Source organism: Pseudomonas sp. 2995-1 (assembly GCF_002742505.1).
In the GTDB taxonomy this organism is placed as follows: domain Bacteria; phylum Pseudomonadota; class Gammaproteobacteria; order Pseudomonadales; family Pseudomonadaceae; genus Aquipseudomonas; species Aquipseudomonas sivasensis.
Genome location: NZ_LJSA01000354.1, coordinates 56,321 through 113,991 on the forward strand (window position 1 = coordinate 56,321; position 57,671 = coordinate 113,991).

Consider the following 57,671-nt stretch of genomic DNA (forward strand, 5'->3'; position numbering starts at 1 on the left):
AAAGGCCAGTTCGGCCATTTGTTGGTCATTGGTGGCGACCGCGGCTTTGGCGGCGCTGCGCTGTTGAGCGCGGAAAGTGCCTTGCGCAGCGGCGCCGGCATGGTGTCCCTGGCCACTCGCCTTGAACACGTGCCTGCCGCGTTGGCCCGCGTGCCTGAGGTCATGACCGTGGGCGTGAGTTCGGCGAACCAGCTTATGGGCTTGCTGGAAAAAATCTCGGTAATCGTTATTGGTCCGGGGTTGGGTGAGGCGTCCTGGGGTAAAAGCCTGCTATCGGTTGCCGCCAACGCGCTGCTGCCGCAGGTGTGGGACGCAGACGCGCTGAATCAGCTGGCTACCGGCAATGTGAGTCTTCCGAGCGGTAGCGTGATTACGCCGCATCCGGGCGAGGCTGCGCGCTTATTGGGCATTTCTACAGCCGAGGTTCAGGCCGATCGCCTTAAGGTGGCGCGCGCGTTGAGCCAGAAATTCAGTGCAGTGGCTATCCTCAAGGGTGCTGGCAGTTTGATTGCCTGCCCCGATGGACGTGTTTCCCGTTGTGATCAGGGGCATCCTGCCATGGCCACAGCGGGCCTTGGCGATGTACTGGCCGGGCTGGTGGGCGCGTTAATGGCCCAAGGCATGCCTGATTATGAAGCGAGCTGCCTGGCTGTGTGGTTGCACGCTACGGCGGGGGACCGCCAGGGCAGCCTGGGTCGCGGCTTGGCGGCCAGCGACCTGATACCGGCCATTCGTCAATTGTTGGAGGAGCAGTCGCCGTGCCTGAAGTAATCCTTTTCCTGGCCAATGAAGACGCCATGGTCGCGTTCGGTCATCGTATTGCGCAGGTCACGGGCGCAGCGGGGCTCATCTTTCTCGAAGGTGACCTGGGGGCGGGCAAGACGACGTTGTCCCGAGGCATCATTCGCGGTTTGGGGCACGCAGGGGCGGTGAAAAGCCCAACGTTCACTTTGGTCGAGCCCTATGAGATCGGTGCGTTGCGTGCTTTCCACTTCGACCTCTATCGTTTGGTCGATCCCGAAGAGCTGGAGTACATGGGCATCCGTGATTACTTTGACGAAGACGCACTGTGCTTGATCGAGTGGCCAGATAAAGGCACAGGCTTTTTGCCAAAGCCGGACCTGACCATTACCATTACGCCGCGTGAATCAGGACGTCAGCTGAAGTTGTTGCCCCAGAGTGCGCGCGCAGAGTCGTGGTGCGCCGCTTTGGCATTGGAATTTAAATAATTGGTGGGGTTAGGTATGCGCTTTCGCGCGTTGGTTGCTGTCGTAGGAGTGTTGCTTGCGGCAATGACTGTCAATGCTCTGGCTGCTTCACAGGTGAAAAGTGTTCGCCTGTGGCGAGCACCGGATAACACGCGACTGGTGTTCGACCTGTCTGGCCCGGTCCAGCACAGCGTCTTTACTCTCACGGCGCCTGATCGCCTGGTGATCGACATCAACGGTGCGACCCTGGCCGCGCCGCTCAAAGTGTCTACTGCCAACACCCCGATCACCGCCATGCGCTCGGCCCAGCGCACGCCCACCGATTTGCGCGTTGTCATCGACCTGAAAAAAGTCGTGACGCCGAAAAGCTTCTCCCTGGCGCCGAATGCCCAATATGGCAACCGACTGGTGGTCGACTTGTTCGACAACGCTGCCGATGCCGCACCGCCGCCTGCGCCAACCCCGAGCGTGGCAACGGTGCCTGCCGTGCCCGTCAGCCCGTCGCAACCCCAGGTCAAGTTGCCACCGCCGCCACCGGCCCCGGCTGGCAAACGCGACATTATCGTAGTGATCGATGCCGGCCATGGTGGTGAAGACCCGGGTGCTTCCGGCTCACGCGGCCAGCATGAAAAAGACGTGGTACTGGCTATCGCCCGTGAGTTGCAGCGTCAGATCAACGGTATGAAAGGCTATCGCGCCGAACTTACCCGTACCGGCGACTACTTCATTCCGCTGCGCGGCCGTACCGAAATCGCCCGTAAGAAAGGTGCCGACCTGTTTGTGTCGATTCACGCCGATGCTGCGCCGTCGTCCGCTGCGTTCGGTGCCTCGGTGTTTGCGTTGTCTGATCGCGGGGCCACGTCCGAGACTGCTCGTTGGCTGGCGGACAGCGAAAACCGTTCCGACTTGATCGGTGGTGCCGGCAACGTGTCCCTCGATGACAAGGACAAGATGCTCGCTGGCGTTCTGCTCGACCTGTCGATGACCGCTTCGCTGACTTCCAGCTTGAATGTCGGCCAGAAGGTCTTGAGCAACATCGGTCGCGTGACTTCGCTGCACAAGCAGCGTGTGGAGCAGGCCGGGTTTATGGTGTTGAAGTCTCCGGACATCCCATCGATTCTGGTGGAAACCGGGTTCATCTCCAACGCCAACGAAGCCTCCAAGCTGGCCAGCGCCAGCCATCAGCAGGCGTTGGCGCGCTCCATCAGTGCCGGCGTGCGCCAGTTCTTTCAGCAGAACCCGCCGCCGGGCACTTACGTCGCTTGGCTGCGTGACTCCGGCAAGATCGCCCAAGGCCCGCGTGACCATCGCGTGCAGCCCGGCGATACCTTGGCGATGCTTGCGGTGCGTTTCCAAGTCTCGGCCGCGACGTTGCGCAGTGCCAACAACCTGAAGACCGATGAGTTGAAAGTCGGTCAGGTGTTGACCATCCCAGGCACAGAATTGGCGGCGCAGTAATGAGCGAATCTACCTTGAACAGCGGGTCGCGCATTGAGTTGCTCAGCCCACGCCTGGCTAACCAGATTGCAGCGGGTGAGGTTGTTGAGCGCCCTGCATCGGTGATCAAGGAGCTGCTGGAAAACAGCATCGACTCTGGTGCAAAGCGCATCGATGTCGATGTGGAGCAGGGCGGTGTCAAATTGTTGCGGGTACGTGACGATGGCAGCGGCATCTCTTCCGATGACCTGCCCCTGGCCCTGGCCCGTCACGCCACCAGCAAAATCCGCGATCTGGAAGACCTTGAGCGGGTCATGAGCCTGGGCTTTCGCGGGGAGGCTTTGGCTTCGATCAGCTCCGTGGCGCGCCTGACCCTGACATCGCGCACCCGCGATGCCGAGCAGGCCTGGCAAGTGGAAACCGAAGGCCGCGACATGGCACCTCGGGTCCAGCCGGCCGCACACCCGGTGGGCACCTCGGTGGAAGTGCGCGACCTGTTTTTCAACACCCCGGCGCGGCGCAAATTCCTCAAGGCCGAGAAAACCGAATTCGATCACCTGCAAGAAGTCATCAAGCGCCTGGCCCTGGCCCGCTTCGACGTGGCCTTCCATCTGCGGCACAACGGGAAGACCATCCTCAGCCTGCACGAGGCTCATGACGACGCCGCGCGCGCTCGGCGAGTGTCTGCGATTTGCGGCGGCGGGTTCCTGGAGCAGGCGCTGCCGATCGAGATCGAGCGCAATGGCCTGCGTCTGTGGGGCTGGGTTGGCTTGCCGACCTTCTCCCGCAGCCAGGCTGACTTGCAGTATTTTTTCGTGAATGGCCGTGCGGTGCGCGACAAACTGGTGGCCCACGCGGTGCGTCAGGCGTATCGCGACGTGCTGTTCAACGGGCGTCATCCGACATTTGTGCTGTTTTTTGAGGTCGATCCCTCGGTCGTCGACGTCAACGTGCACCCGACCAAGCACGAAGTACGTTTCCGTGATGGGCGCATGGTGCATGACTTCCTCTATGGCACCTTGCACCGCGCGCTGGGCGATGTGCGCCCGGACGATCAACTGTCGGCTCCGATAGTGACCGCTGTGGTGCGTCCGAGCGGTCCCGAAGCGGGTGAGTTCGGCCCCCAGGGCGAAATGAGCCTGGCGGCCAACCTGCTGCAATCGCCGCAGTCGCAGCCTGCTTACACCGCACCGGGCTCTGGGGCTGGCGCGGGCTATCAATACCAATACACCCCGCGCCCGCAATCGACCGTGCCAGTGGCCGAGGCCCAGGCGGCCTACCGCGAATTCTTCGCGCCTCTGCCAGGCGCCGAGCCGGGCGCAGTCGCCTTGCCGGAGGGTGGCGGTGATATTCCTCCGCTGGGGTATGCGCTGGCGCAGCTCAAAGGCATCTATATCCTCGCGGAAAACGCTCATGGCCTGGTGCTGGTGGACATGCACGCCGCCCACGAGCGGATCATGTACGAACGTCTGAAAATCGCCATGGCCAGCGAAGGCCTCAGCGGTCAGCCGCTGCTGGTACCGGAGTCTCTTTCCGTCAGTCAGCGTGAAGCCGATTGCGCCGAAGAGCATCACAGCGTGTTCCAGAAACTGGGCTTTGAACTGCAACGCCTGGGCCCGGAAACCCTGGCGATCCGCCAGATTCCCGCGCTGCTCAAGCAGGCCGAAGCCAACCGGCTGGTGGCCGACGTGCTGGCTGACCTGATGGAGTACGGCACCAGTGACCGTATTCAGGCACACATCAACGAATTGCTCGGCACCATGGCCTGCCACGGCGCCATCCGCGCTAACCGGCGCCTGGCCTTGCCGGAAATGAACGGCCTGTTGCGCGACATGGAAAACACCGAGCGCAGCGGACAATGCAACCATGGCCGGCCGACCTGGACCCAGATGGGCCTGGACGATCTGGACAAACTGTTCTTGCGCGGCCGTTGATGAGTGCCCTGCCCCCCGCGATCTTCCTGATGGGCCCTACGGCCGCCGGTAAGACCGACCTGGCCATTGAGCTGACCAAGGTGTTGCCTTGCGAGCTTATTAGTGTCGACTCTGCCCTGGTTTACCGGGACATGGACATCGGCACGGCCAAGCCGTCTAAAGCGCAATTGGCTCAGCATCCGCACCGCCTGATCGACATCATTGACCCGGCCGAGAGCTATTCGGCCGCTGACTTTCGTACCGGCGCCTTGGTCGCCATGGCCGAGATCACCGCGCGGGGCAATATTCCGCTGCTGGTGGGCGGCACGATGCTCTATTACAAAGCCTTGCAGGAAGGTCTGGCGGATATGCCGCCGGCCGACGCTCAAGTGCGTGCGGAGCTCGAAGAAGAAGCTGCACGCTTCGGTTGGCAGGCTCTGCACGATCAGTTGGCTGCGGTTGATCCAGTCTCGGCCGCGCGCATTCACCCTAACGATCCCCAGCGTCTCAGTCGCGCCCTGGAAGTCTGGCGTGTCAGCGGCCAGACCATGACTGAACTGCGGCTCAAACAAAGTGCGCAAAGTGCTGACGCAGGCGCATCTGGACAGTCACAATTGCCCTATACTGTGGCGAATCTGGCCATCGCTCCGGCAAATCGCCAGGTGCTGCATGAACGAATTGCACAAAGATTCACAATTATGTTGGAACAGGGGTTTATCGACGAGGTCGTAGCACTGCGTTCCAGAGGTGACCTGCATCCAGGGTTGCCTTCGATACGTGCTGTAGGCTATCGCCAAGTCTGGGATCATCTGGATGGCAAGCTGACGTCAGCCGAAATGCAGGAGCGCGGAATCATTGCCACGCGCCAATTGGCGAAACGCCAGTTCACTTGGCTGCGCAGCTGGAGCGATTTGCACTGGTTGGACAGCCTGGACAGCGACAATCTGTCACGCGCCTTGAAATACTTGGGAACGGTCTCCATATTGAGCTGAGTCCTTGCAATTGCCGTCTATCCTTGGGGGTGTGACGGCCTTGAGCTATCTATTTTCCGATTTTTTATTATTGATCCTTAAAGGAGTGCGGCACATGTCAAAAGGGCATTCGCTACAAGACCCTTACTTGAATACTTTACGTAAAGAGAAAGTTGGGGTTTCCATCTATCTGGTCAACGGTATCAAGCTTCAAGGCACGATCGAGTCGTTCGACCAGTTCGTGATCCTGCTGAAAAACACCGTCAGCCAGATGGTTTACAAGCACGCTATCTCGACAGTCGTTCCAGTTCGTCCAATCCGTCTGCCTAGCGCAGCTGGTGACGAACAAGGTGACGCTGAGCCAGGTAACGCCTGATAGGAGTCTCCTTTGTTCTTTGAGCGCCACGGTGGTGGTGAGCGAGTAATCCTCGTTCACTTGGATGGACAGGACCCTGAGGCGCGCGAAGATCCGCAGGAGTTTCAGGAGTTGGCAAATTCGGCCGGCGCCGAGACCGTTGCGTTTTTTAACGTGCCGCGTCATCGGCCAACCGCCAAATTTCTGATTGGCAGCGGCAAGGTCGAGGAATTGCGCGACCTGGTCCACGCCGAAGAAGCCGATCTGGTGATCTTCAATCACACCCTCACGCCCAGTCAGGAACGTAACCTCGAACGTGTTTTCGAGTGTCGCGTGATCGACCGTACCGGCCTGATCCTCGATATTTTCGCCCAGCGCGCCCGTACCCATGAGGGCAAGCTCCAGGTAGAACTGGCCCAGCTTGACCACATGAGCACCCGGCTGGTTCGCGGCTGGACTCACCTTGAGCGTCAAGGTGGTGGTATAGGCATGCGCGGCCCGGGTGAAACCCAGCTCGAAACCGACCGACGCTTGTTACGGGTTCGCCTGCGTCAGATCAAGGGGCGCCTGGAAAAAGTGCGCAGCCAGCGCGAGCAATCGCGACGCGGGCGTTCCCGAGCGGATATCCCTACTGTGTCCCTGGTGGGCTATACCAACGCAGGCAAGTCCACGTTGTTCAACAACGTGACCAAATCCGACGTTTACGCAGCCGACCAACTCTTCGCCACCCTCGATCCGACCTTGCGCCGTTTGGACATTGACGACCTCGGCCCGATCGTCCTGGCTGACACGGTGGGTTTCATTCGTCACTTGCCCCACAAGCTGGTCGAGGCATTTCGGTCTACGCTCGAAGAGTCGAGCAATTCCGACCTGCTGTTGCACGTGATCGATGCGGCCGAACCGGATCGCATGTTGCAGATTGAGCAGGTGATGGTGGTGCTTGGCGAGATTGGTGCCCAGGACTTGCCGATCCTTGAGGTGTATAACAAACTCGATTTGCTTGAAGGCGTTGAGCCACAAATCCAGCGCGACGAGAATGGCAGGCCCCAACGGGTATGGCTGTCGGCGCGTGATGGCAGTGGTTTGGAGCTGCTTGAACAGGCTATTGCCGAATTGCTCGGCAGCGATTTGTTTGTCGGCACCTTGCGCTTGCCTCAGCGTTTTGCTCGACTGCGTGCACAGTTTTTCGAGCTGGGCGCGGTACAGAAAGAAGAACACGACGAAGAAGGTGTCAGCTTGCTGGCCGTTCGGTTGCCACGCTCGGAGCTCAATCGGCTGGTCAGCCGTGAAGGTGTAGTCCCGACAGAGTTCATCGAACAACACACTTTGCAATAAAAGCCTCCGAAAGCGGTTGTGCCGCAGTAGCAGGCATTCTGTAGCATTGGTCGGCGCGCCGTGGGCGCGTCTTTGCTTTATCAGATGGAGAGCGCTATGGCTTGGAATGAGCCGGGTGGCAACTCGAATAATCAGGATCCTTGGGGTGGTAAGCGCCGCAATAATGGCGACCGCAAGGGGCCACCAGATCTCGACGAGGCCTTCCGAAAGCTGCAGGAAAGCCTGAATGGGTTGTTCGGTGGTGGAAAAAAACGTGGTGGTGACGACGGTGGTCGCACAAGCAAGGGCGGCGGCTATGGCCTGCTGGGCCTCGGTCTTGTCGTGCTGGCGTCCGTATGGCTGTACAGCGCAGTCTACGTCGTGGACGAGCAGGAGCAGGCCGTGGTGCTGCGCTTCGGCAAGTACTACGAAACGGTCGGGCCGGGTCTGAATATCTACTTCCCGCCGATCGACAAGAAGTACATGGAGAATGTCACGCGTGAGCGTGCCTACACCAAGCAGGGCCAGATGCTGACCGAAGACGAGAACATCGTCGAAGTGCCGCTGACCGTGCAGTACAAGATCAGCAACCTGCAGGACTTCGTGCTGAACGTTGATCAGCCGGAAATCAGCCTGCAGCACGCAACCGAAAGCGCCCTGCGCCACGTGGTGGGTTCTACTGCGATGGACCAGGTGCTGACCGAAGGTCGTGAATTGATGGCCAGCGAGATCAAGGAGCGCCTGCAACGGTTCCTCGATACCTATCGCACCGGCATCACTGTCACTCAGGTAAACGTACAGAGCGCAGCTGCACCGCGCGAAGTGCAGGAAGCCTTCGATGACGTGATCCGCGCCCGTGAAGACGAGCAGCGTTCGCGCAACCAGGCTGAAACCTATGCCAACGGCGTTGTGCCGGAAGCTCGTGGTCAGGCCCAGCGTATCCTTGAGGATGCCAACGGTTACCGTGACGAAGTGGTTTCCCGCGCCAAGGGTGAGGCGGATCGCTTTACCAAACTGGTCGCCGAATACCGCAAAGCTCCTGAAGTCACCCGTGAGCGTCTGTACCTGGACACCATGCAGGAAGTCTTCAGCAACACCAGCAAGGTCCTCGTGACCGGCAGCAAGGGTGGGCAGAACAACCTGCTGTACCTGCCGTTGGACAAGATGATCGAAGGTGGTCGTAGCAGCACCAGCGCACCGGCCTCCGGCTCCAATGCCGCTGCCAACGAAGCGAGCGCCCGTGCCGCCGCTGACTTGCTGCAACAGCAATCACGTACCAGGGAGAGTCGTTGATGAGCAATAAATCGCTGACAGCCCTGATTGTGGGCGTCGTCGTGGTCATCGCTGCCTGGAACTGCTTCTACATCGTGGCTCAGACCGAGCGTGCGGTGCTGCTGCAATTCGGTCGCGTGGTTCAGGCGGATGTCCAGCCGGGCTTGCATGTGAAAGTGCCCTACGTCAACCAAGTGCGCAAGTTCGACGCCCGCCTGATGACCCTGGATGCACCAACACAACGCTTCCTGACCCTGGAAAAGAAAGCCGTGATGGTTGACGCCTACGCCAAGTGGCGCGTCAAGGATGCCGAGCGCTTCTACACTGCGACCTCCGGCCTCAAGCAGATTGCCGACGAGCGTTTGTCGCGCCGTCTGGAATCGGGCCTGCGTGACCAGTTTGGTAAGCGCACTCTGCACGAGGTGGTATCCGGTGAGCGTGACGCACTGATGGCTGACATCACGCGTTCGCTCAACACGATGGCGGAAAAAGAGCTGGGCATCGAAGTGGTCGATGTTCGGGTCAAGGCTATCGACCTGCCTAAAGAAGTGAATCGCAGCGTGTTCGAGCGAATGAGCACCGAGCGTGAGCGGGAGGCTCGTGAGCACCGCGCCAAGGGTAACGAGCTGGCTGAAGGTATCCGCGCGGATGCCGACCGTCAGCGTCGCGTACTGCTGGCAGAAGCCTATCGCGAGTCTGAAGAGGCCCGTGGTGATGGTGATGCTCAAGCTGCGGCGATCTACGCCAAGGCGTACGGCCAGGACCAGGAGTTCTACGCGTTCTACCGTAGCCTGCGCGCCTATCGTGAAAGCTTCGCAAACAAAACCGACGTCATGGTGCTGGACCCAAGCAGCGACTTTTTCCGCTACCTGGAAAAGTCCAAGTAATCAGCCTGTGATTTTGTAGGGTGCACTCCGTCGGGCGGCTAAAATGCCTGGCGGGGTGATCCTTTCAGAAAACGGGTGTATGATGCGGCAGCCGGGAAATTCCCGGCTTTTTTGCGTCTGCATGTTTGATTCGGCAGGCGTGACAGGTTTTTCGAGGAAAGTGCCCGACGAGGCCGTTTACAGGCCGTTCGTCACGTCGCTCTTGCGCGTGGTTTATGCAGGGGGCGGGTATTTTCTGCTTCACTCAAGGCTCGGCCGAGGGCTGGCCGCCCGGATCAAAGGGGAATGGCGTAATGGCAACGGTAGACCGCTGGCTGCTGCCAGATGGCATCGAAGAAGTACTGCCACCAGAAGCTGCGCGCATTGAAGTAGCGCGTCGCCAGGTGTTGGATCTGTTCCAGAGCTGGGGTTACGAGTTTGTCGTAACTCCTCATATCGAGTACCTGGAATCCCTGCTGACCGGCGCGGGCCAGGACCTGGATCTGCGCACCTTCAAGGTCATTGATCCGCAATCGGGCCGGCAAATGGGCTTTCGGGCAGACATCACGCCGCAGGTGGCGCGCATCGATGCGCACACCCTGCGCCGCGAAGGCCCTAGCCGTCTTTGCTACGCCGGTAGCGTGCTGCATGCTCAGCCGCGTGCCTTGTCGTCTTCCCGTAGCCCTATCCAGCTGGGCGCCGAGTTGTACGGTGATGCCAGCCCGAGCAGCGACGTTGAAGTGATCAGCTTGATGCTGGCCATGCTGCAACTGGCTGACGTGCCTGATGTCCACATGGACCTGGGTCACGTCGGTATCTACCGTGGCCTGGCCCGTGCGGCCGGTTTGTCCGGTGAGGTAGAGCAACAGCTGTTCGATGCCCTGCAGCGTAAGGCTATCGATGAAGTAATCGCACTGACCGAAGGTGTGCCTGCCGACCTGGCTGGCATGCTGCGCGCGCTGGTGAATCTGTGCGGCGGCCGTGAAGTGCTGGCAGCTGCGCGTGAACGCCTGGCCAATGCGCCTGCGCCGGTACTGGCGGCGCTGGATGATGTGCTGGCGATTGCCGAGCAGCTGTCGGCACGTTTCCCTGATTTGCCGCTGTACTTTGATTTGGGCGAGCTGCGCGGTTACCACTACCACACCGGTGTGGTGTTTGCGGTGTTTGTTCCGGGCGTTGGCCAGGCCATCGCCCAAGGCGGTCGTTACGACGATATCGGCGCCGACTTCGGTCGTGCGCGTCCGGCGACTGGCTTCTCCACCGATTTGAAAACCCTGGTGACCCTGGGGCGTGCTGAGGTCGAGCTGCCGTCTGGTGGCATTTGGATGCCCGACAGTACGGACGCAGCACTCTGGCAGCAGGTTTGCCAGTTGCGCAGTGAGGGTCAGCGTGTTGTCCAGGCCTTGCCTGGCCAGCCATTGGCCGCCGCCCGTGAAGCGGACTGCGACCGGCAATTGATTCTGCAGAACGGGCTTTGGCAAGTATCGCCACTGGCTTCTTGAGTTTTCCTGCCGGCCATCGCCGGCACCAAGTTTGCGCGAATGAGGACAAGTGTTATGGGTAAGAATGTCGTAGTCCTGGGCACCCAATGGGGTGATGAGGGCAAAGGCAAGATCGTTGATCTGCTGACCGAACATGCTGCCGCCGTAGTGCGCTACCAAGGTGGCCACAACGCTGGCCATACCCTGGTCATCGATGGCGAAAAAACCGTCTTGCACCTGATCCCGTCGGGCGTCTTGCGCGAAGGTGTGCAGTGCCTGATCGGCAACGGCGTGGTGGTTGCACCTGACGCCCTGCTGCGCGAGATCATCAAGCTGGAAGAGAAGGGCGTACCGGTGCGCGAGCGCCTGCGTATCAGCCCATCCTGCCCGCTGATCCTGTCCTTCCACGTTGCGCTGGACCAGGCCCGTGAAAAGGCCCGTGGCGAGCTGAAGATCGGTACGACCGGTCGCGGCATCGGCCCAGCCTACGAAGACAAAGTTGCACGTCGTGGCCTGCGTGTGGGCGATCTGCTCAACATGCCGCGTTTTGAAGACAAGCTGCGTGAGCTGGTGGACTACCACAACTTCATGCTGGTCGGTTACTACAAAGAGCCAGCCATTGAGTTCGACAAGACCCTGGCCGAGTGCAAGGAATACGCTGAGCTGCTCAAGCCGCTGATGCTGGACGTGACGGCCGAGCTGCACGACCTGCGTCGCGCTGGCAAAGACATCATGTTCGAAGGCGCCCAAGGTTCGTTGCTGGACATCGACCACGGCACTTACCCGTACGTGACCAGCTCCAACACCACCGCTGGCGGCGTTGCGACCGGGTCTGGCGTTGGCCCGATGTTCCTGGACTACATCCTGGGCATCACCAAGGCTTACACCACGCGCGTAGGTTCGGGCCCATTCCCGACTGAGCTTTTTGACGAAGTCGGTGCGCACCTGGCCAAACAAGGTCACGAGTTCGGTGCTACCACCGGTCGTGCCCGTCGTTGCGGCTGGTTCGACGCCGTTATCCTGCGTCGCGCTATCGATGTGAACAGCATCTCGGGCATCTGCTTTACCAAGCTGGATGTACTCGACGGTCTGGAAACCATCAACATCTGCGTCGGCTACAAAGATGCGGAAGGCAATGATGTTGCTCCGACTGATGCTGACAGCTACGTAGGCTTGCAGCCTGTGTACGAAGAAGTGCCGGGCTGGACCGAATCGACCGTGGGTGCTAAGACCCTGGAAGAGCTGCCGGCCAACGCCCGCGCTTACATCAAGCGTGTCGAAGCGCTGATCGGTGCGCCGATTGACATTATTTCGACGGGCCCGGACCGCAACGAAACTATCGTTCTGCGTCATCCGTTCGCTTAATAAGCTGTTGATGTAAAAAGCAAAGGGCTCCTTCGGGAGCCCTTTGTCGTTTCTGTTTGCCAAGCGGCACGACCCTTGCTGTGTTTCTCTTTTTCGCGGTGCTATCAAATTAATGGCACCCGTGGTGGAGGGATTCTTGATGTCTGCCGTTCTGTCGTTGTTACAAAGTCGTCTGTTGCGACCGGTCTTCGTTACCTTGGGTATCGCCCTTTTGGTGCAAGTGCTGGTGGCGGTCGCTCTAACCCGGAGCACCGTCACTGCACTGGAAGCTGATTTGGGTAATCGTCTGGGTATCGATAGCCAGAAGCTGTCTGGTGAGTTGGCCCAAGCCGGTAAGGAGGTCACGTCAAGCCTCGATAGCTTGTCTGCCAGCACTCGGCAACGTCTGACGGCAGGGCTTTCCACACGCCTGCAGGAAGAGCAGAAGCAGCTGCGTGCGACCCTGGAAAAAGACTTGAAGGATTCCGCCAACGACATGGCGCAGCTGCTGGCTTCGGTGGCGCCCCGCGCCATGTGGGACAGCGACGTACCTACATTGTCCGAGTTTGCCCGACGCGCCCAGCGCAATCCCAACGTGCTGTTTGTGGTCTACGACGACGCAGCGGGTGAGCATCTAACCCGTTACCTTAATCGCGAAAATCCGATCAACAAGGCGCTGCTGGAAAAAGGCCAAGGCGACCGCGCCTTGGACAAAGTGCTAAATGCCGCGAAAAACGACCCTTCGGTGTTCTACGTTGAGGCCTCCATCAGCCCCAATGGCGTAGAAATCGGCAAAGTGCTCATGGGCGTGTCGACTGCTTCGGTAGAGGCCGACCTGCAAGCACTGGACAAGCGCTTTGCCGCCCTGATTGCCAGTGGTGATCAGTTGGTCGGCGATAGTCTCAAAGGCGCCGCAGCCGACAGTGCGGCGGCCATGGGCGCTCGCCTGCAGTCTGCACAGGCCACTGCGACCCAGATGACTGCCAACACCACCGAGGCCGTGCAGGAGGCGGCGGGCACGCTACGCTGGCGCATCGGCATGGGGTTGGCGGTGGTGGGTTTCGGCGTATTGGTGTTGATCGCTGTCGTGCTCGGTCGCCGCGTGGTCAATCGCCTGAAGTTGTTGATTGCCGCTATGGATGATCTGGCGGCGGGCGAGGGGGATCTCACCAAACGCGTGCAGATCAGCAGCAAGGACGAAATCGGCGACATGGCCTCAGCGGTCAATCGCTTTGTGGATAAGTTGCAGCCCATCGTGCGCGAGGCGGGCGATGTGGCCCAGCGTACCGGTGTGGAGATTGGTGCCATGACCTTGCGTAATGCCGGTGCTGATGCGGCGGCTGGCTTGCAGCGCGACGAAGTGGCCGAGAGCTTGCGCGCGTTGTCGCAAATGGCCGACGAAGCCCAGGCCGAAAGCCACGCCATGCAGGCGGCATTGCAACAGGTCGTCGATATTCGCCAGGCCACGGATGAAAACTCACGCACTTCGGCTGAAGTCGGCAGCTTGATCGAGGCGTTGGCGGGGCAGGTACAGGCCGGCTCCCAGGTGATCGAACGGCTGGCTCAGCAAAGTGAGCAGATCGAAGTGGTGTTGACGGTAATCCATGGTATCGCCGAGCAAACCAACTTGCTGGCGCTCAACGCGGCCATTGAGGCGGCACGCGCTGGTGAGACCGGGCGCGGTTTTGCGGTGGTGGCGGACGAAGTGCGTGCGCTGGCCAGTAAAACCCAGAGCTCCACCGGTGATATCCAGGCGCATATCGTGGCGTTGCAACAGGGCGCGCGTGAGGCTGTGGAAACCATTGGCAAGGCCGGGCGCCAGGCCAGCGAAGGTTTACTGGTGCTGCGTGAGAGCGAGCGCTTGCAGCAGACGGTGCAGGCTTCGGTAGAACAGGTGCATGCCGCGATCGGCTTGGCTACCCGTGCGGCTGAGCATCAGGCCCAGGGCGCCCATGCGGTGCGTGGTCGGGTGGAGGTGATCCATGCCCAGGCTGAGCGTGCCGCGCAGGCGGTGGTGGAAACGACCGCCAGTGGCAAAGTCCTGGATGGCTTGGCGGCGCAGTTGAAGGCGAGCTTGGGGCAGTTTCGCGCTTAGCATTGCCTCAATAGCGGTTTCAGCGACTCAGATACATCCGCGTCGTGAGCAGATACACCGGCAGCCCCGACACCAGTATCAACAACGCCGCATAAGGGGCTGCCGCCGCGAATTCTACATTCGACGTATGCGACCATACCGCCGTGGCCAGTGTGTTCAGCCCAGTCGGGCTGAGCAGCAGCGTCGCCGTCAATTCCTTCATCGCATCCAGGAATACCAGCGCAAACGCTGCCCCCAGCGCCGGGAAGATAATCGGCAAAGTCACTCGGCAAAACGCACTGAACGACGAAGCACCCAGTGTGCGCGCTGCTTCCTCCAGCTGCGGCGCGGCCTTATTCAAGGCGGTGCGAATCGGCGCCTGAGCCAGTGGCAAGAACAACAGCGCATAGGCGATCAGCAACAACGCAGACGTCTGGTACAGCGCAGGCACGTAATGCAAGGCGAAATACACCAGCGTAAGCGCAATCACCAGGCCGGGCAGCGCGTGCAGCAGGTACGGCATACGCTCAGCCCAGATCGCCAGTTTGCCTTTATAGCGCACCACCAGCAGGCCGACCGGCACGGCCAGTACCAGGCACAACGCTGCACCGCCCAGGGACAGCGCCAGCGAGGACAGAAGCGCTTCGCCAATTTCTGCCACTGGAAAAGCCGCCGACGAACCCACGGCCAGCCAGTAGCCGAGCATGCCCAGCGGAATCCCACTACCGATGACCGCCAATGCCAGGCAGTACACCTGGCCGAGTGGCGCCCACTTGCCCAATCGAACCTGCTCGGCATGCCGCGCCGCGCCTTGGCCGATACGTACATGTCGGCCCTTGCCGCGCACGCGCAGTTCCAGCCACAGCAGGGTAAGGCACATCACCAGCAGTACCGCTGAAAGCATCGCAGCGTTGGCGTTGCTGAATTCCAGCTCGAACTGCTGGTAGATCGCGGTGGTGAAGGTTTGCAAGCCGATTATCGAAAGCGCACCGAATTCCACCAGCATATGCAGCGCGATCAGCAGTGCCCCGGCCAGCAGCGATGGCCACAGCAGCGGCAACGTAATGCGCAGAAAAACTGCCCAGCGATTGAGCCCCAGCGTGCGAGCAGATTCTTCAAGGGAGGGGTCAAGGTTACGCAATGTTGCTGCCACTGGCAGAAACACTAGCGGGTATTTGGACAGGCTCATCACCAGGATCGCCCCGCCCAGCCCTTCAAAGTTGGCGCTCAGGGACACCCAGGTAAAGCTGCTGACAAACGCAGGGACCGCAAACGGCAGGCACAGGGTCACGCCCCATATACGTCGCCCTGGCAGGTTGCTGCGCTCCAGCAGCCAAGCCAGGGACAGGCCGATCACGCCGCAGGTTACCGTTACCCCAACCATCAACGCCAAGGTGTTGCGCAGCAGCCCGAACACATAAGGCCGCCACAGCAGATGCACCGCCTCCGCCCATCCAGCTTGCCAGGCTTTAAGGCCGACATAGGCCAATGGAAGCAGGCTCAGGCCAACCAGAAACAGCACTGGAAGCAGCAGCCAGATTGACGGGCGTTTGCGTCGAGGGCTCAATCCCCTGCGCAGGGCGGTGGCGGGTAGCGATGGGTTCATCAGTTCAAGCCAACATCACGTTCCAGCTCCAGCGCTTCTTCGGCGTTGCCAAGGTCCGCAGGCGTGACTTTTGGCGGTTGCAGCTCGCTGAAAGGCTTAAGGCCTCGGTTGGATTCCATGTCTTTACGCAGCGGGTATTCCGCGGAGGTGTTGGTGATGACCCGCTGGCCTTCTTCACTGGCCATGAACGCCAGCAGTTGTTGGGCTTCCTTGGGGTGCTTGCTGGATTTCAATGCGGCAGCGGACGACACGGTAATCAGGCCGCCGGCATCGCCGTCGGTGAAGTAATGCAGCTTGGAGTCCAGGTTGGTTTTTTCTTTCTTAAGGGCAAACCAGTAATAGTTGTTCACCAGTACGGTGGCCACTTCGCCGTTCTCCACGGCTTTAAGGGCGACCATGTTGTTGCTGTAAACCTTGCCAAAGGCGCGCAGGCCGGTCAGCCATTCTTCAGCTGCCTCTCGACCGTGCAATTTGATGATCGCCACGGCCTGTTCTTGGAACGCGCCGCTGGTGGGCACGAAACCGACCTTGCCCTGCCATTCGGGGCCGGCGAAATCCAGCACGGATTTGGGCAGGTCTTTTTCGGCAATCAGTTTCGGGTTGAAGGCCACGACGCGGGTGCGCGCAGTCACGCCCATCCAGTCGCCGTTGCTGCCGACGTAATCTTTGGGCAGCACGTCGAGGGTGCTCCCGTCGATCTTGGCCAGCAGGCCTTGCTCGCCGAGTTTGTTCAGGGGAGGGGATTCTTCGGTGTAGATGACGTCGGCGGGAGAGCGGTCGCCTTCTTCCACCACCTGGCTGGCCAGTTGGTTGCTACTGCCTTTGCGTACGTTGACGTGAATGCCGGTCTTGGCTTCGAAAGCCTTGGCGAGTTCGTCGCCGACTTCTTTGTGCTGGCCGTTGTATAGGGTCAGGGAAACTTTGTCGGTAGAGTAGGCCGCGGGCGAGAGCAGGGCCAGGCCGAGCAGAGTGATGGTAAGGCCACGCAGAAGGGATGTCTTGGGGCGGGTATCGCGGATCATCATCCGGGGTGTTCCTCACTTGTAAGCAACAAATTCTTACAAGGATAAACGATAAAACTTCTCAAGTGCGACCCAGGAGGGAATCACCTGCAAAGTTTCAGCCCCAGAAACGAAAAAACCCGCTTTCGCGGGTTTGATCTGAATTTGGTGCCCAGGAGAAGACTCGAACTTCCACGACCTTGCGATCACCAGCACCTGAAGCTGGCGTGTCTACCAATTTCACCACCTGGGCTTTATCAAGCAACGTTGCCGCTGTTGATGGGGCGAACTATACGGCGGGCTTTTTGATCTGTAAACCCCTGATTCAATAAAATAAATCGGGATTTACGTTAAAAATCAGAAGCCTGAAACGAAAAAACCCGCTTTCGCGGGTTTGATCTGAATTTGGTGCCCAGGAGAAGACTCGAACTTCCACGACCTTGCGATCACCAGCACCTGAAGCTGGCGTGTCTACCAATTTCACCACCTGGGCATCATCAACAACGTTGCCGTCGTCGATGGCGCGCACTATACGGAGAGGCTTACAAGCTGTAAACCCCTGCTATGAAAAAAGCCTGGAATATTTCGCCAATGGTCGTGCAAGGTGCGCAGCGAGGGCCATTAAGGGCTTTAAAACGCTTGTTGATGCCTGAAATTTCCCGTTTCAATACGCGTATGCCAAACTAACCCACATATAGACAAGGTGAAAACTCTCTAATGGCCGATTGGCAGTCCCTCGATCCCGAGGCCGCTCGTGAAGCGGAAAAATATGAAAACCCTATTCCTAGCCGCGAACTGATCCTGGCGCATCTCGCCGATCGGGGTTCGCCTGCTAGCCGCGAGCAGTTGGTTGAAGAATTCGGTCTGACCACCGAAGACCAGCTTGAAGCCCTGCGCCGCCGATTGCGTGCCATGGAGCGCGACGCTCAACTGATCTACACCCGCCGTGGCACTTACGCGCCTGTGGATAAGCTCGACTTGATCCTTGGCCGCATTGCCGGTCACCGTGATGGCTTCGGCTTCTTGATCCCGGATGACGGTAGTGACGACCTGTTCATGAGCCCGGCGCAAATGCGCTTGGTGTTCGATGGTGACCGTGCCTTGGCGCGCGTTTCCGGCCTGGACCGTCGCGGTCGCCGTGAAGGCGTGATCGTCGAAGTGGTGTCCCGTGCCCACGAGTCCATCGTTGGTCGTTACTTCGAAGAAGGCGGTATTGGCTTTGTTGTGCCGGATAACCCAAAGGTCCAGCAGGAAGTGCTGATTACCCCGGGCCGCAATGGCGCTGCGAAGGTCGGTCAGTTCGTTGAGGTGAAAATCACCCACTGGCCTACTGCGCGCTTTCAGCCTCAGGGCGACATCGTTGAAGTTGTCGGCAACTACATGGCGCCGGGGATGGAAATCGACGTCGCGCTGCGCACCTACGATATTCCTCACGTCTGGCCTGAAGCTGTGCTGAAAGAAGCCGCCAAGCTCAAGCCTGAAGTTGAAGAAAAAGACAAAGAAAAACGCATCGATCTGCGCCATCTGCCGTTTGTCACTATCGACGGCGAAGATGCTCGCGACTTCGACGATGCGGTCTACTGCGAAGCCAAGCCCGGCAAGTTGCGTCTGTTCTCTGGCGGCTGGAAGTTGTTCGTCGCGATTGCCGACGTGTCCAGCTATGTGAAGATCGGTTCTGCACTGGATAACGAAGCCCAGGTGCGCGGCAACTCCGTGTACTTCCCGGAGCGCGTGATCCCGATGCTGCCTGAGCAATTGTCCAACGGGCTGTGCTCCCTGAACCCGAAAGTCGACCGTTTGGCCATGGTGTGCGAGATGACTATCTCGAAAACCGGCGAAATGACCGACTACCAGTTCTACGAAGCGGTGATCCACTCCCAGGCGCGCCTGACCTACAACAAGGTCAGTACCATTCTGGAACAGCCGAAAACAAGCGAAGCCAAGGCTTTGCGTGGTGAGTACGGGCATGTCGTGCCGCACCTCAAGCAGCTTTACTCGCTGTACAAGGTGCTGTTGGGTGCTCGTCATGTGCGTGGCGCGATCGATTTTGAAACCCAGGAAACCCGTATTGTCTTCGGTTCCGAGCGCAAGATCGCCGCAATCACCCCGACGACCCGTAACGATGCGCACAAGCTGATCGAGGAGTGCATGCTGGCGGCCAACGTGGCCACCGCTGAATTCCTGAAGAAGCATGAGATTCCTGCGTTGTACCGCGTGCACGATGGTCCTCCGCCGGAGCGTCTGGAAAAACTGCGCGCGTTCCTCGGAGAGCTCGGCCTGTCCCTGCACAAAGGCAAGGACGGTCCGACGCCGAAGGACTACCAGGCATTGCTGGCCAGCATCAAGGACCGTCCGGATTACCATGTGATTCAGACCGTGATGCTGCGTTCGTTGAGCCAGGCGGTGTACAGCGCCGACAATCAGGGCCACTTCGGCTTGAACTACGAGGCGTACACCCACTTCACCTCGCCAATTCGCCGTTATCCTGACCTGCTCACGCACCGCGCGATCCGCAGCGTGATCCATTCCAAGCAGAACACCCCGCACGTTAAGCGCGCTGGCGCCATGACCATACCGAAAGCACGGATCTATCCGTACGACGAGGCGGCCCTGGAACAGCTGGGCGAGCAGTGCTCCATGAGCGAACGCCGTGCTGACGAAGCCACGCGCGACGTAGTGAACTGGCTCAAGTGCGAGTTCATGAAAGACCGCGTGGGCGAAACCTTCCCGGGTGTAATCACCGCCGTGACAGGCTTTGGCCTGTTCGTCGAGCTGACCGACATCTACGTCGAAGGATTGGTGCACGTCACGGCCTTGCCGGGTGATTACTACCACTTCGATCCCGTGCATCACCGCCTGGCGGGCGAGCGCACCGGTCGCAGCTTCCGTCTGGGTGACACGGTGGAAGTGCAGGTCATGCGCGTCGACCTTGACGAGCGCAAGATCGACTTCGGTATGCCAGACAAGCCAGCCGAACCGGCGGGTCGTAAAAAGCGCGGCGTCGAAACCGCAGCGCCGACCGCCAAAGGCAAAGGAGCTCCTGCGAAAGCAGCGGCCGCCGAGCCTGCGCCAGCCAAGGCTGGTCGCCGGTCCTCCGTCAAGGACAAGGCCCCCGAAGCTTACCGTCCAAGTGACGCAGCGGCGAAAAACGCCGAGCTGCGCAAGAGTCGCGAGCTGAAGCAGCAGTTGCTCAACGAAGCCAAAAGCGGTGGTAAGGCGGCGTCTGGGGGAAAGTCCCAAGGGGCGGAAAAGCCGTCGAGCAAACCCAGTAAACATCGTAAAGGCCCGCCAAAAGCGGGTTCGGCCCCCGCGAAAAGCGGCGGGTCGCGCAAACCTAAGGCCAAGTCATGAGTCTGGAAAAAATCTACGGCGTCCATGCCGTAGAAGCACTGCTGCGTCATCACCCAAAACGCGTCAAACAAGTGTGGTTGGCGGAAGGTCGCAGCGAGCCTCGCGTGCAGGCGCTGGTTGAGTTGGCCACCCAAAACAAGGTTGCCATCGGCCAGGCCGAGCGTCGTGAAATGGACGTGTGGGTCGAAGGCGTTCACCAGGGTGTGGTCGCGGACGTGAGTCCTAGCCAGGTCTGGGGCGAAGCCATGCTCGACGAACTGCTCGACCGCACCGAAGACGCGCCGTTGTTGCTGGTGCTGGACGGCGTGACCGACCCGCACAACCTTGGTGCCTGCCTGCGTTCGGCGGATGCTGCCGGCGCGTTGGCAGTAATTGTGCCTAAAGACAAGTCGGCTACCCTGACGCCGGTTGTGCGCAAGGTCGCCTGCGGCGCGGCGGAAGTGATTCCGCTGGTGGCCGTGACCAACCTGGCGCGCACTCTGGAGAAACTCCAGCAGCGCGGCCTGTGGGTCGTGGGTACGGCGGGGGAGGCCGAGGTCAGTATTTATGACCAGGACCTCACTGGGCCGACCATTCTGATCATGGGGGCTGAAGGTAAGGGTATGCGTCGTTTGACCCGTGAGCATTGTGATTATCTGGTGCATTTGCCGATGGCAGGCAGCGTCAGCAGTCTCAACGTGTCGGTTGCGACCGGCGTGTGCCTGTTTGAAGCTCAGCGTCAGCGTGGTGCCCAGATCAAGGCCAAGGTGAAGAAGTAATTCTGATCCTGATATAGCGTCAAAATGTGGGAGGGGGCTTGTCCCTCGATAGCAGTGGTTCAGTTACAGCTGTTGTGACTGGCCCGCTGCAATCGGGAGCAAGCGCCCTCCCACATTTGTTTTTGTGAGGTGTGGGAGATTGTTCAAATAATCACCAATCACCTTGCGCCCGTTCTTCCCCTTCTCTACAATTGCGCCCCTTGCCCACTCGGCAGGCACGCATGTGCCTCCCTGCGGCAAGATCCATAAGTGTCATTCACTCCTTGTCTGACCGTTTTTGAGCGGCAGGCTACAACCCGTAAGGAGCATTCATGCGTCATTACGAAATCATCTTTTTGGTCCACCCGGATCAAAGCGAGCAAGTCGGCGGCATGGTTGAGCGTTACACCAAGCTGATCGAAGAAGACGGCGGCAAAATCCACCGTCTGGAAGATTGGGGTCGTCGTCAACTGGCCTACGCAATCAACAATGTTCACAAGGCTCACTACGTGATGCTGAACGTTGAGTGCACTGGCAAGGCCCTGGCCGAGCTGGAAGACAACTTCCGCTACAACGATGCAGTGATCCGTAACCTGGTCATCCGTCGCGAAGAAGCCGTTACCGGCCAATCCGAGATGCTCAAGGCTGAAGAAAACCGCAGTGAGCGCCGTGAGCGTCGCGACCGTCCTGAGCACGAAGGCGCTGATAGCGCTGATAGTGATGACAGCGACAGCAGCGATAACGCTGACGAGTAATCCACGGACCTTATTAAGGAGCCTATCAAATGGCACGTTTCTTCCGTCGTCGTAAGTTTTGCCGCTTCACCGCTGAAGAAGTGAAGGAGATCGATTACAAAGATCTCAACACTCTGAAAGCCTACGTATCCGAGACCGGCAAAATCGTTCCAAGCCGTATCACCGGTACCAAAGCACGTTATCAGCGTCAGCTGGCCACCGCTATCAAGCGCGCCCGCTTCCTGGCCCTGCTGGCCTACACCGACAGCCACGGCCGCTGAGACCGGGCAGTCGACAAGTAGTAAGGGATTGAATGCATGCGCGCCTTAGCTGAGTTCATCATGCGCGGTCGTGTGCAGGCCACTCTGGTAGTGGCTGGATGTGCAGTGTTGCCGATGTTGTTTTGGTTGAGTGCTGCTGCAGGTTGCCTTGTGCTTCTGCGGCGCGGTTCGGACGCTTTGAGCGTCCTGGGTCTAGGGTTGTTGTCAGTGTTGGTGAGCTGGCATTTCCTGCAAGACCCGACAGCGCTTCTTGTGCTGTTTGGGAGTTGTAGTCTGGCGTTGGTTTTGCGCGCTGGTCATTCCTGGAATCGTGTGCTGCTGGTCAGCACGGCCGTGGGGTTGTTGTGTGCGGTGAGCCTGGGGACCGTATTCGGTTCTTTCATCGAGTCATTGGCGCAGACGTTTCAACACGTTTTGCCGCTGGTGATGGGTGAGTCTTACGAGAAGTTCTCGGCGGACCAGAAAGCAGTTCTCGCTTCGTTGACAGTCCCGCTGTTGATCATTTCAACGTCGGTTTCGGTGCAGATCTTTAGTGTGTTGTGCCTGATTCTTGGGCGCTACTGGCAAGCGTTGTTGTATAACCCCGGAGGTTTCGGAAGCGAGTTTCGCGCAATCCGAATCCCCAAGCGCGTTGCGCTGTCACTGCTGGCCGTCATGTGTGTCGCTCCGTTTATCGGTTGGCATACCTTGATCTTGTTGCCGTTGTGCGGTGTACCGCTGTTCTTCGCTGGCCTGTCCTTGATTCATGGGTTGGTTGTGCAGAAAAAATTGGCCAGTTTTTGGCTGGTGGGGTTTTACGTCACTGTCTTGCCGCTTATGCACTTGATTGGTCCGTTACTCGTGGTCTTGGCCATTGTCGACAGCCTGATTGATTTTCGCGGACGTTCTGCGCCGAAAGACGCCGATAACGCGAACGGTGAAGGTTAAAAGTTAGAGGATTTTCACATGCAACTGATCCTTCTGGAAAAAGTCGCCAACCTGGGCAACCTGGGCGACAAAGTGAACGTTAAGGCCGGTTACGGTCGTAACTACCTGCTGCCATACGGCAAAGCCACCGCTGCAACCGCTGCCAACCTGGCTGCGTTTGAAGAGCGTCGTGCTGAGCTGGAAAAAGCAGCAGCAGACAAAAAAGCTTCGGCCGAAACTCGCGCTGCCCAACTGGCTGAGCTGGAAGTGACTATCACTGCCACCGCCGGTGACGAAGGCAAGCTGTTCGGTTCGATCGGCACCCACGACATCGCTGATGCACTGACCGCCTCCGGCGTTGAAGTGCAGAAGAGCGAAGTTCGTCTGCCGAACGGCACCATCCGCAACGTAGGCGAATTCGACGTAGCCGTGCACCTGCACGCTGAAGTTGAAGCCACCGTACGCGTTGTCGTGGTAGCAGCTTAAGCAACACCTAACTGGCTGGCACCTCGTGTGCCGGACGGTTAACATCGGGCACGATCCTGTTTACAGGTCGTGCCTTTTGTTTTTCTACAAACCCCAAATTCCAAGTGGCCATGAACGATATTTCAGCTCCTGAGCAATACGATCTGCAAACCGCTGCCCTGAAGGTGCCGCCGCATTCCATCGAGGCCGAACAGGCCGTGCTCGGTGGTTTGATGCTGGACAACAACGCCTGGGAACGTGTGCTGGATCAAGTCTCGGATGGCGATTTCTACCGTCATGACCACCGCCTGATCTTCCGTGCCATCGCCAAGCTGGCCGACCAGAACTCGCCGATCGACGTGGTGACCCTGGCCGAGCAATTGGACAAGGAGGGCCAGACCTCCCAAGTGGGCGGCCTGGGTTACTTGGGTGAGCTGGCGAAGAACACACCATCGGTCGCCAACATCAAGGCCTATGCGCAGATTGTTCGTGCACGGGCCACGTTGCGCCAGTTGATCGGTATCGCCACCGAGATCGCCGACAGTGCTTTCAACCCGGAAGGCCGTACCGCTGAAGAGATTCTTGACGAAGCCGAACGGCAGATCTTTCAGATCGCCGAGGCCCGGCCGAAAACCGGCGGTCCGGTCAGCGTCAACGACCTGCTGACCAAAGCCATCGACCGCATCGATACCCTGTTCAACACAGACAACGCCATCACCGGGCTGTCCACCGGCTATACCGATCTGGATGGTATGACCAGCGGGCTGCAGCCAGCTGACTTGATCATCGTCGCCGGCCGGCCGTCCATGGGTAAAACTACTTTCGCCATGAACCTGGTGGAAAACGCTGTGTTGCGCAGCGACAAGGCGGTATTGGTCTACTCCCTGGAGATGCCAGGTGAATCGCTGATCATGCGTATGTTGTCGTCCCTGGGCCGCATCGATCAGACCAAAGTGCGTGCCGGTCGCCTGGAAGATGATGATTGGCCGCGCCTGACCTCGGCGGTCAACCTGCTCAACGACCGCAAGCTGTTTATTGATGACACAGCGGGCATCAGTCCGTCGGAAATGCGCGCGCGTACCCGACGTCTCGTGCGCGAGCACGGCGATATCGCCCTGATCATGATCGACTACCTGCAATTGATGCAGATCCCAGGCTCAAGCGGCGACAGCCGTACCAACGAAATTTCCGAGATTTCTCGCTCGTTGAAAGCCCTGGCCAAAGAATTCAACTGCCCGGTGGTTGCCCTGTCGCAGCTCAACCGCTCCCTGGAGCAACGCCCGAACAAGCGCCCGATCAACTCCGACTTGCGGGAGTCTGGAGCGATCGAGCAGGATGCTGACGTGATCATGTTCGTTTACCGGGACGAGGTGTATCACCCGGAAACCGAGCATAAAGGCATCGCTGAAATCATCATCGGTAAGCAGCGTAACGGCCCGATCGGGACCACGCGTCTGGCCTTTATCGGCAAATACACCCGCTTCGAAAACCTGGCGCCGGGCAGTTACAACTTCGAAGACGAGTAACCGTACTAAGGGCGAGGAAACAGCTCCCGGATGGTAGATTCGTCGTACTGGTAGTTCCAGCGTAATTCGGCGCCGGCGGCTATGTCCTCGCTGGCGAACAGACCCGTGAGTATCAGTTGTTCGTGTGTGTTGTCGTCCACTTGCGCCTGGATACGAAATTGCGCGGCCTCAACGTTATAGCCCACGCTCGCCTGCCGGATCGGCAATTCGCCTTCGTACTCGAAAATCGTGTTTATCCTTGAGAGCGCGTTGTCTCCCGAGAGCACCAATTGCATATTCACGGCGTGCGGGGTAGTAGGCCTGAGGTTTTTGATCGGCATCAGGTAAGGATCCTGCCTTGCCCTGGCGACGTATAGCGGCAAGAGTTCTCCACCGTAGACGCCCAATGCTTGACCTTTTTTCAGGGCGCGGCGGGTGACGACTGTGGCCTCGCCAATCAGCGACGCTTCCTGTGCACACTTCTGATGAGCTGCGGTGAAGGAGGTGACCTCAAGCTTGTCTTCATACAGGCGGGCCACATTTTCGTAACCTTGCCACCGAATGTAGGGGTGCAATTCGCTGGCGGCGAAGACGGCTTCTGTGGTCAACGATTTGCCGTGGCTCTGTATCTGCCGGATTCGCATAGGCCGGCCCAGAGTGTCGCGCAACGGGTATCGGCCGTTGTTGGCTCGGTCATAGATGCGCCGGTAGTTCTGGCTGTACTGGTAGCCGCGGTGGGTGCGCATTTGGCTAAGCTCGGTTGCAGAATAGTGCGCCCTCACCACGCCCTCTTCGGCTGACTCGTAGTCGCTGCTCAAACTAACCGATTCGGCCGACTCAAACTCCTCACCGGATTCCATGCCTTCCTCCAGCCGTACAGGTGAGTCCTTGCCGCCGAGCAATGCGCCTTTGGCCTGATCAATTTCCCAGCCGCCCTCGGCTTTCTGGCGCAGGTAGGGCTGATAGGCACGAAAGCGGCTGCGGGCATCGAGCAGGCGCCATCCCATGGTGTCGTATTTGACTTGGTAATATTTCTGGTTGTCCTGGATGTAATAGCGATAGTTGCCGTTGGCCAGCGGGGGAGCTTGATGAATGCCGTCTGCGCGTTGTGTCAGGCCCAACGGCGGCGAGGGGTCGCTGAATAAGGGGTCTAAGGGTAAGCCGACTGCGCTTGATGTCTGTGCGGAGGCGACTCGGGTGCGAATGGGTGGCGGGCCTTCGTTCATCACCGACAAGCCGGTTTTATAAAGCGCCTGCTCGAGCGAATCGGCTCCTGAGCGTTGCAGGATTACGCTGCGCTCTGACTCCGGCAGCATGCGCTCGATAGCCCCGAGCAAAGGCATGGGCGCACTTTTGTCATTGTGGAGGGCGTAAAGCTCGCCTTGGCGAATCAACACATCGCGGGCTGTGACCTCCGCGGTGCCGATCCGACCCAGCAACGGGCCGCCGTGGCTTACGTCATGTACTTCGATCAGGCGCGCCTTCGGCCAGCCAGGGATGCGCTCCAGGGTGTGCAGAACAAGTGGCACGCTCTCACGGCTGCGTAGGCATTCAAGAAAAATACTTTCACCCAAACGCGTTGCCTGTTGGGTCTGGGCGTATTGCTCGGCTTCCCAGCGCTGTGCGTTCGGTAAGGTTGTTAGCCCCTCCAGCTGCTGGCGCTCGGATTGCGAGAGTGTGCCTTGCATGTCTTCAAGGTGGCGTTTGGAGAGTGTCGGCGCGGCGGTGTGAAGGCTCTTTTCGGTCGGAGACATCAGTTTTTCATTCGGCGCAGTGAGTAAGGTAAACAGCCGCTGCTTTTGCCCTACGGCTTGTTCTTCCAAGGTCCGCGCCAGGTTTTCGACTTTGGTGAAGTAGTCGATATACACCGGTGGCAGCAGCGCGTTGAATTCGTCTTGGGGCAGTTGCTCTTGCAGTGCGTGCAGCAACTCGCCACGCCGGAAACGCGCCGCGTCTATACGGGTTTCGGCTGTACCGGTGCCATGGCTCAGCACCTCCTGCTGTTGTTCATCGACAATTTTCAGCACGCGGTTGGCGGGCCATTGGGCCAGTGACGTGAGGAGGTGGAATTGAATCTGCGGCGAATGCGGGCTGAGCGTCGTGCCCTCGGCGCGACTCAGGTCGAAGTCATTGATTTCTTGTTCCAGATTGAAGTGGTTGAGGGTATCTAGCAGCAATGGCGGTGGGCGCACCATCTCTTGATGGATCTGACGCAGCGCCGCCTTATCCACGCCGCTGAGCAACAGGATCGGCTCCACCGTCGCTTGCCTGATCTGCGTCGCATCTGGGCCCAGACGCTTAATGAGCTTGATGTCCTCCCACTCGCCGGGCGTTTCGTGCAGATGGCGCCAGCCGCCCACTTGGTTGCTAAGCAGCGGTGGTGAATAGGCGTGTGGGTCAGTCGGGTGCGCCAGTTCCCATTGCTTGCCCTCAGCGGTACGGCGTACGGCGTGGGCGTGATCATCCAGCTTCAGGAACTGCTGTTGTCCGTGCTGATACAAGCCTTGGCTGTCGGCAACCAGATGTTCCGGCAGCCCGTCGGGATGACGGTACGGCGTGAGGTCCGAGTGCCACAGGCGCCAGCCTTTGTTGCGCACTCGGACTTTTATCAAGCCGGCGGTGAAACCTGCGGTCTTGATCGCGCCGGCTGTTGCAGCGGCGAGGGCGAGATTGTCCGCCACATCCAGCAGATCGTTGAGCGCCTCGTCACTGTCGCCGCGGCTCCAGGCGGAGAATCCCTCGTAAATCGTGTCGATCAACTGGGCGGCGCTGACCACCAGCAGCACTTCGCCCACAATCGGAATGAACGACGCTGCAAAGAACAGCAGGGATTTGCCCGCATCGATATAGCCCTGCAGACGCTTTTGCCGGCTCAGCACGTCGACGTTTGCGGTGAGTGCCGCGAGGGTTTGGGCATCACTTTTGATCTGCGCGATGGTGTGCTCGGCGATGGACAGGAACACATCTGCGCTGCATGCGGTGAGGTCCACAGGAAGGTTCAGATGGGCCGGCTCGGTGTAGATCCGTCCTCCCATTTCGATATTGTCTGAGCCGGATTGCTCCGGCGTTGCGTCCAGCAGACTGCCCTGGTGCTGCAAGGGCACCAGCCGCTCGAAGACGGCGCGGTAGTTTTCATCCAGCAGCCGTTCGGCCAGCTTGCGCTTGAGTTCGGCTAGGCTCGCGTGCGGACGTAGCGCAGCGCTTGGATCGTCGGGCGTGTAGAGGATGAACGGGAGGCCGATCTTTGGCGCCTCAATCACCAGCACGCCCGGCAATACCACCTCGTTGATCGTCAGGTGATGGCACTGCATATCCGGGGGTGACCCCGACCGGTACAGACTGTTCAGTTGCAGATGCTGCTTGGCGGTGAGGCGGCGGTTCATATAAGCGATATGTATCGCGACCCCAAAGGCATGCTGCACCTGAGCGCGAAATACCCTTCGCACCTCTTGCGGCGTGCGCCCCGAGGCGGAGCTCGACGACGGCTCAAGCGCGCTGAAGATATGCGCAAGGTATTGGCCGCCCAGGTCCAGATTGCGGCAGAACTTGGCGAATGCCGGGCCAGTGATCGAACTGGATACCTCGCCGGTTGCCGTGACGTTATAAATTGCCGTGCCGGTTTCCATGCCGCCTTCTTGCGCTTCAGAGGCTTCGAAGTTCTGCAGGGCCGCTTCTAGCAGCGTCTGCCGGGTGGTTCTGGCATGGGTTTTTATCAGCCCGAGCAGGTGATGGTTTTTCCATTCGCGCACTAGGATCGCGTTTTCATCGGCAATCAGCGTGAAAAACTGCGCAGTCAGTGCCGCGCGCAAGCGGGGGCGGGCAAAGTCTTCAGGGCTTTGGATCTCGCCCAGCAGCGCTTTGAGGTCGTGCCGGGCCGGGTTGCTGTTGATCAGGCAGTCGCGAAAATCCTTGAGCTGCGAGGCGGGTGCCTGACGCAGCCAGGACGGCAACTGAGGCCCTATCATCGCGTGATGTGCCGCCAGGAGAGGGCGGCGTGGTGGTGGGGTGGGGCGTGTATTCATGGGCTGGGCCACCAGGGGCTGTGGTTGATTGAAACCAGCCTATCGAGGATGTTTTTGCCGATGAGTTAGTGGAATAGCCCCGTATGTGCTTGATTAACTGGGGTGAATACGGGAGCGGCAGATCGCCGGTTTAAAAGCCGACCATTACCGTCGGAATTGGTCAAAATTTGTGCTATATTCCGCGCCCGCGATTTTTCATCTCAACACCGGTCACCGTCATGCAAACAGCCAAGCCGTTATTTGACTATCCCAAGTACTGGGCCGAATGTTTCGGTCCTGCGCCATTCCTGCCCATGAGCAGGGAGGAGATGGATCAGCTTGGCTGGGATTCCTGCGACATCATCATCGTCACTGGTGATGCCTACGTGGATCACCCGTCGTTCGGCATGGCCATCATCGGCCGGCTGCTGGAGTCCCAAGGCTTCCGCGTCGGGATCATTGCCCAGCCGAATTGGCAGTCCAAAGACGACTTCATGAAGCTCGGCGAGCCGAACCTGTTCTTCGGCGTCGCGGCCGGCAACATGGACTCGATGATCAACCGCTACACCGCCGACAAGAAAATCCGTTCCGACGACGCCTACACTCCAGGCGGCATGGCCGGCAAACGCCCGGACCGTGCGAGCCTGGTGTACAGCCAGCGTTGCAAGGAAGCGTACAAGAACGTGCCGATCGTACTCGGCGGCATCGAAGCCTCCCTGCGCCGCATCGCCCACTACGACTACTGGCAGGACCGTGTGCGCAACTCGATCCTGATCGACGCCACCGCCGATATCCTGCTGTACGGCAACGCCGAGCGGGCCATCGTCGAAGTCGCCCAGCGCCTGTCGTGGGGTCACAAGATCGAAGACATCACCGATGTGCGCGGCACCGCGTTCATTCGCCGTGACACGCCCGAAGGCTGGTACGAGGTGGACTCCACCCGCATCGACCGTCCGGGCAAGGTCGACAAGATCATCAACCCGTACGTCAACACCCAGGACACCCAGGCCTGCGCCATCGAGCAGGAAAAGGGTCCGGTTGATGACCCGGAAGAAGCCAAGGTCGTGCAGATCCTGGCCAGCCCGCGCATGACCCGCGACAAGACCGTGATCCGCCTGCCATCGGTGGAAAAAGTCCGTGGTGACGCGGTGCTCTATGCCCACGCTAACCGCGTGTTGCACCTGGAAACCAACCCAGGCAACGCCCGCGCCCTGGTGCAGAAGCACGGTGAAGTGGACGTATGGTTCAATCCGCCTCCCATCCCGATGACCACCGAAGAAATGGACTACGTGTTCGGCATGCCGTACGCACGCGTCCCGCACCCGGCGTATGGCAAGGAAAAAATCCCGGCCTACGACATGATCCGCTTCTCGGTGAACATCATGCGTGGCTGCTTCGGCGGCTGCACCTTCTGCTCAATCACTGAGCACGAAGGCCGCATCATCCAGAACCGTTCCGAAGAGTCGATCATCCGCGAGATCGAAGAGATCCGCGACAAGGTGCCTGGTTTTACCGGCGTGATCTCCGACCTCGGCGGCCCGACCGCGAACATGTACCGCATCGCCTGCAAGAGTCCGGAAATCGAATCCGCGTGCCGCAAGCCGTCGTGCGTGTTCCCTGGTATCTGCCCGAACCTGAACACCGACCATTCGTCGTTGATCCAGCTGTATCGCAGCGCCCGAGCCTTGCCGGGTGTGAAGAAGATTTTGATCGCTTCCGGCCTGCGCTACGACCTCGCGGTCGAGTCGCCGGAATATGTGAAAGAGTTGGTAACGCACCACGTCGGTGGCTACCTCAAGATCGCCCCGGAACACACCGAGGAAGGTCCGCTCAACCAGATGATGAAACCGGGCATCGGCAGCTATGACAAGTTCAAGCGCATGTTCGAGAAGTACACCAAGGAAGCGGGCAAGGAGCAGTACCTGATCCCGTACTTCATCGCCGCCCACCCAGGCACCACCGATGAAGACATGATGAACCTGGCCCTGTGGCTCAAGGGGAACGGCTTCCGCGCCGACCAGGTGCAGGCGTTCTACCCGTCGCCGATGGCCACTGCCACCGCGATGTACCATTCGGGCAAAAACCCGCTGCGCAAGGTCACCTACAAGAGCGACGCGGTGACCATCGTCAAGAGCGAGGAGCAGCGCCGTCTGCACAAGGCATTCCTTCGCTATCACGACCCGAAAGGCTGGCCGATGCTGCGTGAAGCGTTGACCCGCATGGGCCGTGCCGACCTGATCGGGCCGGGCAAGGACCAACTGATCCCGCTGCACCAGCCGAGCACCGACAGCTACCAGAGCGCTCGTCGCAAGAATTCGACGCCGGTCGGCAGCCATAAGGTCGCCAAGGAAACCACCACCAAGATCCTCACCCAGCATACTGGCCTGCCGCCTCGTGGCAGCGATGGCAGCAATCCGTGGGACAAGCGTGAGCAAGCCAAGGCCGCGGCCCAGGCACGTAACAAACAGGCGGCCAAAGAGCGCAGCGATGCGGCCAAGGGCAAGGGCGGCAAGCCCGCGCGTAAGCCGGTTGTGCCGCGTTGATCGCCGCTTGACTATGTAAAACGCCAGCCTCGTGCTGGCGTTTTGCTTTCTAGGCGGTGGGGAGTCTGTTTGTTAAGGTGGCGCCCATTAAATCGCTATCGGGGGCAAGCCCCCTCCCACTTTTTGAATGTATTCACACATCACATGTGGGAGGGGCTTGCCCCCGATAGCGTCAGTTCGGTCTCCACCCCTTCAAGGAAGAACACCCCATGGGCAACCCCCTGGCCGGCATCGGCATGGACTTCAACCGTTCGCAGTTCATGGCGCGCCAGCGCATCGAAAGCCAGATCAACCTACCGCGCCTGTTCGCTGCCATCGACGCCGACCCCGGCATCGTCGGCGCGGGCGTTGTGTACATCGACGCCGACTTCAACGTCATCACCCTGCGCGAATTCAAGCCGATCTGCAGCATCAAACCCAAGCGCATCATCTTGCGCGAGGCGCAGAAGTACATCTCGCCCGCACAGTTTGTGGAGCAGGTGAAGACCGATCCCCGGGAAGGGCGCCTCCAGAAGGAAGCGTTTGACATGGGCCTTTCCTGTAGCGCCGCGGTGATCGGTTGGATCGTGGTATTCAGCGGCAGCGTCGCGGTGCCGTTCACCGCCGGTGCCAGCGCGTTTGTGGTCGGCATTGGCATCACGGCGGCATTGGCCAGCAGCGCTCAATGCGGGTTTGGCGTGGCGCGCACTTATAACGAAGTGCTTGATCCGGATGCCAACGACCGCATGGATGACGCCGCATGGTACGGCGCCGTTTCCCCCCTTCTCGATGCGGCTTCGTTGGTGGGTATCGGAACAGGTGCCTTGACCACGATTCGGTTGCTCAAGGCCAACAAAGCAGCTGCGTTGGGCAAAAGTTGGTACGAGTTGCTCAAGGGCCTGAGCCGCCAGGAACGCAAGAAGCTGACCAAAGAACTGCTGAGCCTGAAAGACCCCAGCCTGACCCCCAAGTTGCTCAAGTTGCAGCAGCGCGCCGGCACGTTGACCAAGAGCTACAGCTCCACCGAAATCCGGCATGCCACGCTGACTCAGCTCAAGGATGCCATCGGGGGGCTGTTGGGGATCTGGGGCAGCCATCGAACCGGCCACGTGGGCACGGCCGAAACTATTGCTATCGGCCTGTACGAGGATCTGACGGAATGAACGGCTTTCCCGATATGGGCGGATTTCTGGCCCGATATTTCCCGGTGTTCATGGGCACTATTTTTATGGCGATCTTCTCCGGTTCGGCTGCGGTGTCCATGGCCGGCGTGACGTATCTGCGCGGTGTCGATCCTGCCCTCAAGTCCAGCTATTCGGGAGGCGCCATCCTGGTGCTGGTGACGGTGCTGGTTTTTGGCAATGTCATGATTGCGCGCGGGTATCCCTGGGCGACGCGGCTCGTCGCGGGGTATTTGGGCGCCTGCCTATTGTTCGTACTGCCGATGATTCAATACGGCCTCAATGGCTGGGTCTATGGCTCGGCCGTGCTGTTTCCGTTGCTGGGGTTATTGCTGCTCAACAGCAAGCGCCATCGTGAAATGCGCCAAAAGCTCTTCGAAATACGCCACCTGCGCCAGGCGGTGATCGCGAAGGGTAAGCGCGGCTGACTGGGTAGATTCGCCACCTGTTTGCACACGCTCGCCACAAATATGTGCAACCCTCGCACCACGGCACCTACGATGGCGCCGTTTTGGTGCTGTACTGCACCGGGTCTTACGATAAAGCGCAATGGCTGCCGCTCTGGCATAAGTCTTGCGCGCGTTGTGTTCATGCCCTGGCTCGCAGGAGGCCGCCGTGTCGATTCATGTCGCGTTGCACCACGTTACGCATTACCGCTACGACCGTGCCGTCGAACTCGGGCCGCAGATCGTGCGCTTACGTCCGGCGGCCCATAGCCGCACGCGGATTTTGTCCTACGCACTGAAAGTGCTGCCCGAGCAGCATTTCATCAATTGGCAGCAGGACCCCCAGGGCAATTACCTGGCGCGTCTGGTGTTCCCGGAAAAGACTGATGAACTGCGCATTGAGGTTGACCTGGTCGCCGAGATGGCGGTGTTCAACCCGTTCGACTTTTTCCTTGAGCCCTACGCCGAAAAAATCCCCTTCAGCTACGCCGCCGATGAGCAGCGCGAGCTGGCGCCGTACCTGGAAACCCTGCCGCTGACGCCGAAGTTTGCCGCCTACCTGGCCGGCATCGACCGCACGCCACTGCCCGCCGTGGACTTCCTGGTGGGGCTCAATCAGCGTTTGGCCACCGATATCGGTTACCTGATCCGCATGGAACCTGGCGTGCAAACCCCGGAGTTCACCCTGGAAAACGCCTCCGGCTCCTGCCGAGACTCGGCGTGGTTGTTGGTGCAATTGCTGCGCAATCTGGGGCTGGCGGCGCGGTTTGTGTCCGGCTATCTGATCCAACTGACCGCCGACGTCAAAGCCCTGGATGGCCCGTCCGGCACTGAGGTGGACTTCACCGACCTGCATGCCTGGTGCGAGGTGTATTTGCCCGGCGCCGGCTGGATCGGGCTGGATGCAACCTCCGGATTGTTTGCCGGTGAAGGGCATATCCCGTTGGCCTGTAGTCCTGATCCATCGTCCGCCGCGCCGATTAGTGGGCTGGTGGAACCCTGCGAGTGCGAATTTACCCACGAAATGTCGGTGGAGCGCATCTGGGAAGCGCCACGGGTCACCAAGCCCTACACCGAAGAGCAGTGGCTGGCGATCCAGGCCCTGGGCCGGCAGATCGACGGCGACCTGCTCAAGGACGACGTGCGCCTGACCATGGGCGGTGAGCCGACCTTTGTGTCCATCGACGACCCCGACGGCGCCGAGTGGAACACCGCGGCCCTTGGCCCCGACAAACGCCGCTTATCCGCCGAGCTGTTCCAGCGCATGCGCAAGCACTACGCGCCCAAGGGCCTGGTGCATTTTGGCCAGGGCAAGTGGTACCCCGGCGAGCAACTGCCGCGCTGGTCGCTCAACTGTTACTGGCGCCGCGACGGCGTGCCGATCTGGCACAACAGTGCACTGATTGCCGATGAGCAAGAGGACTACGGTGCCGATGGCGTGCTGGCCGGGCGCTTCCTGGCCAGTGTTGCCGAACGCCTCAAGTTGCCGGCGCGTTTTGTATTCCCGGCCTTCGAAGACAATTTTTACTACCTGTGGCGCGAAGGTGCGTTGCCTCAGAACGTCACCGCCCAGGACCCGCGCTTGAGCGACGACCTAGAGCGCGAACGCCTGCGCAAAGTGTTCAGCCAGGGCCTGGATAAAGTCATCGGCCAGGTGCTGCCGCTGGCACGTACGGCCGCGAATGACCGCTGGCAAAGTGGGCGTTGGTACCTGCGCGATAACCACTGCCGCCTGGTACCGGGGGATTCACCGCTTGGCTATCGCCTGCCGTTGGCCTCGCAGCCGTGGGTGACGGCGGCGGAGTATCCGTTCGTGCACCCCACCGACCCTAATCAGGACCAGCCGGAACTGCCAACCAGTGCCCAACTGCAAAGCCACGGCGAAGCAGCGCCGAGCGATGAGCGAGTGCCCGAGGTCGACGAGTCCGCTGACTGGCTGACCCGCACCGCACTGTGCGCCGAAGCACGGGAAGGGCGCCTGTACCTGTTCATGCCGCCGCTGGAGCGCGTCGAGGATTACCTGGAACTGGTTGCCGCCATCGAAGCCACTGCCGAAGAGCTGCACTGCCCGGTGCTGTTGGAAGGCTACGAACCGCCGTTCGATATGCGCCTGAGCAACTTCCGGGTGACGCCGGATCCGGGTGTGATTGAGGTCAACGTGCAGCCGTCCGCCACGTGGGATGAGTTGGTCGAGCGCACCGAGTTTCTCTACGAAGAGGCGCGACAGACCCGCCTGACCACCGAAAAATTCATGATCGACGGGCGCCACACTGGCACCGGTGGTGGTAACCACTTTGTGCTCGGGGGCGCGACGCCCAAGGATTCACCGTTTCTGCGTCGCCCTGATTTGCTGCGCAGCCTGATCAGCTACTGGCATAACCACCCGTCACTGTCCTACCTGTTTTCTGGCTTGTTTATCGGCCCGACGTCCCAGGCGCCGCGAGTGGATGAGGCGCGTAACGACGCGCTGTATGAGCTGGAAATCGCTTTCGCGCAAATGCCCGAGCCCGGCGAGGACTGCCCGCCCTGGCTGGTGGACCGCCTGCTGCGCAACCTGCTGATCGACGTGACGGGCAACACTCACCGCGCCGAATTCTGCGTCGACAAGCTTTACTCGCCCGACGGCGCCACCGGCCGGCTGGGCCTGTTGGAGCTGCGCGCCTTTGAAATGCCGCCCCACGCGCGCATGAGTTTGACTCAGCAACTGCTGCTGCGGGCGCTGGTGGCGCGGTTCTGGCGTGAGCCTTACGCACCGCCGAAACTGGCGCGCTGGGGCACCGAGTTGCATGACCGCTTTTTGCTGCCGCACTTTATCGAGCAGGACTTTGCCGACGTGATCGTCGAACTCAACGCCGCCGGCTACCCACTGCGTGCCGAATGGTTCGCCGCGCATTTGGGGTTCCGTTTCCCCAAGGTCGGCGACTATGCCGTCAGCGGTATCGAACTGGAACTGCGCCAGGCCCTGGAACCTTGGCATGTACTGGGCGAAGAGGGCGCGGTGGGCGGCACGGTACGCTATGTGGATTCGTCCCTGGAGCGCCTGCAAGTGAAGTTGAGTGGGTTGCCACCGCAACGTTACCTGTTGACCTGCAATGGCATCCCAGTGCCGCTGCAACCGACCGGGCGAGTCGGCGAGTTTGTCGCTGGCGTGCGTTACCGCGCCTGGCAACCGGCCAACTGTTTGCAGCCGACTATCCCGGTCCATGCGCCGCTGGTGTTCGACCTACTGGACACTTGGATGCAACGCTCGTTGGGCGGTTGCCAGTACCACGTCGCGCATCCGGGTGGACGCAATTACGACAGCTTACCGGTGAACGCCAATGAGGCTGAGAGCCGGCGCATGGCGCGGTTTTTCCGTCTCGGCCACACGCCTGGGAAGCTCACCGTACCGAGTGTTGTGATCAATGACGAATTCCCTATGACCCTGGATCTGCGGCGTTTCCCCAATAAAAATGACTGAGCCCTATCCAGCTGTGACTCCAGATTATGTAGTGAGCGAGCATGCCTCGCGCGCGGCAAGCCCGCTCACCACAAAGCCTGGAAACCACAGAGGGATTTGCAGTGTTTGTTAGGGTAATCTGAGCCCCTTTGCCTCTGCCGAGCGTTCCATGTCCGACTTGCTCGACCGTTACCCGCTGACTGCGGGCACTTATCACGAACTGCTGGATGACAGCGGCGCGGTGCGTGCCCATTGGCGGCGCTTGCTTGATCACCTGCAACGCAGCACCCCCGCGCAGTTGGCCCAGCGCCAGGCGCTGCTGACGCGGCAGATCCAGGAAAACGGCGTGACCTACAACGTCTATGCCGACCCCAAGGGCGCCGATCGTCCGTGGGAGCTGGACCTGCTGCCCCATGTGTTGGCGGCGGATGAATGGCAGCACCTGTCGGCCGGTATCGCCCAGCGGGCGCGCCTGCTCAATGCCGTGCTCGCTGATCTGTATGGCCCGCAACGCTTGATCAAAGAAGGCTTGCTGCCGGCGGAGCTGGTGTTCGGGCATAACAATTTCCTGTGGCCGTGCCAGGGTATCCAGCCCCCAGACGGTGCTTTCCTGCATCTGTACGCGGTTGACCTGGCGCGCACTCCGGATGGTCGTTGGTGGGTGACGGCCGACCGCACCCAGGCCCCATCGGGCGCCGGTTATGCGTTGGAAAATCGCACCATCGTGTCTCGCGCCTTCCCGGACTTGTACCGTGACTTGCAGGTGCAGCACCTCACCGGTTTCTTCCGCACGCTCCAGGAAACCTTGGTCCGCCAGGCGCCCGGCGATGACCAGACACCGCTGATCGTGCTGCTCACCCCAGGCCGCTTCAACGAAAGCTACTTCGAACATCTCTACCTGGCGCGCCAGCTCGGCTATCCGCTGGTGGAAGGTGGCGACCTCACCGTGCGCGACAGCACCGTGTTCCTCAAAACCCTCAGCGGTCTGCGCCGGGTGCACGCGATCATGCGGCGCCTGGACGACGACTTCTGCGACCCGCTTGAACTGCGCACCGACTCGGCCCTGGGCGTGCCGGGCCTGTTGGATGCGGTGCGCCAGGGCAATGTGCTGGTGGCCAATGCCTTGGGCAGCGGCGTGCTGGAGTCGCCCGGGTTGCTGGGGTTCCTGCCGAAAATCAACGAGTTTTTGTTCGGCGAAGAACTGATCCTGCCGTCCATCGCCACCTGGTGGTGCGGTGAAGCACCGGTGCTCGCCGAAGCCTTGGAAAAACTGCCGGAGCTGCTGATCAAACCCGCGTTCCCCTCGCAGAGTTTCGCCCCGGTGTTTGGCCGCGATCTGAACGATGAGCAACGCGAGGCCCTGGCCGAACGCATGCGTGCGCGGCCGTACGCCTACGTCGCCCAGGAGCTGGCGCAACTGTCCCAGGCGCCGGTGTGGCACACCGTGGATGACCACCTGCAGCACCGTGCCATTGGTATGCGTGTTTACGCCGTGGCCAGTAACGAGGGCTATCGCGTATTGCCCGGCGGCCTGACCCGTGTGGCCGCTGAAGCCGATGCCGAAGTGGTGTCGATGCAACGCGGCGGTGCGAGCAAAGACACCTGGGTGCTCGGCGAACGCGCCCCCGGTGGTGAGCAGTGGCGTGCCCAGCGCACGATTGGTGCCCATGACCTGGTGCGCCGCGATCCTTATCTGCCGTCGCGGGTGGTGGAAAACCTGTTCTGGTTTGGCCGTTACTGCGAGCGCTGCGATGACAGCGCGCGCTGGTTGCGAATCGTGCTGGCGCGTTATGTCGACGGCGACGATCCCTTGGCGTTGCTGGCGGCGGTGGAGCTGGGCGAAAACCTGCGCCTGCTGCCGGAAGAGGGCGAACTGCCGGAGCGTCTGCTCGCAGCGTTGCTCGGTGATGACTGGCCATCGAGCCTGCGCGCCAACCTGCAACGCTTGCAGTGGGCGGCGTCCCAGGTGCGTGGCAAGTTGTCCCGCGAGAACTGGCAGGCCTTGGTGGAGCTGCAACGCGAAGCCATGGAGCTGGAAAGTGAAGCGCCGGACTTTGGCGAGTTGCTGGATTTTCTCAACCGCCTGGTGATGTCCTTGGCGGCGCTGTCCGGGTTTGCCCTGGACGACATGACCCGCGACGAAGGCTGGCGTTTCCTGATGATGGGGCGGCGCATAGAACGCCTGCAATTCTTAAGCAGCAGCCTGGCGGCATTCCTGCGTGGCGTCGCGGTGTTCGATCAGGCGGGGCTGGAGTGGTTGCTGGAGTTGGGCAACAGCAGCATCACATACCGCTCGCGCTACTTGGCGGTGCCGCAGTTGATTCCGGTGCTCGACCTGTTGCTGCTCGACGAGCAGAACCCCCATGCCGTGCTGTTCCAGCTCAAATTGGTCAGTCGCACTTTGCGTCGCCTTAATGATGATTTTGGTGTGCCACGGGAAACAGGCTTGGCGCCCTTGGTGGAGCGCCTGGCGCGTTTCGACTTGGGTTGCCTGGAGAACCCGCTGTTTGGCGAGTCCAGCGTACGTGCTGCGTTGGACGGCCTGGCCGACCTGCTGCAAGCGGTGGCCGATGAAAGCGGGCAAGTGTCGGATCGCCTCGCGTTGCGCCATTTTGCCCATGTGGATGATGTCAGCCAGCAAACGGTGTCGGTGTAATGAGCGCGCGCTATCAGATTTTCCACGATACCCACTACCACTACGACAGCCCGGTGTCCCTGGCCCAGCAGTTGGCGCACTTATGGCCACGACCCTGTGCCTGGCAACGCTGCACGTCGCAACAACTGGATATCAGCCCGGAGCCGACCTCGCGCCGCGATGAGCTGGATGTATACGGCAACCCGATCACCCGCCTGGCGTTCGAGCGGCCTCACGATGAATTGCTGGTCAACGCTGGGCTGACCGTGGAGGTGCTGGCGCGGCCTGTACTGGATTTTCGGCAGTCGCCGGCCTGGGATCAGACCCGTGACAGTCTGACCTACAGCAGCCAGCCGATGACCCCTGAGCGAATCGAAGCCTGTCGGTATCGCTTTGAATCACCCTACGTGCACCTGAAAAAAACCTTCGTCGAGTTCTCCGAAAGTTGTTTTCCCCCTGGCGAACCCTTGTTGTTGGGCGTGCAGGCGCTGATGGAAAAGATTTTCAGTGAATTCACCTTCGATGCCGAAGCGACCCAAGTCGCCACACCGCTGGTGGAAGTGCTGGAACGCCGCCGTGGCGTGTGCCAGGACTTCGCCCACCTGATGCTCGCCTGCCTGCGCTCGCGGGGCTTGGCTGCGCGGTATATCAGCGGCTACCTGCTCACCCAGCCACCGCCCGGCCAGCCACGGCTGATCGGTGCTGATGCGTCCCACGCGTGGGTATCAGTGTTTTGCCCGGTGTCAGGCTGGGTGGATTTTGATCCGACGAACAATGTGCAGCCGGCACTGGAGCACATCACCTTGGCCTGGGGCAGGGACTTTTCCGATGTGTCGCCGTTGCGTGGGGTAATTCTGGGGGGAGGGAACCATGACCCGGAGGTGCGGGTGACGGTGATGCCGCTGGAATAACGGTGGAGTGTGGTGAGACAGGGGGGGCCTGCTCACCACAACAGAATTTATTCAGCCGGGTCTTTCGGGGTTTCGGTCTCGTCTGCTGCCACTTCACCTTCCGCGTCCGGGTTCAGTGCGCCCGCTTCTTCATCGACAGCGGCTTTCTTGCGTTGCAGTTTTTCCTCTTTCTTCTGTTCCTTGGCCAAGTCTCTCTGACGTTTGGCGAAGGAGTAATTAGGTTTGGCCATGGGCGATCCTCTAGGGTCGAAGGTGAGGGTGGCGGCGCGCAGCTGCCTTGTGACGACATGGTAGCAGCTTCAAGGGGCGCTTTGCCTTCACTTACCGCAGGCGTACGCGGCCAGCAGGCCATTGAACAGGTGATTGAGGCGCATGGTTCGGACTCCAGTGGGTGATGGGCCGATCATAGGCAGGTACTGCTACTTTGGCTGGTAGATTGTGTTGATAAGTCTGATAGCCTAAAGTTGTATACAATCTGTTGATTCAGATCATAAGAATTCAAGCCTGCTTGAGGCACCCTTACCGCAATCCGCGTTTTATAAACCCTGCCTTGGAGATTCACATGTTTGCCAAACTCGTTGCTGTTTCCCTGCTGACTTTGGCCAGTGGCCAGTTGTTTGCCGCAGAGTGCAATGTCACCGTCGACTCCACCGATCAGATGTCCTTCAACACCAAGGAAATCGTGATCGACAAGAGCTGCAAGACGTTCACCGTGAACCTGGAACACTCGGGCAGCTTGCCGAAAAACGTCATGGGCCATAACTGGGTGCTGACCACTGCCGCCAACATGCAACCGGTTGCCACTGACGGCATGGCCGCTGGCATCGACAAGAACTACCTGAAAGAGGGTGACGACCGCATCATCGCCCACACCAAGCTGATCGGTGCCGGCGAGAAAGATTCGGTGACTTTCGATGTTTCCAAGCTGGCTGCTGGTACGGACTACGCGTTCTTCTGCTCGTTCCCAGGCCACATCTCGATGATGAAAGGCACTGTGGTCGTCAAGTAAGACCGGGTTATCGTTTATCGGGAGCAAGCCCCCTCCCACACTTGACCGAGTTCCAACATGAGAATGCGATCAAATGTGGGAGGGGGCTTGCCCCCGATAGCGGCCTGCCAATCAACACAAAAATATCTGGCTCACCTCACGGCGCAAACGGCATCACCCGCTTGTGCTCAGTCTTGCGATAGGTCTCGCAGATAATCCTGAACGCCTCTTCGCGCACCGGCTCACCGTGCAGGAACGCATCGATCTCGGCATACGTCACGCCATGTGACGCTTCATCCGGCTTACCTGGCGACAGGTCTTCAAGGTCGGCCGTCGGCACCTTCTCTACCAACGACTCCGGCGCGCCAAAGTGCCGTGCAATCGCGCGTACCTGGTTTTTTACCAGCCCGCTCAACGGCGCCAGATCGCATGCACCGTCACCGAACTTGGTGAAAAACCCCATCACCGCTTCCGCCGCATGGTCGGTGCCGATCACCAAACCACCGGCCGCGCCGGCGATGGTGTATTGCGCCACCATCCGCATGCGCGCCTTGGTGTTGCCAAGCACGAAGTCACGGGACACCGCCGCCTTGCCTTCAAACGCCGCCACTTCACTGGCCAGGGCTTTCACCGCCGGGCCGATGTTCACGGTGTGGCGCTCGTCGGGCTCGATAAAGTCCACCGATGCCTGGGCGTCGATTTCGTCGAACTGGGTTTCGTAGGGCAGGCGCACGGCAATAAAGCGGTAGGCCTCGTCACCGGTGCTGGCGCGCAGTTCTTGCATCGCGCGCTGGGCCAACAGGCCGGCGGTCAGGGAATCGACGCCACCACTGATGCCCAGCACCAATGTCTTGAGTCCGGAATTGCGCAGGCAGTCCTGGATAAAGGTCACGCGTCGGGCAACCTCGGCCTCAAGGGCGGCTTGGTCGTTGAACGGCGCTTGCACCTTGAGCTGTTCAGCAATCTCGCGCTGTACGGCTTGCATGATTCACTCCTTGCTGGAAATGGCAGGTACTTTGAAAACGTGACGCAAATAGGCGACAAAATTCGGGTCGGTGCAGTGGGTCTTGCCCGCTTCATCGGAGATTTTGGCGACGGGCTGGCCGTTGCAGGCGGTCATTTTAAGCACGATGCTCATCGGTTCCACCCCTGGAATATCGCAGGTCAGGTTGGTGCCGATGCCGAAGCTCACATTAATGCGACCGCGCAGCGCACGGAAAATCTCCAAGGCCTTGGGCAGCGACAGGCTGTCGGAGAACACCAGGGTTTTGCTCATCGGCTCGATACCCAGCTTGTGGTAGTGAGCGATGGCTTTTTCCGCCCACTGCACCGGGTCCCCAGAATCGTGGCGCAGGCCGTCGAACAGCTTGGCGAAGTACAAGTCGAAGTCGCCGAGGAACGCGTCGGTGGTGATGCAATCGGTCAGGGCGATGCCCAGCAGGCCACGGTATTCGCGGACCCAGCAATCGAGGGCGGCGATCTGACTGTCGATCAGGCGTGGGCCGAGTTGCTGGTGGGCCATGATCCATTCGTGGGCCATGGTACCCAGGGGCTTCATGTCCAGCTCGCGGGCCAGATGCACATTGCTGGTGCCGACAAAGCGCCCGGGGAAGTCATGCTTGAGCACATTGACCACTTCTTCCTGCACCCGGTACGAAAAGCGTCGGCGCGTGCCGAAGTCGGCCACTTGCAGCTCCGACAGTTCCTCGCTGCTGGCATTCGCCGTCAGCCAATCGAACTTGCGGTACAACTGCTCGCGGGCCTGTTCGAGGATCACGGTCTGGTAGCGGTAGCGGTTACGCACTTCGCTGACGATGGCCAGCATCGGCACTTCAAACAGGATCACATGCAGCCACGGCCCGCGCAGGCGGATAAACAACTCGCCGTTCTCGATGCCGGTCTGCACATAACGCAGGTTGAAGCGGAATAGCCCGAGGAAGCGCAGGAAGTCCGGCTTCATAAAGCTGATGCGTTCCAGGAAGCCCAGTTGGTCCGGGCTCAGGCTCAGCTCGGCGAGGCGTTCGATCTGGTAGCGAATCTCCGCCAGGTACGGGCGCAGGTCCTCGCTGTTACGGCAACGGAATTCCCATTCAACTTCCACGTTGGGGTAGTTGTGCAGCACCGCCTGCATCATGGTCAGCTTGTAGAAGTCGGTGTCGAGCAGGTTCTGCACGATGCGATCGGCAAACACACTCTCGCTCATAACGGGAATCTCCAGACGGGTCGGCGATGGACGCCGGCCTTTACGCACAATTAAGGAAGGGGGCTAGTGGCGCATAGACCTGTGGGGTTTTGCCAGTGATTTTTTCAGTGAGGCCACTGGCGTCATCGGGGGCAAGCCTCCTCCCACACTTGGAATGTGTTTCAAATGTGGGAGGAGGCTTGCCCCGATGGCGGTATTCCAGGCACTAAAGAACCTGCTCCATCATCCACTTCACAAACTCGCGCACCTTGGGCACTTCCGCCGAATGCTCGGGATAGGCCAGGTAATACGCATCCTGGCTCGGCATCGCGTGCTGCCAGGGGATCACCAACTTGCCGTCGGCCAGTTCTTCTTCCACCAGAAACCGCGGCAGCAGCGCTACACCGCAGCCTACCTGCGCCGCTCGAATGCACATATAAAAGGTGTCGAAACGCGGCCCGTGGTAGCTGTGCTCGGTGTGATACCCCTGATCGGCGAACCAGTCATGCCAGCCCTGGGGGCGTGAGGCGTTTTGCAGCAGCACCAGTTCGCTCAGTTGCGTGGGGTCGTTGAAGGGCTTCGCGGGCAGACTTTCCGGTGCACACACCGGCACCAGTTCTTCGCTGAACAGCTTCAGGCTCTCGGTGCCGGGGCGCGAGCCCTGGCCGAAGTAGAAGGCCATGTCGGCCTTGCCTTGCAGCAGTTCGTCCGGCTCCTGCTCGTTGCACAGGTCCAGGTGGATCTGCGGATGGCGCAACCGCCAACCCTTGAGGCGCGGCACCAGCCAGCGCGCGCCGAAGGTGTAAGGCGTGGACACGCGCAGTACTTCGGTCTCGCCGCCGTAGGAGCGCAGGTAGTGGGTGGACATCTCCACTTGCGTGAGGATCTTGCGCACTTCCACCAGGTACAGGTCGCCCGCCGGGGTCATCTGCAAGCGGCGACGCACGCGGCGAAACAGCAGGTGTTGCAGCAGCTCTTCCAACTGCGCCACCTGTTTGCTGACCGCGCTTTGCGTGAGGTTCAACTCCTCGGCGGCGCGGGTGAAGCTCAGGTGGCGGGTGGCTGCTTCGAAACACTGCAGGGCGGTGATCGAGGGCAAATGTCTTTTGTTCAGCACGGCGTGCCTCTTTTTATGCTTTGCATGAATAAACGGAATGATATCTCGCCTAATCGTCGTTTGTTGGCAAGTCTTGAGCCAGCTACAAATAAGGTCTGGATCGCCGTGCGCGCCGCGGCGCGAATTTTCTGTTTGCAGTTTGAAGGAGTGACCTATGGTTGCCGCATTGCTTGATCGTCTCGGGGTGAACCCGTCGCTGTACCAGACGGGCAAACAGCCCGTGCACTCGCCGATTGATGGCAGCCAAATCGGCAGTGTGCATTGGGAAGGTGCCGCCGAGGTGGAGCAACAGGTCAGTCGCGCCGAGCATGCATTCGACGCCTGGCGCAAAGTACCGGCGCCGCGTCGCGGTGAGCTGGTGCGCCAATTCGGCGACGTGCTGCGCGAATACAAGGCCGACCTGGGCGAACTGGTGTCCTGGGAAGCGGGCAAGATCACCCAGGAAGGCCTGGGTGAAGTGCAGGAAATGATCGACATCTGCGATTTCGCGGTCGGTCTGTCGCGTCAGTTGTACGGCTTGACCATCGCTTCCGAGCGCCCAGGCCACCACATGCGTGAAACCTGGCACCCGCTGGGCGTGGTCGGCGTCATCAGCGCCTTCAACTTCCCGGTCGCCGTGTGGGCATGGAACACCGCCCTGGCCCTGGTGTGCGGCAACGCCGTGATCTGGAAACCCTCGGAAAAGACCCCGCTCACGGCCCTGGCTTGCCAGGCGCTGTTCGAGCGCGTGCTGAAGAAATTCGACGGCGCCCCTGAGTATCTGAGCCAAGTGATCATCGGTGGTCGCGATGCAGGCGCCGCGCTGGTGGATGACCCGCGTGTGGCGTTGATCAGCGCCACCGGCAGCACGCGCATGGGCCGCGAAGTGGCGCCGAAAGTCGCCGCACGTTTCGCCCGCAGCATCCTGGAACTGGGCGGCAACAACGCGATGATCCTCGGCCCAAGCGCCGACCTGGACATGGCCGTGCGCGCCATTCTGTTCAGCGCCGTTGGGACCGCCGGCCAGCGCTGCACCACCCTGCGCCGCCTGATTGCCCATGAATCGGTCAAGGAAGAAATCGTCACTCGCCTCAAGGCCGCCTATTCCAAAGTGCGCATCGGCCACCCGCTGGAAGGCAACCTGATCGGCCCGCTGATCGACAAGCACGGTTTCGACAACATGCAGGACGCGCTGGAGCAAGCGCTGAGCGAAGGCGGCAAAGTGTTCGGCGGCAAGCGCCAGTTGGAAGACACATTCCCCAACGCCTACTACGTGTCGCCGGCCATTGTGGAGATGCCTGAGCAAAGCGACGTGGTGTGCACCGAAACCTTCGCGCCGATTCTGTATGTCGTCGGCTACACCGACTTCGCCGAAGCCCTGCGCCTGAACAACGCGGTGCCCCAAGGTCTGTCCTCGTGCATCTTCACCACTGACGTGCGTGAAGCCGAGCAGTTCATGTCGGCAGTCGGCAGTGACTGCGGCATTGCCAACGTCAATATCGGCCCAAGCGGCGCAGAAATTGGCGGCGCGTTTGGCGGTGAAAAAGAGACCGGCGGCGGTCGTGAGTCGGGTTCGGATGCGTGGCGCGGGTATATGCGCCGCCAGACCAATACCGTGAACTACTCGCTGGAACTGCCGCTGGCCCAGGGCATCACCTTCGACTGATTTCCTCAAGTCGGAGTGAGGTCAGCGTGGGAGGGGGCTTGCTCCCGATGGCGGTGAATCAGGTTTGAAGTGTTGCCTGATACACCGCCATCGGGAGCAAGCCCCCTCCCACATGTGACCTCATTTACAGTTCGGAATAGATGTTTGTTGGGTCTCACCGGAGTCTGGCAATGGCATTACGCGAAACGTGTTTGTGGGAACACCTCACCCCTGGCCGGCCGGATCGCGCCGCGCTCAAGGGCGAGGTCAAGGTGGATGTGTGCGTGATCGGCGCCGGCATCACCGGATTGTCGGCCGCCATTCACTTGCTGGAACAGGGTAAAAGCGTCGCCGTGCTGGAGGCTCATCGCACTGGCCACGGCGGTTCGGGGCGCAATGTCGGGCTGGTGAACGCCGGTTTATGGATCCCCCCGGACGACATCGAAGCCGGTTTCGGCGAAGCGGTGGGCAGCCAGCTCAACCGCATGTTGGGCGCGGCACCGTCTCTGGTGTTCAGCCTCATCGACAAATACAACATCGATTGCCAACTGCGCCGCGAGGGCACCTTGCACATGGCGCACAACGCCCGTGGCGAGGCGGATTTGCGCAGTCGTGAAGAACAATGGAAGCGCCGTGGCGCGCCAGTTGAGTTGCTCACCGGTCAGGCCTGCGAGCAAGCCACCGGCACTAAAAAAATTGCCGCCGCCTTGCTGGATCGGCGTGCGGGCACCTTGAATCCCATGGCCTACACCTCTGGGCTGGCCAATGCTGCGGTCGGGCTCGGCGGGCAGTTGTTTGACCATTCACCGGTCACCCAATTGGAGCGCCAAGGTCCACTTTGGTCGGTTCAGACCCAGCACGGGGCAGTGCAGGCTGCACAAGTGGTCGTTGCCTCCAATGCCTACACCGAAGGCGAATGGACCGAGCTGCGGCGTAACTTTTTCCCCGGTTATTACTATCAGGTCGCGTCGGCCCCGCTCACCGACGAAGCCGCCCAGCAGATTCTCCCTGGCGGCCAGGGATCGTGGGACACGCGTCAGGTATTGAGCAGTATCCGCCGCGATGCCGATGGTCGTTTATTGCTCGGCAGCCTGGGCAATGGCAACCAGAAACCGGCGTGGTTCCTCAAGGCGTGGGCCGATCGGGTGCAGCAACACTACTTCCCGTACCTCAAATCGGTGCAGTGGGAATTCACCTGGACCGGCTGCATCGCGTTCACCCCCGATCACTTGATGCGCCTGTTCGAACCGGCCCCTGGACTGGTCGCTGTTACGGGCTATAACGGACGCGGCGTGACCACCGGCAGTGTGGTCGGCAAGGCGTTCGCCGACTACTTGTGTCACCAGGATCCCCTAGCGCTTCCGATTCCCTTCGCGCCCATGCAACCGTTGGCCGGAGTGGGTCTGCGCAGTTGCCTGTACGAGGCGGGATTCTCGCTGTATCACGCCGGGCAATGCTTGAGGATCGTGATCTGATCAGCGAAATACCGCTCAGAAGCCTGCATTTTCTTAGCAGGCTACTAATCTGTATTGGTGCAGGTCGTAGCAATCACGCACTGTAAATGTGCAGTTCCGTTACGCACGCTGTTACAGGTGTGGAGCGGGGTGTTTATCCATTCGGTTGCAGGTGCGACCCGTCACGGTTGTACTTTTTTAACTGGCTGGTTGCACCTGTCGAGGCTAGAGGGTTGCACGTCCTGGCAAGCGGCGTCGAAACGCCTGTAATAACAATGACACCGTGTCTTTTTGAAGAATAAAAACGTAATGGCACGGGGCTTGCTCTGAGCTTTCAGTGAAAAGTTTGAACGCAAGTTGTAGTGCCAAAAATCAAAAATATCGGAGCACCACTCATGTCCCAGACGTTTTACAAGAAAGGTTTTCTGGCCCTCGCCGTTGCAGCGGCGCTGGGTGTTTCTACGTTTGTTCAAGCTGATGTGAAGATTGGTGTAGCGGGGCCGATGACCGGCGCCAACGCCTCGTTCGGTGAGCAGTACATGAAGGGTGCCCAGGCGGCAGCCGAGGTGATCAACAAGGCCGGTGGCATCAACGGCGAGAAAGTTGTGCTGGTGGCAGGCGACGATGCCTGTGAGCCGAAACAGGCCGTTGCCGTGGCCAACCGCCTGGCTGACCAGGACAAAGTGATTGGCGTAGTCGGGCACTTCTGCTCGTCGAACACTATCCCGGCCTCCGAGGTTTACGACGAAGCGGGCATCATCGCGATCACCCCAGGCTCTACCAACCCACAAGTGACCGAACGTGGCCTTGGCGCCATGTTCCGTATGTGCGGCCGTGACGACCAGCAAGGCATCGTCGCCGGCGACTACATCGTCGATGTGCTCAAGGGCAAGAAAGTCGCGGTCATCAACGACAAGGACACTTACGGCAAAGGCCTGGCCGACGCCACCGCTGCCCAGTTGACCAAGCGCGGCGTCAAGCCGGTGCTGGAAGAAGGCCTGACCCGTGGCGAGAAGGACTTCAGTGCGCTGGTCACCAAGATCCGCTCCCTGGGCGCAGACGTCGTGTACTTCGGTGGCCTGCATCCGGAAGCCGGTCCATTGGTTCGCCAGATTCGTGAAGCTGGCCTGAAAGACGTCAAGTTCATGTCCGATGACGGCGTGGTGACTGATGAACTGGTGGCCACCGCTGGCGGCGCGCAATACGTCGATGGCGTCTACATGACCTTTGGTGCCGACCCGCGCCTGCTGCCCGACAGCAAGGCTGTCGTGGAAGAGTTCCGCAAGGCCGGCTACGAGCCAGAAGGCTACACCCTGTACGCCTACGCCTCGCTGCAGGCCCTGGCCGCCGGCTTCAACGGCGCCAAGTCCAACAAGGGCGAAGACGCGGCCAAATGGCTGAAAGCGCACCCGGTCAAAACCGTGATGGGCGAGAAGACCTGGGACGCGAAGGGCGACCTGAAAATCTCCGACTACGTGGTTTACCAGTGGGATAAAGACGGCAAATACCATCAGTTGGAAAAGCAGAAGTAATCCATGTGGGAGGGGGCTTGCTCCCGATAGCGGAGTGTCAGTCAACAGGTGTTCAGCTGACCCACCGCATCGGGGGCAAGCCCCCTCCCACATTGGGACCCGTGTTGTTATCGAGATCTGTTTTTTCCTCCAGAAGCGCCGCACACCCGCCGGTGTGCAGGTGCTCACCGCGTGAGATTGCGTTATGGATGGTATTTTCCTGCAGCAACTGGTCAACGGCCTGACCCTCGGGTCGGTCTATGGCCTGATCGCCATCGGCTACACAATGGTCTATGGCATCATTGGCATGATCAACTTCGCCCACGGCGAGGTTTATATGATTTCCGCTTACCTCGCGGCGATCAGTCTGGCACTGCTGGCTTACTTCGGCATCGAATCCTTCCCGCTGCTCATTCTCGGCACTCTGATCTTCACCGTGGTCGTCACCGGCGTTTACGGCTGGGTCATTGAGCGTGTCGCTTACAAACCGCTGCGCAACTCCACCCGACTGGCTCCGCTGATCAGCGCCATCGGTATCTCCCTGATCCTGCAGAACTACGCGCAGATCGCCCAGGGCGCCAAGCAACAAGGTATCCCAACCCTGCTGGCCGGGGCCTGGCGTGTCGATATCGGCACAGGCTTCGTGCAGCTTACGTACACCAAAGTGTTCATCCTGGTCGCGGCATTCGCCGGCATGGCATTGCTGACCTACATCATCAAGTACACCAAGCTCGGCCGCATGTGCCGCGCCACCCAGCAAGACCGCAAGATGGCCTCGATCCTGGGCATCAACACCGACCGCGTGATCTCCTACGTGTTTGTCATCGGTGCTGCCATGGCCGCACTGGCCGGTGTGCTCATCACCCTCAATTACGGCACCTTCGACTTCTATGCCGGCTTCATCATCGGCATCAAGGCATTTACCGCAGCGGTACTCGGCGGCATCGGTTCCCTGCCTGGGGCGATGCTGGGCGGGATCATCCTCGGCATCTCCGAGTCGTTGTTCTCAGGGTTGATCAACTCTGACTACAAAGACGTGTTCAGTTTCTCCCTGCTGGTGGTGATTCTGATTTTCCGTCCCCAGGGCCTGCTTGGTCGCCCACTCGTGGCGAAGGTGTAAACATGTCTGCTGCCAAACCTATCGATATCAAGAAAAGTGTCGTCGATACGATCCTTGCCGGACTGATTTCGCTGATCGTGTTCGGTCCGATCGTCGGCGTGGTCCTCGACGGCTACAGCTTCAACCTGGAACCTGCGCGCGTGGCCATCCTGGTCGCCATCGTGATGGCCGGGCGCTTTGCCCTCAGCCTGTTCCTGCAAACCCCCAAGGGCGTGAAGATTCTGCAGGGCTTCGAGAGCAGTGGCTCCGGCGTGCATGTACTGCCACCGGACTACAAGTCGCGGCTGCGCTGGATCATTCCGGCACTGATCGTGATCGCCATCGTGTTCCCGATCTTCGCCAACAAGTACCTGCTGACCGTGGTGATCCTCGGGCTGATCTACGTGTTGCTCGGCCTCGGCCTGAACATCGTGGTCGGCCTGGCCGGCTTGCTCGACCTGGGTTACGTGGCGTTCTACGCCATCGGTGCCTACGGCCTGGCATTGGGTTATCAGTACCTCGGTCTCGGCTTCTGGAGCGTGCTGCCCCTGGCCGCCATCGCGGCGGCACTGGCGGGGTGCATACTCGGGTTTCCGGTATTGCGAATGCACGGGGACTACCTGGCCATCGTGACCCTGGGCTTCGGTGAAATCATCCGCCTGGTGCTCAACAACTGGCTGTCGTTCACCGGTGGCCCGAACGGTATGCCGGTGCCTTCACCGACCTTCCTCGGCCTGGAGTTCGGGCGCAAGGCGAAGGAGGGTGGGATTCCGTTCCACGAATTCTTCGGCCTCGATTACAACCCCAACATCAAGTTCATGTTCATCTACATCGTGCTGTTCCTGGTGGTGCTGGCCGTGCTGTACATCAAGCACCGCCTGACCCGCATGCCGGTTGGCCGCGCCTGGGAAGCCTTGCGTGAAGATGAGATCGCTTGCCGTTCCATGGGCCTGAACCACGTGCTGGTCAAGCTTTCGGCATTCACCATCGGCGCATCTACTGCGGGTTTGGCCGGGGTGTTCTTTGCCAGTTACCAGGGCTTCGTCAACCCGTCGTCGTTCACCTTCTTCGAGTCGGCACTGATCCTGGCCATCGTGGTCTTGGGCGGCATGGGCTCGACGGTCGGCGTGGTCATCGCGGCCTTCGTGTTGACCGTGGCGCCTGAATTGCTGCGCAGCTTCAGCGAATACCGCGTGCTGCTGTTTGGTGTGTTGATGGTGGTGATGATGATCTGGCGACCACGCGGCTTGATCCGCATCAGCCGTACCGGTGTGACCCCACGTAAAGGAGTGGCGCCATGAGCAAGGAAGTCGTCCTCTCCGTGGAACACCTGATGATGCACTTCGGTGGCATCAAGGCCTTGAGCGATGTGAGCCTCAAGGTCGAACGCAACTCGATCTTTGCCCTGATCGGCCCTAACGGCGCCGGCAAAACCACGGTATTCAACTGCCTCACCGGTTTTTACAAAGCCAGTGGCGGCAAGATCGAACTGAACATTCGTGGCAAACAGACCAACGTGATCCAACTGCTGGGCGAGCGCTTCAAGGCCGTCGACTTTGTGTCGCCGAAAAGCTTCCTCAGCCGCGTGTACTACAAAATGTTCGGCGGCACCCACCTGGTCAACCGTGCCGGTTTGGCGCGGACCTTCCAGAACATTCGCCTGTTCAAGGAAATGTCGGTGTTGGAAAACCTGCTGGTGGCCCAGCATATGTGGGTCAACCGCAACATGCTCGCAGGCATCCTTAACACCAAGGGCTACCGCAAGGCCGAAAGCGATGCGCTCGACCACGCGTTCTACTGGCTGGAAGTTGTCGACCTGGTGGACTGCGCCAACCGCCTGGCCGGTGAGCTTTCCTATGGCCAACAGCGCCGCCTGGAAATCGCCCGCGCCATGTGCACCCGGCCGCAGATCATCTGCCTGGACGAACCGGCAGCGGGCCTGAACCCCCAGGAAACCGAAGCCCTCAGCGCGATGATTCGCCTGCTGCGCGACGAACACGACCTCACAGTGGTGCTGATCGAACACGACATGGGCATGGTGATGAGTATTTCCGACCACATCGTGGTGCTGGACCACGGCAACGTGATCGCCGAGGGCGGGCCGGAAGCGATCCGCAACGACCCTAAAGTGATTGCCGCCTACTTGGGCGCAGACGAAGAGGAGCTGGTATGAGTGCACCTATCCTCGAAATGAAGGACCTGGACGTGTTCTACGGTCCGATCCAGGCCCTGAAGAAAGTCTCGCTGCACATCAACGAAGGCGAAACCGTCAGCCTGATCGGCTCCAACGGCGCGGGTAAGTCCACGCTGCTGATGTCGATCTTCGGCCAGCCACGGGCTGAGTCGGGGCAGATCATCTACAACGGTGTCGACATTACCCACAAGTCATCCCACTACATCGCCTCCAACGGCATCGCGCAGTCGCCGGAAGGGCGGCGGGTGTTCCCCGACATGACTGTCGAGGAAAACCTGCTGATGGGCACTATCCCCATTGGCGACAAATACGCTCAGGAAGACATGCAGCGCATGTTCGAGCTGTTCCCCCGCCTCAAGGAAAGGCGCAACCAGCGCGCCATGACCATGTCCGGTGGTGAGCAGCAAATGCTTGCCATCGCACGCGCGCTGATGAGCCGGCCCAAGCTGTTGCTGTTGGATGAGCCGAGCCTGGGGTTGGCGCCGATTGTGGTGAAGCAGATCTTTTCCACCCTGCGCGAGCTGGCAGCCACCGGGATGACCATCTTCCTGGTGGAGCAGAACGCTAACCACGCACTGCGCTTGTCGGACCGGGCGTATGTGATGGTCAACGGTGAGATTCGCCTCACAGGCACCGGCAAGGAGCTGCTGGTGAACGAGGAAGTGCGCAACGCCTACCTCGGCGGGCACTGATCTAAAGCCTGACGCAAACCCCCTGTGGGAGCGGGCTTGCTCGCGAATGCGGTGTATCAGTCCATAGACTGGAACTGACCCACCGCTTTCGCGAGCAAGCCCGCTCCCACATTTGTTTTACGGTGTTCATAAGGCCGATCCCAAATTGTGGAAAACAAATCCAGCCCCCCTCCAAAGCGCGACATATAGCCGCCGCAAATACCTGTTTTGTCACGCTTTTGACTTGTCCCCATCCACTGTGGAACCGGCTGTGGGTAACGTGGGAGTACGTGCCTGAACGCCTTTAAAACCGTGGCTTACAGCGTGGTGGTTGTTTTTTGATCAGCGGCTTTTTGGCGACCGGCCAAGGGGTTTGTCAACCTGTTTAAAGACACAGGTATATGACCGAAATATGACTCTTCAGCCTGTGGATAAGTCTGTGATTAAACTCTGGAAAGACCTCCGCAGAGGCCGGAATGACTGGCCTGGAGCCATCGTCCGGATTTCCACTCTGTCGATGGGCCTACATACGACCTCGCCAAGGTCAAGCAAAAAACTTTCTAAAACCGCCTGCAGGCCTTGTACACAGAGGCTTTCGGTATTTTGTACTTGCCCCCAAAGACTGTGGGCGCAGCTGTGGATAACCTGCGCGCATATGGCTGCAGGCCACGGTTCATAAGGCTTTGCTTGATATGATCAAAAAGTGATCAGCTTTACATGAAAGGGTGTGCTTAGCGGTTGCCGCGACGGCGGTGTAAGGGCATTCTGCTGGCTGTTTTTTTCCCGATGCCCGCAAGGAGAACACCATGTCCGACACGCTGTTTATTACTGGCGCAACTTCAGGTTTTGGCGAAGCCTGCGCCCGTCGTTTTGCTGAAGCCGGTTGGAAACTGGTGCTCACTGGCCGCCGCGCCGAGCGTTTGAATGCCTTGGTTGAAGAGCTTTCCAAGCAGACCGAAGTGCACGGCCTGGTCGTGGACGTGCGTGACCGCAAGGGCATGGAAGACGCCATCGCCAGTCTGCCGCCGTCGTTCGCCAAACTGCGTGGCCTGATCAACAACGCGGGCCTGGCCGTGGGCACTGATCCTGCGCCCAAGTGCAGCCTCGACGATTGGGAGACCATGGTCGATACCAACATCAAGGGCCTGCTGACCACCACCAACCTGCTGCTGCCGCGCTTGATCGCTCACGGCCGTGGCGCCGGCATCATCAACCTCGGCTCCATCGCCGGTAACTACCCGTACCCTGGCAGCCACGTGTACGGCGGCTCCAAGGCGTTTGTGAAGCAGTTCTCCCTGAACTTGCGTTGCGATCTGCAAGGCACCGGCGTGCGCGTGACGAACATCGAGCCAGGCCTGTGTGAGAGTGAATTCTCGCTGGTGCGCTTCGGCGGTGATCAGGCGCGTTATGACGCGACCTATGCCGGCGCTGAGCCGATCCAGCCGCAGGACATTGCCGACACCATCTTCTGGGTGATGAACACGCCGGCGCACGTCAACATCAACCGCCTGGAGCTGATGCCGGTGAGCCAGACCTGGGCCGGGTTTGCGATTGAGCGGGGCGGTAAGTAAGGCTTTAAACCGCGTCGCTGCTATCGGGAGCAAGCCCCTCTCACACTTGACTGTGTTCACAAGTCGGAACGTGGGAACCCAATCCCATGTGGGAGGGGGTTCGCTCCCGATGGCGTCAAATCGGCCAAAACAGGCCATAAGGTACACTCCACTCCTGAAAACCCCACCGCATCGTGCGGTTCAAAGGTTTTGACGGGAGGAAATGTGAGTAACCGAGGTGAGCAGGCACTGCTCAAACAATCGACGATTCTGATGTTCGCGGTAGCGATCGCCGGCATTGTCACGGGTGTGATATCCGGCGCCCAATCTATTCTGTTCGACGGCTTTTTCTCGCTGATCGCCACCGCCATCAAGGTGTTGATGCTGATCACGGCCAAGTTGATCGCCAAGAAAAGCAACGCGCGCTTCCAGTTCGGCTACTGGCACCTGAGCCGTTGGTGCTGCTGATCGAAGGCAGCTTTCTGCTGTTGATCGCCATCTACGCATTCCTCAACGGTGTGTTCGGCATGATCAATGGCGGGCGCGAGATCGAGTTGGGCCTGGTGATCATCTACGCGGCGGTGTTCACCGTCGTTGAGTTCGCCTACTTCTTCTATGTGCGCTACCGCAACCGCGCGCTCAAATCGTCGTTGATCCAGTTCGATAACATCAGTTGGCTGGTGGACGCGATGCTGTCGGTGGGCTTGCTGATCAGCTTTCTGGCCGCGCTGTTGCTCAAGTCCCAGGGCTATGGCGAGTGGGCGGTGTATGTCGACCCCTTGATCCTGATCCTGCTGGCCCTGAGCATGCTGGCGCCGGCCTTCAAGATCCTGCGCCCAGCGTTACGCGAGGTGCTGGGGATTGCCCCCGACCATTTGGACGACAAGGTTCGCGAAGTCATGGATGCGGTCCGCGCCAGGCATGGTTTCGACGACTACGTGTCCTACGTGCAAAAGCACGGGCGGGCGCGGTTTATCGAGATTCACGTGGTGCTGCCGGCGGATTACCCGGTGGATAACGTCGCCACCCTGGATAGGTTGCGCGAAGAGATATCCACAGGGCTCGGCACGCCGGATGCGGCGCGCTGGTTAACGATCAGTTTTACGGGCGACCGTAAATGGATTGCGTGAGGCCCTGATAGCAGGTCGCCAGATGGTAAGGCGTGGTCGACGGCATATCCCGTCGGCTCACCGCGCCGTTGGCATCCAGGCATTCATGCCAGCCTTTCTCATGCAGGAAATGCTGTTGCAGCGCCAGCAATTGGCGTTGCAGCACCGCTTCGCTGTCGGGCCGCAAGGTCAGTGCCCGCAGGTATTCGGCCTGGGCCCAGATACGCTGGGTGGCGTCACGCACGCTGCCATCGAGGGCAAGCATGCCGCTGACCGCGCCGCTTAACGGATCCACACCCTTTTGCTCGGCGTAGGTAAACGCCCGGGTCAGTGAGGCATGCAACGGCGTGCCGCGTAAGGCGGGCGACGACTCCAGTAAAAAGAACCACTCGAATTGATGCCCTGGCTCAAACCAGTTATCCACAGCACCCAGCGGTTTTTCCATCATTACCCCATGCTGGCGGTCGATGAAGCGCTGCTGCATGGCCGTCGCCAAGCCCAGCAGGGCCGCTTGTACGTCGGCGTCTTCACGCACGGCGAGGGTGGCGAGGAAGCCCTCGGCCAGGTGCATCAAGGGATTTTGTAGGGGGCCGGATTTGAGGGAAGACCAGTTACGCTCAAGTACCGCTTCATACAGGCCATCGCCCGTGGCGAAACGCTCGGCGACCACTTCAAGGGCGGCATTGAGCACCGATTCCACCAGCGGCTCGCGCACTTTGGCCCAGTAATGGGCGCAGGCGAAGATGATGAAGGCGTGGGTGTAGAGGTCTTTGCGCTTGTCCAGCGGCTGCCCGGCGGGGTCGACGCTGTAGAACCAGCCGCCGTATTCGGCGTCGTGGAAGTGCCGTTGCAGGGAACGGAACAACGCGGCGGCGCGTTCTTCGGCAAAGGCAGCACCGGGCTCGCCGATCAGGCTGGCGAACAGGTACAGCTGTCGAGCGCAGGCCATGGCGCGGTAGCGTTGCGGCGGCAAAGGCCGATGATCGGCATCCAGCGCCTCATAGGGCAACGCCAACTCGGCATTCCAGCCCGGGCCCTGCCAGAGCGGCACGATCAAGGTATGGAAGTGGGTGAGCACAGAATTCAACGTGGGCTGGGAAGCGATGGGCATTGGCTGGCGTCGTCACGGCAGGGGTGTAGGCGCGCATGGTAGCAGGCTTGCGTTCTGTGGTGTCTGTGCCAGCGCTATCGGGGACAAGCCCCCTCCCACCTTTGAAGGTGTTCACGCATCAAAATGTGGAGGGGGCCGATGAGGCCCTCAATAGCCCCGCAACTCAGCCCGCGAGCAACCAAACCCCGGTCGCCGCTGAAGCAGCACCGGCAACCCGCACCAACGGGGCCGCCGCCGCAGGCAGAAACCGCACCACGGCATAGCCGGCAGCGTGCAACGCAGCAGTTGCCCCGACAAAACCGGCCGCATACGTCCAAGGGCTGGACATGTCCGGCAGCTCCAGGCCATGCGCCACCCCGTGGAACAGCGCAAACAACGCCGTAGCGCCCACAGCCATGAACAGTGGTGGACGCACCGCCAGCGCCACTGCCAGGCCCAGCGCCAGCACCGACGCGGCAATCCCGCTTTCCAGCGCGGGTAATGCCAGCCCTTCAAAACCCAGCACGCCGCCGATCAACATGGTGCCGACGAAGGTGCACGGCAGGGCCCAACGGGCGGCGCCTTTTTGCTGGGCTGCCCACAGGCCGACTGCAACCATGGCCAGCAGGTGATCAAGGCCGCCCAGCGGGTGGCTGATACCGGCCATCAGGCCATTGTCGCCGTGGCCGGGGTGAGCGAAAGCCAAAGCTGGGGCAAGCAGCAGAGCGGCGGCGGCGAAGAGTTTGTTGAGGCTCATAAACAGGTTCCTTATGGGTTGATCAGGCGGCAGTGGTCAGCAGGCCCTGGCGCTCGATAAAAGCGACGATCTCGTCCAGGCCGACGCCGGTTTTCTGGTTACTGAACACAAAGGGTTTGCCGTTGCGCATGCGCTGGGTGTCGCTGTTCATCAGCTCCAGCGAGGCGCCGACCAAGGGCGCCAGGTCGATCTTGTTGATCACCAGCAGGTCTGACTTGCAGATACCTGGGCCGCCTTTGCGCGGCAGTTTGTCGCCAGCGGAGACATCGATCACGTAGATGGTCAGGTCTGACAACTCCGGGCTGAACGTGGCCGACAGGTTATCGCCGCCGGACTCCACCAGGATCAGGTCCAGGCCCGGGAAGCGAC

Annotated in this window: 44 protein-coding genes, 2 tRNA genes and 1 pseudogene (2 of these 47 running past the window's edge); 35 read left to right on the forward strand and 12 right to left on the reverse strand. The window is 60.1% G+C overall.

Annotation, left to right across the window (positions count from 1 at the left end):
• From AOA61_RS15080 to AOA61_RS15135, 12 genes are all read left to right on the forward strand, one after another.
• Positions 1 to 771: the 3' portion of an NAD(P)H-hydrate dehydratase gene (locus AOA61_RS15080; protein ID WP_099602056.1), read on the forward strand. 90 nt of this gene lie to the left of the window's left edge; the window shows 771 of its 861 coding nt (coding positions 91-861); its start codon lies beyond the left edge, outside the window; its stop codon occupies positions 769 to 771.
• Positions 759 to 1,229, forward strand: a complete 471-nt coding sequence (gene tsaE / locus AOA61_RS15085) for a tRNA (adenosine(37)-N6)-threonylcarbamoyltransferase complex ATPase subunit type 1 TsaE (RefSeq protein ID WP_095186069.1) — start codon at positions 759 to 761, stop codon at positions 1,227 to 1,229. Before AOA61_RS15080 ends, tsaE begins: the two co-directional genes overlap by 13 nt.
• A 15-nt stretch (positions 1,230 to 1,244) precedes the next feature.
• Positions 1,245 to 2,666, forward strand: a complete 1,422-nt coding sequence (locus AOA61_RS15090; RefSeq protein WP_032890478.1) for an N-acetylmuramoyl-L-alanine amidase — start codon at positions 1,245 to 1,247, stop codon at positions 2,664 to 2,666.
• A 14-nt stretch (positions 2,667 to 2,680) separates the two neighbouring features.
• The gene (gene mutL, locus AOA61_RS15095; protein ID WP_164440504.1) at positions 2,681 to 4,579 is read left to right on the forward strand and encodes a DNA mismatch repair endonuclease MutL; all 1,899 of its coding nucleotides are present in this window, start codon (positions 2,681 to 2,683) and stop codon (positions 4,577 to 4,579) included.
• On the forward strand, positions 4,579 to 5,550 hold the full coding sequence (gene miaA / locus AOA61_RS15100) for a tRNA (adenosine(37)-N6)-dimethylallyltransferase MiaA (RefSeq protein WP_099602057.1): 972 nt from the start codon (positions 4,579 to 4,581) through the stop codon (positions 5,548 to 5,550). Before mutL ends, miaA begins: the two co-directional genes overlap by 1 nt.
• Positions 5,551 to 5,644: 94 nt before the next feature.
• The gene (hfq, locus tag AOA61_RS15105; RefSeq protein ID WP_003188059.1) at positions 5,645 to 5,905 is read left to right on the forward strand and encodes an RNA chaperone Hfq; all 261 of its coding nucleotides are present in this window, start codon (positions 5,645 to 5,647) and stop codon (positions 5,903 to 5,905) included.
• A 12-nt stretch (positions 5,906 to 5,917) separates the two neighbouring features.
• Positions 5,918 to 7,219 (forward strand): ribosome rescue GTPase HflX, encoded by a 1,302-nt coding sequence (gene hflX / locus AOA61_RS15110; protein ID WP_032890483.1) that lies wholly within the window; start codon positions 5,918 to 5,920, stop codon positions 7,217 to 7,219.
• A 96-nt stretch (positions 7,220 to 7,315) separates the two neighbouring features.
• Positions 7,316 to 8,491, forward strand: a complete 1,176-nt coding sequence (hflK, locus tag AOA61_RS15115; RefSeq protein WP_032890485.1) for an FtsH protease activity modulator HflK — start codon at positions 7,316 to 7,318, stop codon at positions 8,489 to 8,491.
• On the forward strand, positions 8,491 to 9,357 hold the full coding sequence (gene hflC, locus AOA61_RS15120) for a protease modulator HflC (RefSeq protein ID WP_010213607.1): 867 nt from the start codon (positions 8,491 to 8,493) through the stop codon (positions 9,355 to 9,357). The genes hflK and hflC overlap by 1 nt, the downstream gene beginning before the upstream one ends.
• A 293-nt stretch (positions 9,358 to 9,650) precedes the next feature.
• Positions 9,651 to 10,838 carry an ATP phosphoribosyltransferase regulatory subunit gene (locus AOA61_RS15125; protein ID WP_032890487.1) on the forward strand — a complete coding sequence of 396 codons (1,188 nt, stop codon included), beginning with the start codon at positions 9,651 to 9,653 and terminating at the stop codon, positions 10,836 to 10,838.
• 54 nt (positions 10,839 to 10,892) lie between these two features.
• The gene (locus AOA61_RS15130; protein WP_032890489.1) at positions 10,893 to 12,182 is read left to right on the forward strand and encodes an adenylosuccinate synthase; all 1,290 of its coding nucleotides are present in this window, start codon (positions 10,893 to 10,895) and stop codon (positions 12,180 to 12,182) included.
• Positions 12,183 to 12,321: 139 nt separating this feature from the next.
• Positions 12,322 to 14,256 carry a methyl-accepting chemotaxis protein gene (locus AOA61_RS15135; protein ID WP_095186067.1) on the forward strand — a complete coding sequence of 645 codons (1,935 nt, stop codon included), beginning with the start codon at positions 12,322 to 12,324 and terminating at the stop codon, positions 14,254 to 14,256.
• Between the two features lie 19 nt (positions 14,257 to 14,275).
• On the opposite strand, the gene AOA61_RS15140 is transcribed toward AOA61_RS15135, so the two are convergent.
• The 4 genes from AOA61_RS15140 to AOA61_RS15155 form a co-directional block, all read right to left on the reverse strand.
• Positions 14,276 to 15,841 carry an iron ABC transporter permease gene (locus AOA61_RS15140; RefSeq protein WP_099602058.1) on the reverse strand — a complete coding sequence of 522 codons (1,566 nt, stop codon included), beginning with the start codon at positions 15,839 to 15,841 and terminating at the stop codon, positions 14,276 to 14,278.
• On the reverse strand, positions 15,841 to 16,866 hold the full coding sequence (locus tag AOA61_RS15145; RefSeq protein WP_099602059.1) for an extracellular solute-binding protein: 1,026 nt from the start codon (positions 16,864 to 16,866) through the stop codon (positions 15,841 to 15,843). The genes AOA61_RS15140 and AOA61_RS15145 overlap by 1 nt, the downstream gene beginning before the upstream one ends.
• 142 nt (positions 16,867 to 17,008) lie before the next feature.
• Positions 17,009 to 17,095, reverse strand: a tRNA-Leu gene (locus AOA61_RS15150).
• 153 nt (positions 17,096 to 17,248) lie between these two features.
• A tRNA-Leu gene (locus tag AOA61_RS15155) sits at positions 17,249 to 17,335 on the reverse strand.
• A 224-nt stretch (positions 17,336 to 17,559) separates the two neighbouring features.
• Between AOA61_RS15155 and rnr the strand changes: the two genes are divergently transcribed.
• The 7 genes from rnr (at position 17,560) to dnaB (ending at position 24,842) form a co-directional block, all read left to right on the forward strand.
• A complete protein-coding gene (gene rnr / locus AOA61_RS15160; RefSeq protein ID WP_099602060.1) occupies positions 17,560 to 20,193 on the forward strand; it encodes a ribonuclease R in 2,634 nt (877 codons plus the stop codon).
• A complete protein-coding gene (rlmB, locus tag AOA61_RS15165; protein WP_099602061.1) occupies positions 20,190 to 20,951 on the forward strand; it encodes a 23S rRNA (guanosine(2251)-2'-O)-methyltransferase RlmB in 762 nt (253 codons plus the stop codon). Before rnr ends, rlmB begins: the two co-directional genes overlap by 4 nt.
• Positions 20,952 to 21,262: 311 nt before the next feature.
• A complete protein-coding gene (rpsF, locus tag AOA61_RS15170; RefSeq protein ID WP_003171371.1) occupies positions 21,263 to 21,685 on the forward strand; it encodes a 30S ribosomal protein S6 in 423 nt (140 codons plus the stop codon).
• A gap of 29 nt (positions 21,686 to 21,714) precedes the next feature.
• Entirely contained in the window at positions 21,715 to 21,945 is a 231-nt protein-coding gene (gene rpsR / locus AOA61_RS15175) for a 30S ribosomal protein S18 (protein WP_003171373.1), read from the forward strand.
• 36 nt (positions 21,946 to 21,981) lie between these two features.
• Complete coding sequence (locus tag AOA61_RS15180) at positions 21,982 to 22,872, forward strand: hypothetical protein (protein WP_099602062.1); 891 nt, start codon at positions 21,982 to 21,984, stop codon at positions 22,870 to 22,872.
• An 18-nt stretch (positions 22,873 to 22,890) separates the two neighbouring features.
• Positions 22,891 to 23,337 (forward strand): 50S ribosomal protein L9, encoded by a 447-nt coding sequence (gene rplI, locus AOA61_RS15185; RefSeq protein WP_003171376.1) that lies wholly within the window; start codon positions 22,891 to 22,893, stop codon positions 23,335 to 23,337.
• A 110-nt stretch (positions 23,338 to 23,447) separates the two neighbouring features.
• Positions 23,448 to 24,842, forward strand: a complete 1,395-nt coding sequence (gene dnaB, locus AOA61_RS15190) for a replicative DNA helicase (protein ID WP_003217484.1) — start codon at positions 23,448 to 23,450, stop codon at positions 24,840 to 24,842.
• 5 nt (positions 24,843 to 24,847) lie between these two features.
• Here dnaB and AOA61_RS15195 read toward each other — a convergent pair whose 3' ends face one another.
• Positions 24,848 to 28,843: a DUF6543 domain-containing protein gene (locus AOA61_RS15195; protein WP_099602063.1), complete on the reverse strand. Its 3,996-nt coding sequence runs from the start codon at positions 28,841 to 28,843 to the stop codon at positions 24,848 to 24,850.
• A 218-nt stretch (positions 28,844 to 29,061) separates the two neighbouring features.
• On the opposite strand from AOA61_RS15195, the gene AOA61_RS15200 reads away from it, so the two are divergent.
• The 6 genes from AOA61_RS15200 to AOA61_RS15225 all read left to right on the forward strand — a co-directional run bounded on the left by AOA61_RS15200 (position 29,062) and on the right by AOA61_RS15225 (position 39,956).
• A complete protein-coding gene (locus AOA61_RS15200) occupies positions 29,062 to 31,365 on the forward strand; it encodes a YgiQ family radical SAM protein (protein ID WP_032890504.1) in 2,304 nt (767 codons plus the stop codon).
• A gap of 209 nt (positions 31,366 to 31,574) precedes the next feature.
• On the forward strand, positions 31,575 to 32,507 hold the full coding sequence (locus AOA61_RS15205; RefSeq protein WP_032890506.1) for an NAD synthetase: 933 nt from the start codon (positions 31,575 to 31,577) through the stop codon (positions 32,505 to 32,507).
• Positions 32,504 to 32,953 (forward strand): hypothetical protein, encoded by a 450-nt coding sequence (locus AOA61_RS15210; RefSeq protein ID WP_099602064.1) that lies wholly within the window; start codon positions 32,504 to 32,506, stop codon positions 32,951 to 32,953. The genes AOA61_RS15205 and AOA61_RS15210 overlap by 4 nt, the downstream gene beginning before the upstream one ends.
• Before the next feature lie 187 nt (positions 32,954 to 33,140).
• A complete protein-coding gene (locus tag AOA61_RS15215; protein WP_099602065.1) occupies positions 33,141 to 36,431 on the forward strand; it encodes a DUF2126 domain-containing protein in 3,291 nt (1,096 codons plus the stop codon).
• A 148-nt stretch (positions 36,432 to 36,579) separates the two neighbouring features.
• The gene (locus tag AOA61_RS15220; protein WP_099602066.1) at positions 36,580 to 39,066 is read left to right on the forward strand and encodes a circularly permuted type 2 ATP-grasp protein; all 2,487 of its coding nucleotides are present in this window, start codon (positions 36,580 to 36,582) and stop codon (positions 39,064 to 39,066) included.
• Positions 39,066 to 39,956, forward strand: coding sequence for a transglutaminase family protein (locus tag AOA61_RS15225; RefSeq protein WP_032890514.1), 891 nt, complete (start codon positions 39,066 to 39,068; stop codon positions 39,954 to 39,956). Before AOA61_RS15220 ends, AOA61_RS15225 begins: the two co-directional genes overlap by 1 nt.
• A 47-nt stretch (positions 39,957 to 40,003) precedes the next feature.
• On the opposite strand, the gene AOA61_RS15230 is transcribed toward AOA61_RS15225, so the two are convergent.
• Positions 40,004 to 40,186: a hypothetical protein gene (locus AOA61_RS15230; RefSeq protein WP_032890516.1), complete on the reverse strand. Its 183-nt coding sequence runs from the start codon at positions 40,184 to 40,186 to the stop codon at positions 40,004 to 40,006.
• 332 nt (positions 40,187 to 40,518) lie between these two features.
• Here AOA61_RS15230 and azu point away from each other — a divergent pair, with 332 nt between their 5' ends.
• Complete coding sequence (azu, locus tag AOA61_RS15235) at positions 40,519 to 40,965, forward strand: azurin (protein WP_032890518.1); 447 nt, start codon at positions 40,519 to 40,521, stop codon at positions 40,963 to 40,965.
• 136 nt (positions 40,966 to 41,101) lie between these two features.
• On the opposite strand, the gene nadE is transcribed toward azu, so the two are convergent.
• The 3 genes from nadE to AOA61_RS15250 all read right to left on the reverse strand — a co-directional run bounded on the left by nadE (position 41,102) and on the right by AOA61_RS15250 (position 44,243).
• Entirely contained in the window at positions 41,102 to 41,929 is an 828-nt protein-coding gene (nadE, locus tag AOA61_RS15240; protein WP_032890520.1) for an ammonia-dependent NAD(+) synthetase, read from the reverse strand.
• A 3-nt stretch (positions 41,930 to 41,932) separates the two neighbouring features.
• Positions 41,933 to 43,147, reverse strand: coding sequence for a nicotinate phosphoribosyltransferase (gene pncB, locus AOA61_RS15245; protein WP_032890522.1), 1,215 nt, complete (start codon positions 43,145 to 43,147; stop codon positions 41,933 to 41,935).
• Positions 43,148 to 43,352: 205 nt separating this feature from the next.
• A complete protein-coding gene (locus tag AOA61_RS15250; RefSeq protein ID WP_032890523.1) occupies positions 43,353 to 44,243 on the reverse strand; it encodes a LysR family transcriptional regulator in 891 nt (296 codons plus the stop codon).
• A gap of 154 nt (positions 44,244 to 44,397) precedes the next feature.
• On the opposite strand from AOA61_RS15250, the gene AOA61_RS15255 reads away from it, so the two are divergent.
• The 9 genes and pseudogenes from AOA61_RS15255 to AOA61_RS15295 all read left to right on the forward strand — a co-directional run bounded on the left by AOA61_RS15255 (position 44,398) and on the right by AOA61_RS15295 (position 55,476).
• On the forward strand, positions 44,398 to 45,888 hold the full coding sequence (locus AOA61_RS15255) for an aldehyde dehydrogenase family protein (RefSeq protein ID WP_032890526.1): 1,491 nt from the start codon (positions 44,398 to 44,400) through the stop codon (positions 45,886 to 45,888).
• A 170-nt stretch (positions 45,889 to 46,058) separates the two neighbouring features.
• Positions 46,059 to 47,342 (forward strand): FAD-binding oxidoreductase, encoded by a 1,284-nt coding sequence (locus tag AOA61_RS15260; protein WP_099602067.1) that lies wholly within the window; start codon positions 46,059 to 46,061, stop codon positions 47,340 to 47,342.
• A 374-nt stretch (positions 47,343 to 47,716) separates the two neighbouring features.
• Entirely contained in the window at positions 47,717 to 48,853 is a 1,137-nt protein-coding gene (locus AOA61_RS15265; protein ID WP_099602068.1) for a branched-chain amino acid ABC transporter substrate-binding protein, read from the forward strand.
• Between the two features lie 184 nt (positions 48,854 to 49,037).
• Positions 49,038 to 49,952: a branched-chain amino acid ABC transporter permease gene (locus AOA61_RS15270; protein WP_003188099.1), complete on the forward strand. Its 915-nt coding sequence runs from the start codon at positions 49,038 to 49,040 to the stop codon at positions 49,950 to 49,952.
• A gap of 2 nt (positions 49,953 to 49,954) precedes the next feature.
• On the forward strand, positions 49,955 to 51,232 hold the full coding sequence (gene livM / locus AOA61_RS15275; RefSeq protein ID WP_032890532.1) for a high-affinity branched-chain amino acid ABC transporter permease LivM: 1,278 nt from the start codon (positions 49,955 to 49,957) through the stop codon (positions 51,230 to 51,232).
• Complete coding sequence (locus AOA61_RS15280) at positions 51,229 to 52,104, forward strand: ABC transporter ATP-binding protein (protein ID WP_027607703.1); 876 nt, start codon at positions 51,229 to 51,231, stop codon at positions 52,102 to 52,104. Before livM ends, AOA61_RS15280 begins: the two co-directional genes overlap by 4 nt.
• Complete coding sequence (locus tag AOA61_RS15285) at positions 52,101 to 52,817, forward strand: ABC transporter ATP-binding protein (RefSeq protein WP_032890534.1); 717 nt, start codon at positions 52,101 to 52,103, stop codon at positions 52,815 to 52,817. Before AOA61_RS15280 ends, AOA61_RS15285 begins: the two co-directional genes overlap by 4 nt.
• Positions 52,818 to 53,602: 785 nt before the next feature.
• Positions 53,603 to 54,367, forward strand: a complete 765-nt coding sequence (locus tag AOA61_RS15290; RefSeq protein ID WP_032890536.1) for an SDR family oxidoreductase — start codon at positions 53,603 to 53,605, stop codon at positions 54,365 to 54,367.
• Positions 54,368 to 54,571: 204 nt separating this feature from the next.
• Positions 54,572 to 55,476, forward strand: a pseudogene (locus AOA61_RS15295) (cation diffusion facilitator family transporter).
• Here AOA61_RS15295 and AOA61_RS15300 read toward each other — a convergent pair.
• The 3 genes from AOA61_RS15300 to ureG all read right to left on the reverse strand — a co-directional run.
• Positions 55,448 to 56,566 (reverse strand): AGE family epimerase/isomerase, encoded by a 1,119-nt coding sequence (locus AOA61_RS15300; protein ID WP_095186054.1) that lies wholly within the window; start codon positions 56,564 to 56,566, stop codon positions 55,448 to 55,450. The pseudogene AOA61_RS15295 and the gene AOA61_RS15300 sit on opposite strands and share 29 nt — an antisense overlap.
• Before the next feature lie 163 nt (positions 56,567 to 56,729).
• Positions 56,730 to 57,302, reverse strand: coding sequence for a HupE/UreJ family protein (locus AOA61_RS15305; protein WP_095186053.1), 573 nt, complete (start codon positions 57,300 to 57,302; stop codon positions 56,730 to 56,732).
• Positions 57,303 to 57,324: 22 nt separating this feature from the next.
• Positions 57,325 to 57,671, reverse strand: the 3' portion of a protein-coding gene (ureG, locus tag AOA61_RS15310) for an urease accessory protein UreG (RefSeq protein ID WP_032890544.1). It continues 271 nt past the right edge of the window; only the last 347 of its 618 coding nucleotides appear in the window; its start codon lies beyond the right edge, outside the window; it ends in the stop codon at positions 57,325 to 57,327.

Excerpts from the sequence above, each read along its gene's own strand:
- AOA61_RS15230 (WP_032890516.1), bottom strand. The coding sequence starts at position 40,186 with ATGGCCAAACCTAATTACTCCTTCGCCAAACGTCAGAGAGACTTGGCC.
- AOA61_RS15205 (WP_032890506.1), top strand. The coding sequence starts at position 31,575 with ATGGGCAACCCCCTGGCCGGCATCGGCATGGACTTCAACCGTTCGCAG.
- AOA61_RS15265 (WP_099602068.1), top strand. The coding sequence starts at position 47,717 with ATGTCCCAGACGTTTTACAAGAAAGGTTTTCTGGCCCTCGCCGTTGCA.
- AOA61_RS15145 (WP_099602059.1), bottom strand. The coding sequence starts at position 16,866 with ATGATGATCCGCGATACCCGCCCCAAGACATCCCTTCTGCGTGGCCTT.
- rpsF (WP_003171371.1), top strand. The coding sequence starts at position 21,263 with ATGCGTCATTACGAAATCATCTTTTTGGTCCACCCGGATCAAAGCGAG.
- AOA61_RS15260 (WP_099602067.1), top strand. The coding sequence starts at position 46,059 with ATGGCATTACGCGAAACGTGTTTGTGGGAACACCTCACCCCTGGCCGG.
- AOA61_RS15130 (WP_032890489.1), top strand. The coding sequence starts at position 10,893 with ATGGGTAAGAATGTCGTAGTCCTGGGCACCCAATGGGGTGATGAGGGC.
- AOA61_RS15305 (WP_095186053.1), bottom strand. The coding sequence starts at position 57,302 with ATGAGCCTCAACAAACTCTTCGCCGCCGCCGCTCTGCTGCTTGCCCCA.
- AOA61_RS15195 (WP_099602063.1), bottom strand. The coding sequence starts at position 28,843 with ATGAATACACGCCCCACCCCACCACCACGCCGCCCTCTCCTGGCGGCA.
- AOA61_RS15140 (WP_099602058.1), bottom strand. The coding sequence starts at position 15,841 with ATGAACCCATCGCTACCCGCCACCGCCCTGCGCAGGGGATTGAGCCCT.
- livM (WP_032890532.1), top strand. The coding sequence starts at position 49,955 with ATGTCTGCTGCCAAACCTATCGATATCAAGAAAAGTGTCGTCGATACG.
- AOA61_RS15125 (WP_032890487.1), top strand. The coding sequence starts at position 9,651 with ATGGCAACGGTAGACCGCTGGCTGCTGCCAGATGGCATCGAAGAAGTA.
- AOA61_RS15285 (WP_032890534.1), top strand. The coding sequence starts at position 52,101 with ATGAGTGCACCTATCCTCGAAATGAAGGACCTGGACGTGTTCTACGGT.
- pncB (WP_032890522.1), bottom strand. The coding sequence starts at position 43,147 with ATGAGCGAGAGTGTGTTTGCCGATCGCATCGTGCAGAACCTGCTCGAC.
- AOA61_RS15280 (WP_027607703.1), top strand. The coding sequence starts at position 51,229 with ATGAGCAAGGAAGTCGTCCTCTCCGTGGAACACCTGATGATGCACTTC.
- rnr (WP_099602060.1), top strand. The coding sequence starts at position 17,560 with ATGGCCGATTGGCAGTCCCTCGATCCCGAGGCCGCTCGTGAAGCGGAA.
- AOA61_RS15255 (WP_032890526.1), top strand. The coding sequence starts at position 44,398 with ATGGTTGCCGCATTGCTTGATCGTCTCGGGGTGAACCCGTCGCTGTAC.
- rpsR (WP_003171373.1), top strand. The coding sequence starts at position 21,715 with ATGGCACGTTTCTTCCGTCGTCGTAAGTTTTGCCGCTTCACCGCTGAA.
- azu (WP_032890518.1), top strand. The coding sequence starts at position 40,519 with ATGTTTGCCAAACTCGTTGCTGTTTCCCTGCTGACTTTGGCCAGTGGC.
- rlmB (WP_099602061.1), top strand. The coding sequence starts at position 20,190 with ATGAGTCTGGAAAAAATCTACGGCGTCCATGCCGTAGAAGCACTGCTG.
- AOA61_RS15270 (WP_003188099.1), top strand. The coding sequence starts at position 49,038 with ATGGATGGTATTTTCCTGCAGCAACTGGTCAACGGCCTGACCCTCGGG.
- AOA61_RS15200 (WP_032890504.1), top strand. The coding sequence starts at position 29,062 with ATGCAAACAGCCAAGCCGTTATTTGACTATCCCAAGTACTGGGCCGAA.
- hflC (WP_010213607.1), top strand. The coding sequence starts at position 8,491 with ATGAGCAATAAATCGCTGACAGCCCTGATTGTGGGCGTCGTCGTGGTC.
- AOA61_RS15210 (WP_099602064.1), top strand. The coding sequence starts at position 32,504 with ATGAACGGCTTTCCCGATATGGGCGGATTTCTGGCCCGATATTTCCCG.
- AOA61_RS15180 (WP_099602062.1), top strand. The coding sequence starts at position 21,982 with ATGCGCGCCTTAGCTGAGTTCATCATGCGCGGTCGTGTGCAGGCCACT.
- AOA61_RS15135 (WP_095186067.1), top strand. The coding sequence starts at position 12,322 with ATGTCTGCCGTTCTGTCGTTGTTACAAAGTCGTCTGTTGCGACCGGTC.
- AOA61_RS15300 (WP_095186054.1), bottom strand. The coding sequence starts at position 56,566 with ATGCCCATCGCTTCCCAGCCCACGTTGAATTCTGTGCTCACCCACTTC.
- miaA (WP_099602057.1), top strand. The coding sequence starts at position 4,579 with ATGAGTGCCCTGCCCCCCGCGATCTTCCTGATGGGCCCTACGGCCGCC.
- AOA61_RS15090 (WP_032890478.1), top strand. The coding sequence starts at position 1,245 with ATGCGCTTTCGCGCGTTGGTTGCTGTCGTAGGAGTGTTGCTTGCGGCA.
- dnaB (WP_003217484.1), top strand. The coding sequence starts at position 23,448 with ATGAACGATATTTCAGCTCCTGAGCAATACGATCTGCAAACCGCTGCC.
- AOA61_RS15225 (WP_032890514.1), top strand. The coding sequence starts at position 39,066 with ATGAGCGCGCGCTATCAGATTTTCCACGATACCCACTACCACTACGAC.
- hfq (WP_003188059.1), top strand. The coding sequence starts at position 5,645 with ATGTCAAAAGGGCATTCGCTACAAGACCCTTACTTGAATACTTTACGT.
- AOA61_RS15220 (WP_099602066.1), top strand. The coding sequence starts at position 36,580 with ATGTCCGACTTGCTCGACCGTTACCCGCTGACTGCGGGCACTTATCAC.
- AOA61_RS15290 (WP_032890536.1), top strand. The coding sequence starts at position 53,603 with ATGTCCGACACGCTGTTTATTACTGGCGCAACTTCAGGTTTTGGCGAA.
- nadE (WP_032890520.1), bottom strand. The coding sequence starts at position 41,929 with ATGCAAGCCGTACAGCGCGAGATTGCTGAACAGCTCAAGGTGCAAGCG.
- rplI (WP_003171376.1), top strand. The coding sequence starts at position 22,891 with ATGCAACTGATCCTTCTGGAAAAAGTCGCCAACCTGGGCAACCTGGGC.
- hflK (WP_032890485.1), top strand. The coding sequence starts at position 7,316 with ATGGCTTGGAATGAGCCGGGTGGCAACTCGAATAATCAGGATCCTTGG.